General features: G+C 72.3%; 50 protein-coding genes and 1 rRNA gene (1 of these 51 running past the window's edge). 12 read left to right on the top strand and 39 right to left on the bottom strand.

Annotation, left to right across the window (positions count from 1 at the left end; genetic code table 11):
- Both ACIF9R_RS00255 and ACIF9R_RS00250 read right to left on the bottom strand, forming a co-directional pair.
- Positions 1-775 carry the 5' portion of an esterase/lipase family protein gene (locus tag ACIF9R_RS00255; RefSeq protein ID WP_399972120.1) on the bottom strand. It extends 89 nt beyond the left edge of the window, so 775 of the gene's 864 nt are visible here — the first part of the coding sequence; it begins with the start codon at positions 773-775; its stop codon lies off the left edge, out of view.
- Positions 776-950: 175 nt separating this feature from the next.
- Positions 951-1,397, bottom strand: coding sequence for a MarR family winged helix-turn-helix transcriptional regulator (locus ACIF9R_RS00250; RefSeq protein WP_399972117.1), 447 nt, complete (start codon positions 1,395-1,397; stop codon positions 951-953).
- A gap of 83 nt (positions 1,398-1,480) precedes the next feature.
- On the opposite strand from ACIF9R_RS00250, the gene ACIF9R_RS00245 reads away from it, so the two are divergent.
- Entirely contained in the window at positions 1,481-1,855 is a 375-nt protein-coding gene (locus ACIF9R_RS00245; protein ID WP_399973000.1) for a cupin domain-containing protein, read from the top strand.
- A gap of 11 nt (positions 1,856-1,866) precedes the next feature.
- Here ACIF9R_RS00245 and ACIF9R_RS00240 read toward each other — a convergent pair whose 3' ends face one another.
- The 5 genes from ACIF9R_RS00240 to ACIF9R_RS00220 form a co-directional block, all read right to left on the bottom strand.
- Positions 1,867-2,886, bottom strand: a complete 1,020-nt coding sequence (locus tag ACIF9R_RS00240) for a DNA polymerase thumb domain-containing protein (protein ID WP_399972114.1) — start codon at positions 2,884-2,886, stop codon at positions 1,867-1,869.
- Positions 2,883-6,437, bottom strand: a complete 3,555-nt coding sequence (locus tag ACIF9R_RS00235; protein ID WP_399972111.1) for a DNA polymerase III subunit alpha — start codon at positions 6,435-6,437, stop codon at positions 2,883-2,885. The genes ACIF9R_RS00240 and ACIF9R_RS00235 overlap by 4 nt, the downstream gene beginning before the upstream one ends.
- Positions 6,438-6,632: 195 nt before the next feature.
- Positions 6,633-7,679 (bottom strand): S1 family peptidase, encoded by a 1,047-nt coding sequence (locus ACIF9R_RS00230; RefSeq protein ID WP_399972997.1) that lies wholly within the window; start codon positions 7,677-7,679, stop codon positions 6,633-6,635.
- A gap of 463 nt (positions 7,680-8,142) precedes the next feature.
- Positions 8,143-9,048 carry a S1 family peptidase gene (locus tag ACIF9R_RS00225; protein ID WP_399972109.1) on the bottom strand — a complete coding sequence of 302 codons (906 nt, stop codon included), beginning with the start codon at positions 9,046-9,048 and terminating at the stop codon, positions 8,143-8,145.
- Positions 9,049-9,344: 296 nt separating this feature from the next.
- Entirely contained in the window at positions 9,345-10,556 is a 1,212-nt protein-coding gene (locus tag ACIF9R_RS00220; RefSeq protein WP_399972106.1) for a DUF5685 family protein, read from the bottom strand.
- Positions 10,557-10,845: 289 nt separating this feature from the next.
- Here ACIF9R_RS00220 and ACIF9R_RS00215 point away from each other — a divergent pair, with 289 nt between their 5' ends.
- A complete protein-coding gene (locus ACIF9R_RS00215; protein WP_149550732.1) occupies positions 10,846-11,283 on the top strand; it encodes a cell division protein SepF in 438 nt (145 codons plus the stop codon).
- A gap of 36 nt (positions 11,284-11,319) precedes the next feature.
- On the opposite strand, the gene ACIF9R_RS00210 is transcribed toward ACIF9R_RS00215, so the two are convergent.
- Both ACIF9R_RS00210 and ACIF9R_RS00205 read right to left on the bottom strand, forming a co-directional pair.
- Positions 11,320-12,510 (bottom strand): acyl-CoA dehydrogenase family protein, encoded by a 1,191-nt coding sequence (locus tag ACIF9R_RS00210; RefSeq protein WP_399972103.1) that lies wholly within the window; start codon positions 12,508-12,510, stop codon positions 11,320-11,322.
- A gap of 71 nt (positions 12,511-12,581) precedes the next feature.
- Positions 12,582-14,252: an MFS transporter gene (locus ACIF9R_RS00205; RefSeq protein ID WP_399972100.1), complete on the bottom strand. Its 1,671-nt coding sequence runs from the start codon at positions 14,250-14,252 to the stop codon at positions 12,582-12,584.
- A gap of 267 nt (positions 14,253-14,519) precedes the next feature.
- On the opposite strand from ACIF9R_RS00205, the gene ACIF9R_RS00200 reads away from it, so the two are divergent.
- Both ACIF9R_RS00200 and ACIF9R_RS00195 read left to right on the top strand, forming a co-directional pair.
- A complete protein-coding gene (locus ACIF9R_RS00200; RefSeq protein ID WP_399972098.1) occupies positions 14,520-15,854 on the top strand; it encodes a glycosyltransferase family 39 protein in 1,335 nt (444 codons plus the stop codon).
- Positions 15,855-16,081: 227 nt separating this feature from the next.
- Complete coding sequence (locus tag ACIF9R_RS00195; RefSeq protein ID WP_399972096.1) at positions 16,082-17,083, top strand: phosphatase PAP2 family protein; 1,002 nt, start codon at positions 16,082-16,084, stop codon at positions 17,081-17,083.
- Between the two features lie 74 nt (positions 17,084-17,157).
- Here the strand turns inward: ACIF9R_RS00195 and ACIF9R_RS00190 are convergent, their stop codons facing one another.
- Complete coding sequence (locus ACIF9R_RS00190) at positions 17,158-17,373, bottom strand: I78 family peptidase inhibitor (RefSeq protein WP_399972093.1); 216 nt, start codon at positions 17,371-17,373, stop codon at positions 17,158-17,160.
- Positions 17,374-18,089: 716 nt separating this feature from the next.
- On the opposite strand from ACIF9R_RS00190, the gene ACIF9R_RS00185 reads away from it, so the two are divergent.
- Positions 18,090-18,872 (top strand): hypothetical protein, encoded by a 783-nt coding sequence (locus ACIF9R_RS00185; RefSeq protein ID WP_399972091.1) that lies wholly within the window; start codon positions 18,090-18,092, stop codon positions 18,870-18,872.
- 108 nt (positions 18,873-18,980) lie between these two features.
- Complete coding sequence (locus ACIF9R_RS00180) at positions 18,981-19,394, top strand: hypothetical protein (RefSeq protein WP_399972088.1); 414 nt, start codon at positions 18,981-18,983, stop codon at positions 19,392-19,394.
- 62 nt (positions 19,395-19,456) lie between these two features.
- On the opposite strand, the gene der is transcribed toward ACIF9R_RS00180, so the two are convergent.
- From der to aroH, 5 genes are all read right to left on the bottom strand, one after another.
- A complete protein-coding gene (gene der, locus ACIF9R_RS00175; RefSeq protein ID WP_399972085.1) occupies positions 19,457-20,947 on the bottom strand; it encodes a ribosome biogenesis GTPase Der in 1,491 nt (496 codons plus the stop codon).
- A 64-nt stretch (positions 20,948-21,011) separates the two neighbouring features.
- Complete coding sequence (locus ACIF9R_RS00170) at positions 21,012-21,704, bottom strand: lysophospholipid acyltransferase family protein (protein ID WP_399972082.1); 693 nt, start codon at positions 21,702-21,704, stop codon at positions 21,012-21,014.
- Complete coding sequence (gene cmk, locus ACIF9R_RS00165; protein ID WP_399972079.1) at positions 21,701-22,387, bottom strand: (d)CMP kinase; 687 nt, start codon at positions 22,385-22,387, stop codon at positions 21,701-21,703. Before cmk ends, ACIF9R_RS00170 begins: the two co-directional genes overlap by 4 nt.
- 724 nt (positions 22,388-23,111) lie before the next feature.
- Entirely contained in the window at positions 23,112-24,200 is a 1,089-nt protein-coding gene (locus tag ACIF9R_RS00160) for a prephenate dehydrogenase (RefSeq protein ID WP_399972077.1), read from the bottom strand.
- Positions 24,197-24,559 carry a chorismate mutase gene (aroH, locus tag ACIF9R_RS00155; RefSeq protein WP_399972074.1) on the bottom strand — a complete coding sequence of 121 codons (363 nt, stop codon included), beginning with the start codon at positions 24,557-24,559 and terminating at the stop codon, positions 24,197-24,199. The genes ACIF9R_RS00160 and aroH overlap by 4 nt, the downstream gene beginning before the upstream one ends.
- A 211-nt stretch (positions 24,560-24,770) precedes the next feature.
- Here aroH and ACIF9R_RS00150 point away from each other — a divergent pair, with 211 nt between their 5' ends.
- Both ACIF9R_RS00150 and ACIF9R_RS00145 read left to right on the top strand, forming a co-directional pair.
- A complete protein-coding gene (locus ACIF9R_RS00150) occupies positions 24,771-25,184 on the top strand; it encodes a Rieske (2Fe-2S) protein (protein WP_399972071.1) in 414 nt (137 codons plus the stop codon).
- Positions 25,185-25,207: 23 nt separating this feature from the next.
- The gene (locus tag ACIF9R_RS00145) at positions 25,208-25,951 is read left to right on the top strand and encodes a DNA polymerase beta superfamily protein (RefSeq protein WP_399972069.1); all 744 of its coding nucleotides are present in this window, start codon (positions 25,208-25,210) and stop codon (positions 25,949-25,951) included.
- Here ACIF9R_RS00145 and ACIF9R_RS00140 read toward each other — a convergent pair.
- The 12 genes from ACIF9R_RS00140 to ACIF9R_RS00085 form a co-directional block, all read right to left on the bottom strand.
- Positions 25,877-26,629, bottom strand: a complete 753-nt coding sequence (locus ACIF9R_RS00140) for a DNA polymerase beta superfamily protein (RefSeq protein WP_399972066.1) — start codon at positions 26,627-26,629, stop codon at positions 25,877-25,879. The genes ACIF9R_RS00145 and ACIF9R_RS00140 overlap by 75 nt on opposite strands.
- Positions 26,630-26,632: 3 nt before the next feature.
- Entirely contained in the window at positions 26,633-27,655 is a 1,023-nt protein-coding gene (locus ACIF9R_RS00135) for an ADP-ribosylglycohydrolase family protein (RefSeq protein ID WP_399972063.1), read from the bottom strand.
- Entirely contained in the window at positions 27,652-28,371 is a 720-nt protein-coding gene (locus ACIF9R_RS00130) for an NUDIX hydrolase (RefSeq protein ID WP_399972060.1), read from the bottom strand. Before ACIF9R_RS00130 ends, ACIF9R_RS00135 begins: the two co-directional genes overlap by 4 nt.
- A gap of 74 nt (positions 28,372-28,445) precedes the next feature.
- Positions 28,446-29,561, bottom strand: coding sequence for a pseudouridine synthase (locus ACIF9R_RS00125; RefSeq protein ID WP_399972057.1), 1,116 nt, complete (start codon positions 29,559-29,561; stop codon positions 28,446-28,448).
- A complete protein-coding gene (gene scpB, locus ACIF9R_RS00120) occupies positions 29,561-30,130 on the bottom strand; it encodes an SMC-Scp complex subunit ScpB (protein WP_399972994.1) in 570 nt (189 codons plus the stop codon). The genes ACIF9R_RS00125 and scpB overlap by 1 nt, the downstream gene beginning before the upstream one ends.
- An 80-nt stretch (positions 30,131-30,210) precedes the next feature.
- Positions 30,211-31,260, bottom strand: coding sequence for a segregation and condensation protein A (locus ACIF9R_RS00115; protein WP_399972054.1), 1,050 nt, complete (start codon positions 31,258-31,260; stop codon positions 30,211-30,213).
- A 429-nt stretch (positions 31,261-31,689) separates the two neighbouring features.
- Positions 31,690-32,241, bottom strand: a complete 552-nt coding sequence (locus tag ACIF9R_RS00110) for a hypothetical protein (RefSeq protein WP_399972052.1) — start codon at positions 32,239-32,241, stop codon at positions 31,690-31,692.
- On the bottom strand, positions 32,226-33,227 hold the full coding sequence (locus tag ACIF9R_RS00105) for a ParA family protein (protein ID WP_399972049.1): 1,002 nt from the start codon (positions 33,225-33,227) through the stop codon (positions 32,226-32,228). The genes ACIF9R_RS00110 and ACIF9R_RS00105 overlap by 16 nt, the downstream gene beginning before the upstream one ends.
- 548 nt (positions 33,228-33,775) lie before the next feature.
- Positions 33,776-34,900, bottom strand: coding sequence for an alanine dehydrogenase (gene ald, locus ACIF9R_RS00100; RefSeq protein WP_399972046.1), 1,125 nt, complete (start codon positions 34,898-34,900; stop codon positions 33,776-33,778).
- A 136-nt stretch (positions 34,901-35,036) separates the two neighbouring features.
- Positions 35,037-37,094 (bottom strand): tetratricopeptide repeat protein, encoded by a 2,058-nt coding sequence (locus tag ACIF9R_RS00095; RefSeq protein WP_399972043.1) that lies wholly within the window; start codon positions 37,092-37,094, stop codon positions 35,037-35,039.
- Positions 37,095-37,370: 276 nt separating this feature from the next.
- Positions 37,371-37,997 carry an NUDIX domain-containing protein gene (locus tag ACIF9R_RS00090; protein WP_399972040.1) on the bottom strand — a complete coding sequence of 209 codons (627 nt, stop codon included), beginning with the start codon at positions 37,995-37,997 and terminating at the stop codon, positions 37,371-37,373.
- A 111-nt stretch (positions 37,998-38,108) separates the two neighbouring features.
- Positions 38,109-39,776 (bottom strand): CTP synthase, encoded by a 1,668-nt coding sequence (locus ACIF9R_RS00085; RefSeq protein ID WP_399972992.1) that lies wholly within the window; start codon positions 39,774-39,776, stop codon positions 38,109-38,111.
- 462 nt (positions 39,777-40,238) lie between these two features.
- On the opposite strand from ACIF9R_RS00085, the gene ACIF9R_RS00080 reads away from it, so the two are divergent.
- Positions 40,239-42,041 (top strand): glycoside hydrolase family 15 protein, encoded by a 1,803-nt coding sequence (locus tag ACIF9R_RS00080; protein WP_399972990.1) that lies wholly within the window; start codon positions 40,239-40,241, stop codon positions 42,039-42,041.
- A 242-nt stretch (positions 42,042-42,283) separates the two neighbouring features.
- Positions 42,284-43,912, top strand: a complete 1,629-nt coding sequence (locus tag ACIF9R_RS00075) for a PucR family transcriptional regulator (RefSeq protein WP_399972038.1) — start codon at positions 42,284-42,286, stop codon at positions 43,910-43,912.
- Positions 43,913-43,914: 2 nt separating this feature from the next.
- Here ACIF9R_RS00075 and ACIF9R_RS00070 read toward each other — a convergent pair whose 3' ends face one another.
- The 5 genes from ACIF9R_RS00070 to ACIF9R_RS00050 all read right to left on the bottom strand — a co-directional run bounded on the left by ACIF9R_RS00070 (position 43,915) and on the right by ACIF9R_RS00050 (position 49,448).
- Positions 43,915-45,036 carry a glycosyltransferase family 4 protein gene (locus ACIF9R_RS00070; protein ID WP_399972036.1) on the bottom strand — a complete coding sequence of 374 codons (1,122 nt, stop codon included), beginning with the start codon at positions 45,034-45,036 and terminating at the stop codon, positions 43,915-43,917.
- Positions 45,037-45,454: 418 nt separating this feature from the next.
- Positions 45,455-47,173 carry a DNA repair protein RecN gene (recN, locus tag ACIF9R_RS00065; protein ID WP_399972988.1) on the bottom strand — a complete coding sequence of 573 codons (1,719 nt, stop codon included), beginning with the start codon at positions 47,171-47,173 and terminating at the stop codon, positions 45,455-45,457.
- 188 nt (positions 47,174-47,361) lie between these two features.
- Complete coding sequence (locus tag ACIF9R_RS00060; protein WP_399972034.1) at positions 47,362-48,267, bottom strand: NAD kinase; 906 nt, start codon at positions 48,265-48,267, stop codon at positions 47,362-47,364.
- Entirely contained in the window at positions 48,264-49,079 is an 816-nt protein-coding gene (locus tag ACIF9R_RS00055) for a TlyA family RNA methyltransferase (RefSeq protein ID WP_399972031.1), read from the bottom strand. Before ACIF9R_RS00055 ends, ACIF9R_RS00060 begins: the two co-directional genes overlap by 4 nt.
- A gap of 54 nt (positions 49,080-49,133) precedes the next feature.
- Positions 49,134-49,448 (bottom strand): hypothetical protein, encoded by a 315-nt coding sequence (locus ACIF9R_RS00050; RefSeq protein ID WP_399972028.1) that lies wholly within the window; start codon positions 49,446-49,448, stop codon positions 49,134-49,136.
- Positions 49,449-49,490: 42 nt separating this feature from the next.
- Between ACIF9R_RS00050 and ACIF9R_RS00045 the strand changes: the two genes are divergently transcribed.
- A complete protein-coding gene (locus ACIF9R_RS00045) occupies positions 49,491-49,838 on the top strand; it encodes a sterol-binding protein (protein ID WP_399972025.1) in 348 nt (115 codons plus the stop codon).
- 56 nt (positions 49,839-49,894) lie between these two features.
- On the opposite strand, the gene ACIF9R_RS00040 is transcribed toward ACIF9R_RS00045, so the two are convergent.
- The 4 genes from ACIF9R_RS00040 to ACIF9R_RS00025 all read right to left on the bottom strand — a co-directional run bounded on the left by ACIF9R_RS00040 (position 49,895) and on the right by ACIF9R_RS00025 (position 53,949).
- A complete protein-coding gene (locus ACIF9R_RS00040; RefSeq protein ID WP_399972023.1) occupies positions 49,895-50,776 on the bottom strand; it encodes an ABC transporter ATP-binding protein in 882 nt (293 codons plus the stop codon).
- On the bottom strand, positions 50,773-51,810 hold the full coding sequence (locus tag ACIF9R_RS00035) for a FecCD family ABC transporter permease (RefSeq protein ID WP_399972020.1): 1,038 nt from the start codon (positions 51,808-51,810) through the stop codon (positions 50,773-50,775). Before ACIF9R_RS00035 ends, ACIF9R_RS00040 begins: the two co-directional genes overlap by 4 nt.
- Positions 51,807-52,850, bottom strand: a complete 1,044-nt coding sequence (locus ACIF9R_RS00030; protein WP_399972017.1) for a FecCD family ABC transporter permease — start codon at positions 52,848-52,850, stop codon at positions 51,807-51,809. The genes ACIF9R_RS00035 and ACIF9R_RS00030 overlap by 4 nt, the downstream gene beginning before the upstream one ends.
- A gap of 70 nt (positions 52,851-52,920) precedes the next feature.
- Positions 52,921-53,949, bottom strand: coding sequence for an HAD-IIA family hydrolase (locus ACIF9R_RS00025; protein WP_399972014.1), 1,029 nt, complete (start codon positions 53,947-53,949; stop codon positions 52,921-52,923).
- A 73-nt stretch (positions 53,950-54,022) separates the two neighbouring features.
- On the opposite strand from ACIF9R_RS00025, the gene ACIF9R_RS00020 reads away from it, so the two are divergent.
- Entirely contained in the window at positions 54,023-55,321 is a 1,299-nt protein-coding gene (locus tag ACIF9R_RS00020) for a DUF1015 domain-containing protein (RefSeq protein WP_399972011.1), read from the top strand.
- 81 nt (positions 55,322-55,402) lie between these two features.
- Here ACIF9R_RS00020 and ACIF9R_RS00015 read toward each other — a convergent pair whose 3' ends face one another.
- The 3 genes from ACIF9R_RS00015 to rrf all read right to left on the bottom strand — a co-directional run bounded on the left by ACIF9R_RS00015 (position 55,403) and on the right by rrf (position 57,638).
- On the bottom strand, positions 55,403-56,182 hold the full coding sequence (locus ACIF9R_RS00015; protein ID WP_399972986.1) for a tetratricopeptide repeat protein: 780 nt from the start codon (positions 56,180-56,182) through the stop codon (positions 55,403-55,405).
- Entirely contained in the window at positions 56,074-57,261 is a 1,188-nt protein-coding gene (locus tag ACIF9R_RS00010) for a hypothetical protein (RefSeq protein ID WP_399972983.1), read from the bottom strand. The genes ACIF9R_RS00015 and ACIF9R_RS00010 overlap by 109 nt, the downstream gene beginning before the upstream one ends.
- Before the next feature lie 260 nt (positions 57,262-57,521).
- Positions 57,522-57,638, bottom strand: a 5S ribosomal RNA gene (rrf, locus tag ACIF9R_RS00005).
- Between the last annotated feature and the right edge of the window lie 33 nt (positions 57,639-57,671).

Below are 57,671 nucleotides of genomic sequence, written 5' to 3'. Positions count from 1 at the left end.
GTCCGATCGCCAGATGCTCGGACAGGTCGACCGGGCAGAGGTCCTGGAGCAGCACGTTGCGCACGTTCGGTCCGGTCAGATAGGCGCTGCGGTACGGGGTGACGACCTGGTCGTACCGGGTGGCGAGGACGGTGTAGCGGACGCCGGGCACGGTGTCGCCGCCCGCGTTGAGCCTGGTCAGGAAGTCGGATCCGGCGACCTGGTCGGCGAGGGCGGGGGTGGCCTCGCTCAGCAGGTCCTCGGCGCCCGGGAAGTAGGGCAGCAGCTCGGTGAGGCCGCTCAGCGTGGTGCCGTGGTTGCTGGGCGCGATGCCGACGAGGGCGTTCACCTCGTCCGCTCCGCCGAGGAACTTGAGGTAGTGGCGCGGCATCATGCCGCCCTGGGAGTGGCCGACGATGTCGGCCTCGTCGGCGCGGGTCGCGGCGAGCACGTTGTCGACGAAGGCGTCGAGCTGTTCGGCGGACTTCTCGACGGGCCCGAGGCCGTGGAAGAAGGGGACGCCGGGGAGCTGCCCGTAGTCGAGGGAGAAGACGCAGTAGCCGCGGTGCTTCAGATAGGGCGCGAGGCCCAGCCAGTTGTCGACGGAGTTGCCGAAGGTGCCGTGGACCAGGACGACCGGGCGGGGATGTGCGGCGGAAGGCTTGCACGTGTAGTCGTTCCAGCCCGAGCTGGGCGCGGCGGCGGCCTGAGCGCTCGTGGCGGAGGGGACGGTGACGGCCGCGGCGGCCAGGAGGAGCGCGGCCAGCGGTCTGATCACCCGCTTCCAGGGCAGCATCGTGTGATCTCCTTGCGGTTCAAGGGGGAAGGGTGGGGTCCTACGCCCTGTGATCCGGATCACGAGGATGCTGTTCACTCGTCAAGTTACGGGCGAGTAGTAAAAGGGGGAAGTTACGGGTCGGTAAAAACTGCCCGCATCGACCGGCGGTCGTCCACCGGATCCTGATAGTGCGTCACCAAGCGGGACGAATCGGCCCGTCGGGCGCGATGCGCAGCAACGCCTCCCGCAGGGCCCGCACATCCGCCTCCCCCAGCGCCCCGCTCCAGGCCCGCACGACCTCGGCCGCCGCCTCCTCGGCCGCCCGGGTGCAGGCCCACCCCGACTCGGTCAGGACGACCAGCCGGGCGCGCGCGTCCCCGGGATGCGGGCGCCGCTCGGCGTACCCCTTGCGCACCAGCTCGTCGACGAGCTGACTCGCGGCCTGTTTGGTCACGCCGAGATGGGCCGCGAGGTCGGTGACCGTCGCGCCGTCCGGGGCGAGGCGGGTGAAGGCGAAGCCGTGCGCGGGCCGCACCCCTTCGAACCCGCGCGCGACCACACCGTCATGGACGCGCCGGGTGAGGTCCCCGGCGACGGCGAGCAGGGCGGCGGACAGGGCCATGGCCTCGGAGTTCTGCACGGGGGCATTGAAGCACCTTGACGAAATGGTCAAGCTGCTTGAGCATATAGTCAAGCTACTTGACCACACCTCGGAGGCTCACCATGCCCGTCGTCCGCCCGTCCGAAGCCGTCGTCCACGAGATGCACGGCGCCCGCTTCGTCTCGTACGCCACCCCGTCCACCGGCAGCGAGGAGCTGTGCGCCTGGCGGGGCGAGATCCCCGCGGGCACCCGGGCGCCCGCCCACACCGTCAGCCGGGAGGAGATCTTCCATCTGCTCGACGGCGAACTGCTGATCACCCTCGACGGCAGCCGCCACCGCGTCACCGCCGGCGATACGGTGATCGTCAACCCCGGCGCGTCGCTCACCGTCGAGAATCCGACCACCGAGGTCGCCGTCTCCTGGGTCACCACGTCCCGCGGCCTGGAGGCGACCCTGGCCGACGGCACGCGTGTCGTGCCGCCTTGGGCCAACTGAGCCGGCGTCCCTCAGGCGGCCAGCGTGCCCGGCATCACCGCGCGGGGGCCGAACTTCGCCCGCGCCCGGTCGGCGACCTCCTCGATCCTGCGCGCCTTTTCGTCCACCGGATCGAAGGTGAGCTGGTGGGACGCCTTCTCGGCGGGGTCGAGCCCCTCCGCGCGCAGCGCGATCGCACGCACCCGGGCGCGCTGCAGACCGAGCGCCTCGTACAGGCCGTACGCCGCCCTGGTGAGCTCGGCCGAGTGGGCGGTCGGCTCCGGGAGGGTACGGGTGCGGGTGGTGACGGGGGTCCCCCCGCTCATGGGGGTCCCCCCGCTCGAGCGGAGTCGGGAGTGGGGGAGGTCGGCGTAGCGCACGGTGAGGGTGAGGCCGCGGCAGACCTGGTCGAGGGCGCGCAGCCGGGCGCCCAGTTCCTCGGTGGCCGAGAGCAGGGCGCGGCGGTGCCGATCGGGGTCCAGCTCGTCGCGGGTGAAGGGGCGTTCGGTGGCCAGCGACCGGGAGACGGCGTTGGGTACGACCCGGCCGCGGTCGATGCCGTTCGCCTTCTCGTGCAGCTCGCGTCCGGCCCTGGCGCCCACCAGCCGCTGGAGCGTGGACAGCGGGGCGGCGGCGACCCGGCCGAGGGTGTCGAGACCGTACTCGCACAGCGTGCGGGCGCTCCTGGTGCCGACGCCGGGCAGCGCGATGACGGGCCGGCCGGCGAGGAACTCCCGCACCCCGTCCCCGGGCACCGCGCGGGTCAGCCCCGGCCGGGCGTCCCGCAGGGCCATGCGGGCCACCATCGGGCCCGGCCCGGCACCGATCACACAGTCGACGCCGTGCAGGGCGAGGGCGCGCACCCGGATCACCGAGGCCAGTTCGAGGGCGGTGCGCCCGAAGTACCGTTCGGCGCCGCGCAGATCGGCCAGCGCCCCGTCCGGTGGCAGGGCCTGCACGACAGGGGTGAACTCCTCCAGCAGGCCGAGCAGCCCCGGTAGGGCGGCCTCGTGCGCCGGAGGCAGCCGGAAACGTACACAGAGGACAGTCATCCCGCACTCCCCGGGCTCCGGTGCCACAACTTCCTTCCCACCGCGGGCCCTTCGCCCGCGGGGCGCAGATCGGCCCAGGGGTGCATCTCGTACCCCGTGGGCATACGGATGGTCCGGTCCTCCATCGGGTCCCGGGCCGCGGAACCGGCCGGCGCGGGCCGCCCGTCCGAACCGGCGAGCCGTCCGCGGGCCGGGCCGCCGCCGCCGTCACCGGCGGACTCCGCGCCGGTGACGGCCGGCTCGGCGAGCCGCGCGGCGACTCCCTCCAGCCCTTCCTCCCGGCGGATCTCCAGCAGGTCGGCGAGGTTCCAGGCGGCGGAGCCGACCACGCTGAAGCTGCGCGGGCCGCGGCGCTGCACCACCCCGCGCACCAGCAGCAGCCAGGAGTGGAAGACGGTGTGGGCGCAGGTGTCGTGGGAGTCGTCGAAGAAGGCGAGGTCGACCAGGCCGGTGCCGTCGTCCAGGGTGGAGAAGATGACCCGCTTGCCGGAGCGGATGGGCGGGGTCTGGGTGGCCGCCTTGGCACCCGCGACCAGCACGGTGTCCCCGTGCCGGGCCTCGCGCAGCCGCCGCGCGGAGACCACGCCCAGTTCCTCGAGGAAGGTGCCGTGGTCGTCCATCAGATGGCGTGAGGCGTCCATCGAGAGCACGCCCAGCTCGGCGCTGAGCCTCTCCGGCTCGGTGAGGTCGGGCAGCCCGGCCGGGGCGGTCCCGCGGCCGCCGGACAGGGGGAGCTGGTCGCCGCGTCCGCCACGGGCGCCCCGGTGCAGTTCGGTCAGATGCAGTTGCAGATCACGGCGGTTGGCGCCGAACGCGTCCAGCGCGCCGACCTGGGCGAGGCGTCCGGCGAGCGGACGGCTGGGCCGGGCCCGCTCCCAGAAGTCGAGCAGTGAGGCGTACGGCTGCCCCTCGGCGATCCGGGCGGCCTCGGCCTCGCTGATGCCGTGCACGTCGGAGAGTGCCAGCCGCAGTCCCCACACTCCCTTCGCCCCCTTCACTCCCTTCCCTTCCCCAGATTCAGACACCAGTTCGATCCTGTGGGCGACCCCCGACCTGTTCACATCCAGCGGCAGCACCGGGACCCCGCGCCGCCGGGCGTCCGCCAGCAGCAGCCGCTTCGGGTACATGCCGGGGTCGTGGGTGAGCAGCCCCGCGTAGAAGGCGGCCGGATGGTGCGCCTTCAGCCACGCCGACTGGTACGTCGGTACGGCGAAGGCGACCGCGTGCGCCTTGCAGAAGCCGTAGGACCCGAAGGCCTCGACGATCTCCCAGGTGCGCTGAATCGTTTCCGCGTCATAGCCCCGAGCTGCCGCGTGCTGGGCGAACCAGACCTTGATCCGCCCCTGCGACTCCGGGTCGGACAGCCCGCGCCGCACCCGGTCCGCCTCACCGCGCCCGCAGCCGGTCAGGGTGGCCACGAGGTCGATGACCTGCTCGTGGAAGACGACCACCCCGTACGTCCCCTTCAGGGGTTCCTCCAGGTCCGGGTGCGGATAGCGCACCGGCGCCCGCCCGTGGCGCGCCTCGATGAACGGGCGCACCATGTCGGCGGCGACCGGGCCGGGCCGGAACAGGGAGATGTCCACCACCAGGTCGTGGAAGGTCGACGGCTGGAGCCGCCCGACCAGGTCCCGCTGGCCCGGGGACTCGATCTGGAAGCAGCCGAGCGTCTCGGTGGACCGGATGAGCCCGTACGTCGCCGGGTCGCCCTCCGGCACCGCGTCCAGGTCGATCCGCTCCCCCGTCGCCCGCTCCACCTCGGTGACCGCGTGCGCCATCGCCGACTGCATCCGTACGCCCAGCACGTCGAGCTTGAGCAGGCCGAGGTCCTCCACGTCGTCCTTGTCGAACTGTGCCATGGGGAAGCCCTCGCCGCTGGTCGGCATGACCGGCGTACGGGTCAGCAGGGAGGCGTCGGACAGCAGGACGCCGCAGGGATGCATGGCGACACCGCGCGGGAGCGCGTCGAGGGCCTCGACCAGCTCCCACAGCCTGCCGTACTTCTCCTTCTCCCCCGCCAGTTGCCGCAGTTCGGGCAGCTCGTCGAGCGCCGCGCGGGCGTCGCGGGCGCGGATGTGCGGAAAGGACTTGGCGATCCGGTCGATCTCGGCCGGGTCCATGGACAGCGCCGCGCCGACGTCCCGGACGGCGTGGCGCACCCGGTAGGTCTCCGGCATGGCGACCGTGGCGACCCGTTCGGTACCGAACCGGCCGATGATCGCGCGGTAGACCTCGAGACGCCGTGCGGATTCCACGTCGATGTCGATGTCGGGCAGCACGACCCGCTCCTTGGACAGGAAGCGTTCCATCAGCAACCCGTGCTCGACCGGGTCGGCGTGCGCGATACCGAGCAGGTGGTTGACCAGGGAGCCGGCGCCGGAGCCGCGCGCGGCGACCCGGATGCCCATGTCCCGGACGTCGTCGACGACCTGGGCGACGGTGAGGAAGTAGGAGGCGAAGCCGTGGTGGGCGATGATGTCCAGCTCGTGGTGCATCCGCTCCCAGTACTCCCGGCGGCCGGCGTATCCGCGCAGCACCATGCCCGCCGCCGCCCGGGAGGCCAGCGTCCGCTGGGCGGTACGGCGGCCGGCGCCGACGAGGTGCGGTTCGGGGAAGTGGACGCTGCCCATGCCGAGGTCGTCCTCGGGGTCGACCAGGCACTCGGCGGCCACGGACTGCGTCCGGTCCAGCAGCCTGAGGGCGGCCTCGCGCCGGAAGCCCGCGGCCTCCACCATCCGCTCGGCCGCTTTCAGCATGGCGCCCTGGTCCTTGAGCCAGGCCTCGCCGGAGTCCAGCCCTTTGGCCGGGTCGACGGGGACCAGCCGGCGGGCGGCGTCCAGCACGTCGGCGACCGGGCCGAGGCCCGGGTCGGCGTAGCGGACGGCGTTGCTGAGCACGGGCCGGACGCCCTGTTCGGCGGCGAAGCCCAGGGTGCGGGCGGCCAGCCGCAGAGAGCCGGGTCCCGTGCCCTCGCGGCCGTGCCAGACGGCTTCCAGGCGCAGGGCGTCGCCGTAGACCTCCCGCCAGGGGGCGAGCAGCCGGGCGGCACGGTCGGGGCGGCCCGCGGCGAGGGCACGGCCGACGTCGGAGCCGGGGCCGAGCAGGACGGTCAGACCGTCGGCGTGGTTGTCCTCCCAGGACAGCAGCGGAAGTCCCTCGTGGGTGTGGGCGGCGGAGACCAGGCGGCACAGGTCGGCCCAGCCGCGGGCGCCGTCCCGGGCGAGGAAGGTGACACGAGGTGCCGATTCGTCGATGAAGGCACCGCCGCGGACCGGGGTGCGGCGCCTCTCCCGCCGTACGGACCCGTCCCCGCGCGCGTCCGGGGAGGCCGCGGGGGCCGCCACCGCCAGCTCCGCCCCGAACAGCGGGCGGACGCCGGCCTTCGCGCAGGCCTTGGCGAAGCGGACGGAGCCGGCCAGTGTGTCGCGGTCGGTGAGGGCGAGGGCGTCCATGCCCCGCTCCGAGGCGCGCTCGGCCAGCCGCTCCGGGTGGGAGGCGCCGTAACGCAGGGAGAACCCGGAGGCGGTGTGCAGATGCGTGAAACCGGGCACACGCACCTCCCGCACTCATGAGCCCTGATCGACTCTCGAACATTTGTTCCCAGCTACCTCACCCCCACCATAGACCAATTCTCGAATGTGTGTACGACATCCAGGCGACCCCTTCCCACCTGCGTAAATACCCCGGAACACCCGAAAGCCCCACCCCTCCGTGACGGAGGGGCGGGGCGTCGTGACGAGGCGTGCTCAGCCGATCTGGGTACCGGTGGCCGACAGGGCCTCCGTCACCGGCTGGAAGAAGGTCGTGCCGCCCGAGGTGCAGTCGCCGCTGCCGCCGGAGGTGAGGCCGACCGCGCTGCCGCCCGAGAAGAGCGAGCCGCCGCTGTCGCCGGGCTCGGCGCACACATCGGTCTGGATCAGACCGTTGACGATGTCACCGTTGCCGTAGTTCACGGTGGCGTCCAGACCGGTGACCGTGCCGGAGTGCACCTGGGTGGTGGAGCCGCTGCGGGTGACCTGCATGCCGACGGTGGCCTCGGCGGCGCCGGAGATCGCCTGCGTGGACCCGTCGTAGAGGTTGACCTCGCTCGGGTGGTCCACGTCGGCGGTGTACTTGACCAGACCGTAGTCGTCGCCCGGGAAGCTGGACGCCGCGTTCTCGCCGATCACGTTGCCCGAGGAGTCCGACCAGGTGGAGATGCCCTCGGTGCAGTGCCCGGCGGTGAGGAAGTGCGGCTCGCCGCCCTTGGTCACGTTGAAGCCGAGTGAGCAGCGCCCGCCGTCCCCGGTGATGGCGTCGCCGCCCGCGACGAAGGGCTTGTACTCCCCCTCGGTGCGCTGGAGTTCGGCCGTGGCTCCCAGCGAGTCGACGACCTTCGTCAGCTCGGCCCACTCGGCCTCGGAGACGGTGCGGTCCGCGGTGACGACGACCTTGTTGGTGGTCGGGTCGGTCACCCAGGCGGTGCCCGGGATGGTGGCGTCCCGCCGGAGGGTGGTGTGCGCGCTCTTCAGCTCGGCGAGGGAGTTCGTCACGACTCTCGCCTCGGCGCCGGCCGATTCGACGGTCGCGGCCGCGGCCTCGTCGAGCACGTTCACCACGAGGCTCTTGCTCTTCGCGTCGTAGTACGTTCCCGCCGCGTCGGCGCCCAGGTCCTGGGCGAGCGTCGATGCGAGCTTTCCGGCCGCCTGGACCGAGAGCGTGCGAGGCTCGGCGTCCGCCGGGACCTCGCTGGCGTTCGCAGTCTGGAAGGTGACCGCGCCCGCGGCCAGTGCGGCGATACCCGCACCCGCCATGGCCACACGTCGCCTGGGTATGCGTCGGTGCTTCAACTCACGTCCTCCTGTGGGGGGACGGCCCGGGAGGTTGTGGGGACCTCACCGGACCGGAAGGCGTACGGCCACGGGGGTGGAAGACGAAAGAAGCCACGCCCGTGCCGGTCGAACGGCGCCCACTCTTCCGAATCCTCCAGGGAGCACACAAGGTCGACTTCAGGACGCGCGTACGACAACGGCCGTGCGCCCTCTATGTCCTGACTGGTCATGGACACGCAGGGTCGTTCGCAGTGCAAACGCTGCGAAGGAGTAACCGGCGGTATGGTCCACGAGGTTCGAGGGTGGCTCGAAATCGACCCCTGGCGCCGGGAGCACACAAGCCGGGAGCACACAAGGGCGAGCCCCCGCACGCGGATCGCGTGCGGGGGCTCGCCGTGCTGCCGGCCGCGGACGGAGCCGGGGGACCGGTGGTACGGAACCGGTCCTAGTAGACGCTGACCCCGTAGGCGCTCAGCGCCTCAGTCACCGGCTGGAAGAAGGTCGTGCCGCCGGAGGAGCAGTTGCCGCTGCCGCCGGAGGTCAGACCGTACGCGGTGCCGTTGCTGCCGTAGAGCGCACCGCCGGAGTCGCCGGGCTCGGCGCAGACCGTGGTCTGGATGAGGCCGCCGACGATGTCGCCGCCGCCGTAGTTCACGGTGGCGTTGAGCGCGGTCACCCGGCCGCTGTGCGTGCCCGTGGTGGAGCCGTCACGGATGACCGTGGTGCCCACGCTCGGGGTGGCCGCGCGGGTGATGTCCACGCCGTTCGCGGTGCCGGGCCGGCTGACGGACCCGGTGTACCGGACGATGCCGTAGTCGTTGCCCGGGAAACTGGAGCCGGCCGTCGTGCCGATGGCCGTGGTGCGCGCGGAGTTGGAATACCAGGTGCCCGCGCCGTCGGTGCAGTGACCGGCGGTCAGGAAGTACTCGGTACCGCTGCTGCTGCGGACGTTGAAGCCGAGGGAGCAGCGCCAGCTGCTCGCATAGATGGCGTCACCGCCCTGGATGAGCTTGCTGAACGTGCCCGGGGTGCGCTTGACGGTGATCGCCTCGGCGTCGTCCCCGGCCTGCCGCTTGATCTTGTTGATCTCGGCCTGGGAGACCGTGCTGTCGACGGTGACGACGACCCGGTTGGTCTTGCTGTCGACAGCCCAGGCGGTGCCCGGGATGTCGGCCTTCAGCACCGAGCCGCTGACGCTCTTGAGCTCGGCGGAACTGAAGGTGGTGGGGGTGTCTGCCGCGTTCGCGCTGGGGATCGCGATCGCGGCGGCGGCCACGAGGCCGGTGGATACGGCGATCAGCCGGGTCCGTCTCGAGATGCCGCTGCGGGGGGTGGTGCGCTTGATCCTCACTTCTCGTTCCTCCACAAAGGAAGTAGGGGGCCCTCGTGGGGTTGTGGGCCCGTGAGGCGCAGTCAGCCGGCCACGCGTCCGGATCCCGAACACGTCGTGCCCCTGACAAGCGCTGGAGGCGAGTATTCGGCCGACCGACCGTTCGGCGCAAGAGTGCCTTTCGGCCGTCAACCTTTGAACCATGTAGGGGTTTTGAGTCGCGAGCCGATCGCATTACCAGCGGTCACACCGGCCTGACGGCCGACCGAACAGACAGAGGGTGGCCGGAAGTTGTCCCTCCGGTTCCCCGCCGCCCACTACGAACAGTCGCAGCAGCAGTCGCACCCGTCACAGTCGCACTTGTGGCAGCAGCCCTCACGCTTCTTACGGGACCATGGCCCCTCGTACTCCTCGGCGCAGCACATCTTGCAGGTGCAGCACAACAGCCAGAACATCCCGCAACCGGCCCAGAACCCGCGCCGTCCACGCGGCGGCTGGGCGGCCGGCCCGGAACCCGGCCCTCCGAAACCGCCACCACCCCCGCCGGGCGCTCCCCCGTCGCCGGCGTGCGGATTCCCGCTGCCGTACGGACCGCCCGCATACGGATTTCCGCCACCGTACGGATTCTGCGGCGGCCGGTCATGGGGCCCGGACCGTTGGGACGCGCAGGCGGGCACGGTGCCGAACGCCCGGTCCACCGAGCGCCGCACCTCGTGCACGAGCAGCAGATGCGCGAGCCCGGCGTCCTGGAACTCCACCTCCCCGAGGGCAAGCCGGATGCCGTGCACCGCGTCGTCGGCGAGCCGACGGGCCTCCTCCAGCGGGGTGCCGGTGGCGGCGAGCGGGTTCCAGGCGCCCGCGGCGGCGTCGGCCTCCCGGTCCTCCACGGCGTCCAGCAGATGCGCGAGGCGCCCGAAGAGGCGCCCGGCCTCCGCGAGCGGCCCGGCGTTGTGCGGCCGGCCGGCGAGCACCGCGGTGTGCGCGAAGGCGGCCGCGGTCGCGGTCTCGGTCGGCTCGGTGACGGTGAGGATCGCAGTGCCGGGCCCGGCGAGGGTCTCGATGCCGCTCTGCCGGTCCACGGCGTCGAGCAGGACGGCCGTGTCGAAGCCGACGTCGGAACCGGTCCGCGCTCCGGCCCGGTCCCAGCCCGCGGCGACCCGGCGCGCGGCGAGCGCCACCGGCCTGCGCGCCAGCAGCCCGTCGCCGTCGGCGACATGGTCACGCATCTTGGCGGAGGCGAGGACGAGGGAGACGGCCGCCGCGAGCCGCGCGCCCTCACCGTGCGCGACGGAGGCGGTACGCATACCGCGCAGCGGACAGGGCCCCGCGGTGCGCCGTCCCGCTGCCGCGGAGCCGGACTGAGCTTCCGTCAGAACGGAGACGAGCAGCCCGTCGTAGTTGGTGACGATACGCGCGAGCTGCCCGTGATCCCCGCGCAACGCGAGGCACAACCCGCACAAATGGGCCATCCACTGGGCGGTGAGCTTCTCCCCCAGCCGGTGCCGACACGGCCTGACCATTCCGAACACGACGTTCCCCCGCGCAGTTGTACGACGTTGAGCGGCCGCATCGTAGCGGTCGGAACGTTCACTCGTATGTACCCCTCGTCACCCGGACGCCGGGAAAATCATATTTCACTCCCCGTCAGTAACTGTTTACACCAAGACCCTTGGGAAACACGGGCTCTCGACGGATCCGCTGTGCACCAGTACCGTCACAAACCCCCCGCGCGGCGTCTATCCACTTGGCGCGCCATCCGCATCATGGACGACCATAGGGATGCGGAAAGCAGAAGGACCGCTGTGAGAGGAGGCGTCCATGGGATCGGTACGCAAGGCGAGTGCCTGGCTTGGCCTCGTCGACGACAACGAAGACGAGCGTTACTACGACGACGACTACTCCGACGGGCCCGAGACCGGGGAGGCCTGGGTCACCGATCCGCGGGTCAAGGTGGCCGCGGACGTCGCCGAGGAGAAGGGGCGCCGCATCGGCACGGTCACCCCGGACAGCTTCCGGGACGCCCGTGCCATCGGCGAGCTGTTCCGCGAGGGCGTTCCCGTCATCATGAACCTCACGGCCATGGACGCCGGTGACGCCAAGCGCGTCGTCGACTTCGCCGCGGGCCTGATCTTCGGCCTGCGCGGTTCCATCGAGCGGGTGTCCAACCGGGTGTTCCTGCTCAGCCCGGCCGACACCGAGGTGGTCAGCGGTGAGCCGGCCGCGCACCGTTCGGACGGTTTCTTCAACCAGAGCTGAGGCAGGGCCGCTCGCCGGCCCTGCCCCTTCGGACGCTCACCGGAAGGCGTCGAGCCCGGTGAGCGCCTTGCCCAGCACGAGCTGGTGCATCTCGACGGTGCCCTCGTAGGTGAGCACCGATTCCAGGTTCGTCGCGTGCCGCATCACCGGGTACTCGAGCGAGATCCCGTTGGCCCCGAGGATCGTACGGGCCGTGCGGCAGATGTCGATGGCCTCGCGGACGTTGTTGAGCTTGCCGAAGCTGACCTGCTCGGGACGCAGGCGGCCGGCGTCCATGCGCCGCCCCAGATGATGGGCGAGCAGAATCCCCTTGTGCAGTTCGACCGCCATGTCGGCGAGCTTGGCCTGGGTCAGCTGGAACCCGCCGATGGGCCGCCCGAACTGCTCCCGCGTTCTCGCGTAGTCGACCGCCGCCTCGAAAGAACTCCGCGCGGCGCCCATCGCGCCCCAGACGATGCCGTACCGGGCGTGCGAGAGACAGCTGAGCGGACCCTTGAGCCCGGTCGCCCCCGGCAGCACGGCGTCGGCGGGCAGCCGTACGTCGTCCATGACCAGCTCGCTGGTGACGGAGGCGCGCAGGGACCATTTGTGCTTGATCTCCGGCGCCGAGAACCCGGGGCTGTCGGTGGGCACGGCGAAACCGCGGATCCCCTCGTCGGTCCCCGCCCACACCACGGCGACACCGGCCACCGACCCGTTGGTGATCCACATCTTGCGCCCGTTCAGCACCCAGTCGGTGCCGTCCTTCTTGGCGTATGTGCGCATCGAGCCGGGGTCGGAGCCGGCATCGGGTTCGGTGAGCCCGAAGCAGCCGATGACCTCGCCCGAGGCCATCCGGGGCAGCCACCGCCGCTTCTGCTCCTCGCTCCCGAAGCGGTGGATGGCGTACATGGCGAGCGAGCCCTGCACGGAGACCAGGGACCGGATCCCGGAGTCGGCCGCCTCCAGCTCCAGGCAGGCGAGTCCGTACTGCACGGCGCTCGCGCCCGCGCAGCCGTAGCCGTCGAGGGACATCCCGAGCGCGCCGATCCCGCCGAGCTCCCGGGCCAGCTCCCGGATGCCGGGCAGCTCACCCCTCTCGTACCAGTCGGCGACGTGGGGCAGCACGCGGTCGGCCGCCCAGCCGCGCACCGTGTCCCGGATCGCCAGGTCCTCCGGATCCAGCAGATCGTCGAGGCCGAGGGGGTCGGCGGGGTCGAAGGGGGGCAACTTCGCGGACGCGGACATGGGACACCCTCCGGGGGTTGATCCGGGACGACTCCGGGACATCAACTAGCGCCGCTAGTCACGGGGCGACGTTACGACGCGGTCTCCCGCACGTCCACCCCGGCCGGACGGGCGCGGGCGGAGGCGTGGCTCACACCTTCACCTCGAAGGACGCGGGGCTCCACGGCCTCCCGCGGCGCGGGCAGCTCCACCGGCGCGGCCTCGCACTGCATCGCCTTCGGCAGCCGGAGCGCCATCGCCGCTCCGAGCAGCAGCAGACCCGCGCTCACCAGCAGGGTCACATGCAGCCCGTTCACGAAGGAGTGGCGCGCCGCGTGCCGCAGGGCCTCCCCGGCGGGCCCGCCGAGCTGCGCGGCCACCTCGTGCGCCTCGCCCAGGGAGTGTCCCGCGGCGGCGGACGCCGTGGTCGGTACCCCGGGGACACCGGCGACGCCGGGCGCGTAGGCCGCGTTCATCACGCTGCCGAGAAGAGCGATCCCTATCCCCGCACCCAGCTGGTAGGAGGTCTCACCGATCGCCGCCGCCCCGCCGGCCTGGTCCGGCGGCGCCTCGCTGAGCATCGACTCGTACGCGCCGAACAGCGTGGTCTCCAGGCCGAAGCCGAGCAGGACGAAACCGGTGAGCAGCAGCGGGGCGTTGTCCTGCCCGCCCATCGCGGTCAGCAGCACCACCGCGCCCGCCGTCAGACAGAAACCGGCGCAGACCATGCGGCGCGGGCCGAACCCGCGCAGCATCCGCGCGCCCGCCAGTCCCGCCGCCATCGCCGCGACGGTCAGCGGCACCAGGCGCAGCCCGGTCTCCAGCGGGGAGAGCCCCAGCACCAGCTGGAGGTACTGGGCGGCGATCAGTTCCAGGCCCACCAGCGCGAGCATCGCCAGCACGATGCAGCCCACCGATGTGCTGAAGGCCGGCCGGGCGAACAACCGCAGGTCGACCAGCGGATGGGCGCGGCGCCGCTGCCGGCGGACGAAGAGGGTCAGCAGTCCGGCGCCCAGGAGCAGCGGCAGCACGGTCCGCACACCGGTGACGGATTCCCCGCCACCGAGCCCTTTCACGCCGAGGACCAGGGAGAAGAGCGCGGCGGCGGCCATCAGCGCGCCGACCACGTCCCAGGGGCCGTCGCCCGCGCCCTTGGACTCCGGCAGCAGGAGCCGGCCCACCGGGAGGCTGACCAGCATCAGCGGGATATTGACCAGGAAGACCGAGCCCCACCAGAAGTGCTCCAGCAGGAAGCCGCCGATCAGCGGCCCGACCGCCGCGCCCACGGCGGCGACCGCACTCCAGATGCCGATGGCGAGGGCACGCTCGCGCCGCTCCGGGAAGACCTGGCGCAGGATCGACAGGGTCGCCGGCATGATCATCGCGCCGCCGACGCCGAGCAGCGCCCGTGCCAGGATCAGCACCGGAGCGCTGTCCGCGAGGGCCGCCAGGCCGGAGGCGACACCGAACAGGGCGTAGCCGAGCAGGAGGACGCGTCTGCGGCCGACCCGGTCGCCCAGGGTGCCGAAGAGGATCAGCAGCGAGGCGCAGACCAACGGGTAGGCGTCGACGATCCAGAGCAGTTCCACCGCGCCGGGCCTGAGGTCCTCGGTGACGGCGGGGACCGCCACGTGCAGCACGGTGGCGTCGACGGCGACCAGCAGCAGGCTGACGCAGAGGACGACGAGCACCACCCAGCGGTTGGCACCGGCCCCGGCCGCCCGACGGCGCAGCGCGGTGGCGGCCGTGGTCGTCCCGGACATGTACACGTACCTCCCAGATGTTCCCTCGCGATCGGCGGGTTCACGGGGTGGGGGACTCCCCCGTGACTCGGCCGGAGAGGAAGCGGTGGTCTCCGGCCCGCGCAGCGAACGGCGAGTGACACGTCAGAGTACGCGAGTGGGAGCGGAGATCGAGTGGCGGGCCTCTCACAGTTCCGGCCGATCGGTGTGGCGTACCCCACTTCCCGTCCCCGGTGCACACGCCGCTGCCGGGCGGTCCGGTTCCGCACCGGGTCGATAATCGGGCCCGTGAACGATCTCGCGACGCGCACCGCCCCGGCCCGCCCCGGAGCACTGCGCCGGGCCGCACCGGCCCTCCTCGGGTACGCCGCCGTGCGTGCTCTGGGCCTGCTCGTGCTGGTCCTGTGGAGCGAGGCGCGCGGCACGAACGCGTACACCTTGCTGACCGCCCGCTGGGACGCGCTCTGGTACACCCGCGTCGCCGGGCTGGGATACGGCTACGAGGTGCGGCTGCCGAACGGGGACGTGCACTCCAACCTCGCCTTCTTCCCGCTGTTCCCGTGGCTGGAGCGGCTGGTGGCGGCGGTCTCGCCGCTGTCGTACGCCGACGGGGGGTTCCTCGTCAGCGTGCTCGCCTCGCTCTGCGCGGCCTGGGGAATCTTCGCCGTGGCCGACCATCTGTACGGCCGCCGGGCGGGGGTGTACACGGTGCTGCTGTGGGCGGCGCTGCCGGTCGGGATCGTGCAGTCGATGGCGTACAGCGAATCCCTGTTCACCGCGCTCGCCGCGTGGTCGCTGTACGCCGTGCTGACCGGCCGCTGGGTGACGGCGGGCGTCCTGGCGGGTCTGGCGGGGCTGACCCGGCCGGTGGGGCTGGCGGTGGTCGCGGCGGTGTGGGCGGCGGGTCTCGCCTCCTGCCTGCGGGAACGCGCCGGCTCCGCGCGCGGGGCCCCCTCGGTCCTGGAACGTGCCGGCCTCCCGCACGAGGGCACCCCCTTCGGGCGGGATCGCAGCACGGTGCCGGGGGACGGCGCGCGCTCCGGGCAGCGCGCCGGTACGTCCACCACCGCCCCGCGCGCGCCCGCGCCGGACGGCGCCCCGCGGGCCCCGGGCGCCCCCGGTGTCCGCCTGCGCCGGGCCCTCGGCATGCTGCTCGCGCCCCTCGGGGCCGCCGGCTACGTGCTGTGGGTGGGGCACCGGACCGGGGACGGACCGCTGGGATACCTGGACGTACAGGCCGGCTGGCGGAACGGGTTCGACGGTGGATACGCCTTCGCCCGCTTCGTCGCCGGGAGGTTCACGTCGTTCCCGTCCGCCCTGGCCGGGGTCGGACTCCTGCTGGGCGTGGGCCTCGTGGTGTGGCTGTACGTGGTCTGCGTACGACAGCGACAGCCGCTGCCCCTGCTGGTGTACGCGGGGGTCGTCACCGCGCTCGCCCTGTGCGCGTCGAGCTACTTCGGCTCCAAGCCCCGGCTGCTGCTGCCCGCCTTCCCCCTGCTGCTGCCCCTCGCGCGCGCCCTGGCCGGGCCGCGCGCGCCCCGGCCGGCACTGGTCGTGGGGGCGGTCGCGGCGGCCTCCGCGGTGTACGGGGCCTTCTGGCTGAACGGCTCCGGACCGCCCTGACCCGGTCCGGACCGCCGATGAGCACCGGGGAAATTCCGCACCAGGCTCCGGTGAACGAATATAAAAGCGCGATAAAACCGCACCCCCGAATGGTCGAATGAATTCAGGACCACCGTGCGGATTCACGGGAAATAAAGGCCCTCCTGAGAGGAATGCCACATCACATCGTCATCACAAAGACGCTGATTCGTCGGGGTTCACCGCTCACTCGCTGTAACGTCGATTGGGTGCGTACCGAACGGAAACACACCCGTCTGGACCGCGTGTTCGCGAGGCTGGACCGTGAGCCGGAACGACCGGCTCTCATCGGCATGCCGCGAATGAGCCGGCACCGGATGGTGCTCTTCGGCGCCACCCTGGCCTTCTACGTGGCGATCGTGTGGGCCGTGCTCATCACCTCCTGGCTGGTCCGGCTGGACTGGCAGGTGATGTTCTTCCGCCCCTACCAGCAGTGGCCGGAGCTCCACGCCTTCGTGGACTACTACGTGGTGCTGGGCCAGCGCGGCCCGACCGCCGTGATGGTCGCGGCCTGGCTGGGCTGGCGCTCATGGCGGCAGCACACGCTGCGCCCGCTGCTCGCCCTCGGCGTCTCGCTGCTGCTGCTCAACGTCACCGTGGGTGCCGCCAAGTACGGCATGGGGCGCCTCGGACCCCACTACGCGACCGAGATCGGCTCGAGCGAGATGTGGCTCGGCGGCGATATATTTCCCAGCGGCCACACCGCCAACGCCGTGGTGACCTGGGGAATCCTGGCCTATCTGGCCTCCACTCCGAGGGCGCGCCGCTGGCTGTCCGCCGTGTCCGCGGTGACCTCGCTCGGCGTCGGTCTGTCCACCGTCTACATCGGGACGCACTGGCTGAGCGATGTGATCCTCGGCTGGGCCGCGGGCCTGCTGATCCTGCTCGCGCTGCCCTGGTTCGAGCCGCTGATCGCGCGCACCGAGACCCGCGTCCTGGACCTGCGCGACCGCTGGCGGGCACGCCAGGGCCGGACCGCGGCGGCTACGGGTCCGGTCGGGCAGCCCGTCATGTTCACACCGCTCACCGGCCGCGCGGACCCCGTTGCCGAGCCTGTTCCCACGGGCCGCTCGGCCCGGCCGCCGGCCCATCTGGCGCCCGGCCCGCACACCACCCGCGCGGAGCGCTCCCCGGTCTCCCCTGCGGGCAGCCGCCGTCCGCCGCACCCGGAGCGTCATCCGCGCGGCGCGACGCCGGCGTCCCGTCCCTGACCGGTCCGGCGGACGCGTCCGGTACACACGGTGACGGCCCCGGTTCCTCGCGGAACCGGGGCCGTCACCGTTTCTCAGCCCTTCCAGGCGCGCGCCACCCGGCCGTCCCGCACCTCGAAGTTCAGCCGGCCCACGCGGTACTCCATGGTGATGATCGTCCCCGGAGCCAGCGCCCGCACCGTCGACCAGCCGCGTTCGCGCGCGAGGTGCTCGGCCCGGTCGGCGGGAAGGCCGACATAGGCGTCCGGGCTGTCGTGGGGTTCCGCGGGGGGTGTCGGAATGGGTGCCATACGGCCACGCTATGCCCTGGTTCGCGAGCGGGGAAGCCCGCACCGGGAACGGTGGCAACGGTCCCCCGCGGTCACACTTATGTCACAGGATCACGACAGAGGTTCATGACGGCGCCCTTCACCCGGATGGGCGTTTCCGTCCCCCTTCCGCAGGTATTCGAACGTAATTGCCGGATGTCACACCACCGGCGTGATAAACCTCGGCGGAAAGTGCCGGTGGCCGTACTCCCGGGAAGCCCATTTCCTTTTCACCGACCGCACCGGGCCCACGGAAGCCACGCTCACGGCATGCCCTCATTTCCGTCACACGATCCGCCATGCCGTCCCGGAACCGCCGCCCAGCAGTGCCACCCGCACCACCCTGACGTCCGGGCTCGCGGCCCCGGTACGCAGCGGGCGGCTGCCGGGCGACGGTTGTCGTTGGTTTTCGGCCACCCACTTCATTCCCCGATTTCCGGATTTGTCGGCCAGGGCGCCGAGTACCCCATGGGGCACCTCACACCCTCAACAGTCGTGCCAACAAGGTGAGTTGACGATGAGTGCCGGGTCGCGCGCCTGACGTGAGCGGGCGCGCCGGATGGTTCGAATCCGTTCGCCCTGGAGCGTGACTCCCGCCACAGATCGCCCGTTGTCTTCTTCATGAGCCGGGGAGCCACCCGGACCACGGGCCGGGAGCCACCCGGCCTCGCCACGCACCCATCCCGAGGGAGCCACCCGTGCCGCGCATGCTCGACGTCAGCGACGAGGTACGCGCCGAGATCGGCGACGAAGAAGCAGCCCGCCTGCTCGCCGGAGAGTCCGCCCCGGGCAGTTACGACTGCACCTCCTGTCGCACCCAGGGCCATCCCGAGCAGGAGCGCACCAGCACCGTCCTGTTCGTCGGCGACGAGACAGCCGTGCTCGCCTTCGCCCACGCCACCTGCCTGCCGTCGCAGGTCGTCCAGGTCACCGAGGAGCAGCTCCAGGGCGCCGTTCGGGCCATCGGCGACCACGCCCCGGAGCCGGAGGCCGCGAACACCGCCCCCGAACAGGCCGTACTGGGGGTGACCAGCGGACTGGCCCTGATCGCCGGGGAACTGCACCCGGCCCTGGTCGTCGAGCCGACCGCCCCGGTCTCCCGGCCGGGTTCGCCGGGAGTCGGCGACGACTTCCTGCCGCTCCTCATCGAGCAGGGCTTCATGCCACTGACCGAACTGTCGGCCGTACCGCCGGTACTGCACGGCTGGTCGGTACTGCTCGCCGCGGGCCAGTTGCACGCCGTGCTCCAGCCGAACCCGAACGGCGGCCGCCCGGTGGCCTGGTGGCAGGCCCACCAGCCGCTCCAGGTCACCGACGGCTGGCGGGCGGCCGCCAACAAGCACCAGCAGGTGCTGCTGTTCGCGGCCCCGGTCGGCTCGATCGGCCGTCAGCCGCGCGAGGACCTGCTGCGTGACGCGCTGGACAAGGCGGCGGCGAACGGCAAGCTCGTCGCCGCCGCGCTGCCGCTCGCGGGCATCTGACCGTCCCACCGGAGCACTGCCGGGCGCCGCCGGAACACCCCCGCGGCGCAACCGGCGAAAGCACCGAAAGGCCCGCATCCCTTGTGGAGCGGGTTCGTTTGGACATACGTGCACGCATATGACGTTCCCCGCCGCCAGTCCCTCGCCTCGGTCCCCGCCCCCGTGCGCCCGGCGCAGGACTCCCGGAGCGGCCACTCGGCCACGCCGATCTACGACGCCCTCTACACCGAGTACGTCAAGTCCTTCCGTTCGCTGCCGGGCGACCGCAGCGGTGAGGAGGACATGGGCTTCACCGCCTTCGGGAACATCCCGCACAGTAGTACGGGCTCGTACGACGGCCACAGCCCCGGCTCGTTCGGTGCCTCCCTGGTGCGCGGTGCGTACGACGCGGAAACCGGCGGCGCCGGTCAGGACGACGGTGAGCAGCCGCAGTGGCAGCGGGTCGGCACGGTCGGCCGGAACGCCTCCGAGATGCATCACGTGCCGGCCGGGCTGCCACCGGCCCCGCGCAGAGGCGTCTGAACGGAACACGGCGAAGGGGCGGTCCCGGTCGGGACCGCCCCTTCGCCGTGCCACTCCGTCCGCTACTTCTTCCTGCCGCGCTTCTCACGCACCCGCACGGAGATGTGGATCGGCGTCCCCTCGAAGCCGAACTCCTCACGCAGCCGGCGTTCGATGAAGCGCCGGTATCCGGCCTCGATGAAGCCGGAGGCGAACAGCACGAATCGCGGGGGCTTGGTGCCCGCCTGGGTGCCGAACAGGATCCGCGGCTGCTTGCCGCCCCGCACCGGGTGCGGGTGGGCGGCGACCAGTTCCCCCAGGAAGGCGTTCAGCCTGCCCGTCGGAACCCGGGTCTCCCAGCCCTCCAGGGCCGCCTCGATCGCCGGGACCAGCTTCTCCATGTGCCGTCCGGTGCGCGCCGAGACGTTCACCCGCGGCGCCCACGCGACCTGGCCGAGTTCGGTCTCGATCTCCCGCTCCAGGTAGTAGCGGCGTTCCTCGTCGAGGGTGTCCCACTTGTTGTACGCGAGGACGAGCGCGCGGCCCGCCTCCACGGCCATGGTGACGATGCGCTGGTCCTGGACCGAGATGGACTCGGAACCGTCGATCAGGACCACGGCCACCTCCGCCTTCTCGACGGCTGCCGCGGTGCGGAGCGAGGCGTAGTAGTCGGCGCCCTGCTGGAGGTGGACGCGCTTGCGGATACCCGCGGTGTCGACGAACTTCCAGGTCTTGCCGCCCAGTTCGATCAGCTCGTCGACCGGGTCACGGGTGGTGCCGGCGATCTCGTTGACGACGACCCGCTCCTCGCCCGCGACCTTGTTCAGCAGCGAGGACTTGCCGACGTTCGGCCGGCCGATCAGGGCGACCCGGCGGGGGCCGCCGACCGCGGTACCAAAGGTCTGCGCCGGCGCCTCCGGCAGGGCCTGAAGGACCTGGTCCAGCATGTCGCCGGTGCCGCGGCCGTGCAGGGCGGAGACCGGGTGCGGCTCGCCGAGGCCCAGGGACCACAGGGAGGCCGCGTCGGCCTCGCCGCTCGGGCCGTCCACCTTGTTGGCGCAGAGCACGACCGGCTTGCCGGCCTTGCGCAGCAGCCGGACGACGGCCTCGTCGGTGTCGGTGGCGCCGACCTTGGCGTCCACCACGAAGACGACCGCGTCGGCGGCCTCGATCGCGTACTCGGCCTGGGCGGCCACGGAGGCGTCGATACCGAGGACGTCCTGTTCCCAGCCGCCGGTGTCGACGACCTTGAAGCGGCGGCCGGCCCACTCGGCCTCGTAGGTGACACGGTCGCGGGTGACGCCCGGCTTGTCCTCGACGACCGCCTCACGGCGGCCGATGATGCGGTTCACCAGGGTCGACTTGCCGACATTGGGCCGGCCGACGACGGCGAGCACGGGCAGCGGGCCGTGGCCCGCCTCCTCGATCGCGCCCTCGACGTCCTCGAGGTCGAAGCCCTCCTCCGCGGCGAGCTCCATGAACTCCGCGAACTCGGCATCGCCCAGCGACCCGTGATCGTGCTCGTGCGCATCCTCGTACGCCTCCGAGCCGTCGGGCTGGATGTGGTCGTTCATTGAAGTCCGTACCTCGTCGTTCATCGTGGTGATCGGTGGAACCCCGGACAGAACCCGTGATCCACTACTCGAGTGTCGCAGCGTCCGCCACGGAAAATCCTGGCGGACTTCCACGCCCGGTGAGACGCCTGGCCTCTTCCAGGTGGGCGGTGAGCTGCTTCTGGATGCGCTCGGTCGCCTCGTCCAGCGCCTTGCGCGTACGTCTGCCGCTGCCGTCTCCCGCCTCGAAGGGGTCGCCGAAGACGACGTCGACCCGGGAACGCAGCGGGGGCAGCGCCTTTATCAACCGTCCGGGGCGGTCGGAACTTCCCAGGACGGCGACGGGCACGATCGGCGCGCCGCCGCGTACGGCGAAGTACGCGAGACCCGCGCGGATCGCGGCGAAGTCGCCCTCGCCGCGTGTGCCCTCGGGGAAGATACCGAGGACGCCCCCCTGCTCCAGCACGCCGAGCGCCCGGGAGATCGCCGTGCGGTCGGTGCTGTGCCGGTCGACCTTCAGCTGCCCGATGCCGGTCAGGAAGGGATCGAGCGGCCCGACGAACGCCTCCTTCTTGATCAGGAAGTGCGTCGGCCGGGGCGCCACGCCCATGACCATGGGGCCGTCGACGTTGTGCGAGTGGTTCACGGCGAAGATCAGCGGACCGGTCGCGGGCACCCGCCAGGCACCCAGCACACGGGGCTTGAACAGCCCGTACATCAGGCCGACGCCGATGCGCCGCCCGACCTCGGCGCTCCGCACCGATGGAACGTCGGTCACTTCCTCGCCCGCTTCTCCTCGACGAGGGTGACGACACACTCGATGACCTGCTGAAGGGTCAGCTCGGTGGTGTCCACCTCGACCGCGTCCCCGGCCTTGGCCAGCGGGGAGGTCTTGCGGCCGGCGTCCGCCGCGTCCCGCTTGATCAGGGCCTCGCGGGTGGTGTGCAGATCGGCGCCCTTGAGTTCGCCGCTGCGGCGGGCGGCCCGCGCCTCCGCGGCGGCGGTGAGGAAGATCTTCAGGTCGGCGTCCGGCAGTACGGTGGTGCCGATGTCCCGGCCCTCGACGACGATGCCGGTGACGGCCGCGGAGGCGATGGTGCGCTGCAGCTCGGTGATCCGGGCGCGCACCTCGGGGACCGCGCTGACCGCGCTGACCTTCGAGGTGACGTCCTGCTCCCGGATGGGACCGGCCACGTCGACGCCGTCGACGGTGATGGTGGGACTCTTGGGGTCGGTGCCCGAGACGATCTCCGGCTTGCCCGCGACGGCGGCGATCGCGGACGGGTCCTCTATGTCGATGCCGTTGTTCACCATCCACCAGGTGATCGCCCGGTACTGGGCGCCGGTGTCCAGGTAGTTCAGGCCGAGCTGCGCCGCCACGGCCTTCGACGTGCTCGACTTGCCCGTGCCGGAGGGACCGTCGATGGCGACAATCACGGGCTTGGCGGCGCCGTTATCCACGGAGGAACACCTTCCTGGTGCGGTGGAGTGGGGTGTGCGGGGCGCGCACACGCCCCGCACCAGATTACCGGCCCCCCGGAACCCTTCCGACAAGCGGACGATCCGGTCCTTCGGGGGAAGCGAGCCGGATCGTCGCGGCAAGGCCGCGGCCCGCCCCGCAGGCCCCCGGACACCCACGGCGGCCCGCCCCCTCCACCACCGGGCCCCAGGCACCCACCCGTGGTGAGGGCCTGAAGGGGACGCCGACTCCTCGGTGGGAAGCCCGCGGGTCGTCACCGCAAGGCCGCGGCCCGCCCCACAGGCCCCCGGACACCCACCGCGGCCCGCCCCCTCCACCACCGGGCCCCAGGCACCCACCCGTGGTGAGGGCGGCCTGCGGGGGGAGCCGTCCCTTCGAGGGGAGAAGCGCAGGGTCATCACCGCGGGACCTCGGCCCGCCTCCGCGACTCCTGTACGCCCACCGCGGGGGCCCCGGCTCTCACCACCGGACCCCATGCCCGAGAGCTCTGCGCGGGCGGCGTGGGGCCCACCCGCGCTCGCTCATCACGGGCCCCGAGGACGTCCGCGCGGGCCCCGGACGGTCATGGCGGCGCCGGTGCCACCGTGGGCAGAGCCCGCCGCCGGAACCCCCGCCGGAACCCCCGCCGGAACCCCCGGCGGAACCCCCGGCGGGGTCCGCGCCGTCGCCACGGAGCCCCAGACCCTCAATACGGGCCCGGGACGGTCACTGCCGGATCGACCAGCCCCGTTCGCGCAGCCCCGCGGTGAGGACCGGGACCGCCCTGGGCTCCACCATGAGCTGCACCAGACCTGCCTGCTGCCCGGTCGCGTGCTCGATACGGACGTCCTCGATGTTGACCCCCGCGCGGTCGGCGTCGGCGAAGATGCGGGCCAGCTGGCCCGGCTGGTCGTCGATGAGGACCGCCACGGTCTCGTAGACGCGCGGCGCGGAACCGTGCTTGCCGGGGACCCGGACCTGCCCGGCGTTGCCACGGCGCAGCACGTCTTCGATACCGGTTCCGCCCTCGCGGCGCTTGTCCTCGTCGGAGGACTGCAGCGCGCGCAGGGCGCGTACGGTCTCCTCCAGGTCCCCGGCGACATCCGTGAGCAGGTCGGCGACCGGTCCGGGGTTGGCCGACAGGATGTCGATCCACATCCGGGGGTCGGAGGCGGCGATCCGCGTCACGTCGCGGATTCCCTGCCCGCACAGCCGTACGGCGGCCTCCTCGGCGTGCTCCAGGCGTGCGGCGACCATGCTGGAGACCAGGTGCGGCATGTGGGAGACGAGGGCCACGGCACGGTCGTGGGCGTCGGCGTCCATGACGACGGGCACGGCCCTGCAGTGCGAGACCAGCTCCAGAGCGAGGTTCAGCACCTCGGTGTCGGTGTCCCTGGCGGGGGTGAGCACCCAGGGGCGGCCCTCGAAGAGGTCACCGGTGGCGGCCAGCGGGCCGGACTTCTCCCGGCCGGACATCGGATGGGTGCCGAGGTAGGACGACAGGTCCAGCCCGCGCCCCTCCAGCTCGCGGCGCGGTCCGCCCTTGACGCTGGCCACGTCGATGTATCCACGGGCCGCGCCGCGGCACATGGCGTCGGCGAGCACGTCCGCCACATGGGCGGGCGGGGCGGCGACGATCGCCAGGTCCACCCGCCCGCCGGGCGCCTCGTCCGCCGTGCCGGCGCCGAGCGCGGCGGCCGTACGGGCCTGCTCCGGGTCGTGGTCGACGAGGTGGACGACGACGCCCCGCTGGGACAGGGCGAGCGCCGCGGAGGTGCCGATGAGACCGGTGCCGATGACGAGTGCGGTTCTCACTGGGCGATGTCCTTGCGCAGGGCGGCCGCGGCACCGAGGTACACATGGGCGATGTCGGCGCGGGGGCGGTCGGACTCGATGTGTGCGAGGACCCGGACCACGCGGGGCATGGCGCCCTCGATGTCGAGTTCCTGCGCGCAGATCAGGGGGACGTCGACGATGCCGAGCTTGCGGGCGGCGGCGGCCGGGAAGTCGCAGCGCAGATCGGGCGTGGCCGTGAACCAGATGCTGATCAGGTCGTCGGGGTGCAGGCCGTTGCGCTCCAGCACGGTGGTGAGCAGCTCGCCGACCCGCTCCTCCATGTGACCGGACTCGTCCCGCTCCAACTGGACGGCCCCCCGGACCGCGCGTACCGCCACGACGATGCTCCTTGCTGACGTGCGTGTCTGCTGTTCGGTCATCCAGCGTAGTCAGGCCCGGCCGGGGGCGGCGCCGGGCGCTCGCCCGCTGAGACGGGGCGACACGCACGATTGAGGGCACTTGTCCGCGATGTGCCGCATCTGCGGTGCTTTCGGTGTCAAGATGCCCGCACTGTGTCACCGCCCGCTTCCCCTCCCCCGGAGTGACGACATGCCCGCTCGCACCACACGCCGCACGGTCCTGCTGACGGCGGGCGCGGCGGCCCTGACCCCGGGCTGCGGCTCGGACGGCGGTGACGGCGACGAGGGCGGCTCGTCCCCCGGCGCGGGTACCGCGGGGCAGGAGCTGATCGCCTCCTCCGACGTGCCGGTGGGCGGCGGGACGGTCCTCAAGGACGAGAGGGTCGTGGTGACCCAGCCGCTGGAGGGCGTCTTCAAGGCCTTCTCGGCGATCTGCACCCACCAGAACTGCCTCGTGGCCGAGGTCGCGGACCGCACCATCAACTGTCCCTGTCACGGCAGCCGGTTCGGGATCAGCGACGGCGCGGTGGAGCAGGGCCCGGCGACCAGGCCACTGCCGGGGAAACGGATCACGGTGGAGGGAAATTCGATCCGTCTGGCGTGAACCGCCGCGTACGCTCCCCTGCCATGCGCCCCGAGAGCCTGGTCGGCGACCACACGATCTACGCCTGTGTCATGGGCTCCCGTGCCTTCGGTCTGGCCACGGAGGGCAGCGACACCGACCTCCGTGGCGTCTTCCTCGCGCCCACTCCCCTGTTCTGGCGCTTCGAGAAGCCGCCGACGCATGTCGAGGGGCCTGCCGAGGAGCAGTTCAGCTGGGAGCTGGAACGCTTCTGCCAGCTGGCGCTGCGTGCCAACCCCAACATCCTGGAGTGCCTGCACTCCCCGCTGGTGGAGTATGCCGACGACACCGGCCGCGAGCTGCTGTCCCTGCGCGGGGCGTTCCTCTCCCGCAGGGTCCACGAGACGTTCACGCGGTACGCCCACGGCCAGCGCCGCAAACTGGACGCCGACGTCCGCACCCACGGCGCCCCGCGCTGGAAGCACGCCATGCACCTGCTCCGCCTCCTGACCAGCGCCCGCGACCTGCTGCGCACGGGCTCGCTCACGATCGACGTCGGCGAGGGACGCGAGGCGCTGCTCGCGGTGAAGCGCGGCGAGGTGCCGTGGCCGGAGGTGGAGTCCTGGATGGCCCGGCTGTCGGAGGAGGGCGACCGGGCCGCCCGGCGCAGCCCGCTGCCCGAGGAGCCGGACCGGCGCCGGGTCGAGGACTTCCTCTTCCGCGCCCGTCGCGCCTCAGCCCTCCAGGCGGGTCCGTACGACGAGGTCGTGCAGGGCGTCGTGGGCCGTGGCGGCCTCGGGCAGGGCTGACACCGCCTGTGCCTCGTCCAGGACACCGTGCAGCCGCTCCACGTCGGCCCGTACACGTACGTGGTCGACGGGGGCGTCCCCGTGCTCGCGCTCGGCCTTGGCGGCGATCAGCTCCGGCAGATACTCCGGGGCCTCGCGGACCTCCCCGGTGAGCGTGGGCAGATGGGGCTGGATCTCACCGGAGCGCATCAGGTGGATCCCGGTGAGCAGCACCCGGAAGGTGTAGAGCAGCGGCTTCAGCTCGCCGGTCTTCTCGAACAGGCGCCACTGGGTCCGTGCGAAGCCCCGGTAGTGGTGGGCGTGGTGGCCGGTGAGGACGCCGGGGGCGAGCGCGGCCAGTTCCCGGTGGGTGGCGGTGGTGTGCACGACCAGCGGGGACAGCAACTGCTCCAGCACGTAGCCGTTGCGCCGCAGCATCAGACGGACGAACTTGCGCAGGTCGTGTGTGACGAGGTCCATCTCGACGCCGTCCCGGACCCACATCCGGGACCGCGTCTCGTCCGGCTCGCGCAGCCCGACGAGATCGGCGGCCGGCAGCAGGTGCGCGCCCCGCAGGTCCACGTCGGAGTCGCGGGACGGGAAGCCGTACAGATGCGCGCCGGAGACGGTGGCGAACAGCACCGGGTCGGGCTGTTCGGCGATCACCGGGCGCAGGTCGAGGTCCAGGACGTCGGTCATCGGTCAAGCGTCCCAGAGCGTTCCCAGTGCCATCAGCTCGTCCCGGTACTCGATGCGGTCCGCCCACTCGGCCGGCCAGGCGTCCGCGCCCAGGTACGCGCCCGCGAAGGCGCCCGTGAGGCAGGCGATGGAGTCGGAGTCCCCGGAGGTGCAGGCGGCACGGCGCAGGGCGGTGAGGGGTTCGTCGACGAAGAGGAGGAAGCAGAGCAGGCCGGTCGCCAGGGCCTCCTCGGCGATCCAGCCCTCGCCCGTGGCCAGGCACGGGTCGGTTTCCGGGGAGACGGTGCGTACGGCGTCCTGGAGGCGCCGGAGGATCTCCAGGCACTCGTCCCAGCCGCGGGCGATGAAATGCTCGGGGGTGGGGTCCTGGGCGCGGGTCCACAGGTCGCCGAGCCAGAACTCGTGGTACCGGGTGCGGTTCTCGTAGGCGTAGGAGCGCAGCAGTCCGACCAGGCCGGTGGGCTCGGCCCCCTGGGCGAGCAGCCGTACGGCGTGCGCGGTGAGGTCGGAGGCGGCCAGCGCGGTGGGGTGCCCGTGGGTGAGGGCCGACTGCAACTGGGCGGCGCCCGCGCGCTGTTCGTCGGTCAGGCCGGGGACCAGACCGATGGGCGCGACGCGCATGTTGGCGCCGCAGCCCTTGGAGCCGGTCTGGCTGGCGTCCTGCCAGCGCCGGTCCTCGCGGGACAGCAGATGGCAGGCCTTGAGGCAGGTGTTGCCGGGGGCGCGGTTGTTCTCCGGCGACCGCCACCACTCCACGAACTCCTCGCGCACCGGCCGCTCCAGCCGCTTCGGGGTGAGCGGTCCGCGGTCCAGCGCCGTGCGCAGCCCGTTCCCGAGAGCGAGTGTCATCTGGGTGTCGTCGGTGACGATCGCCGGCCTGGGCAGGTTCATCCCCCGCCAGGGGCCGAACTTGGCGAGAATCGACGGGACGTCGTTGAACTCGGTCGGGAAGCCCAGCGCGTCCCCGAGGGCGAGTCCGGTGAGCGCGCCTGTCGCGGCGCGCTTGGTGACGGTGGTCGTGGTCATGCGGGTCGTCCTTCCGGGGTCGGCCGGAGCAGCGGCGGGTGAAGGGTGGCGGCGGTGCCCGCGCGGTACAGCGCGGCGGGTTTGCCCCGGCCGCCGGTCAGACGCGCGGCGCCCGGGACGGCTTCGACGAATCCCGGGGTGGCGAGCACCTTGCGCCGGAAGTTGGGCCGGTCGAGGGCGGTGCCCCACACGGTCTCGTAGACCTGTCGCAGCTCCCCGAGGGTGAACTCGGGCGGGCAGAAGGCGGTGGCGAGGCAGGTGTACTCGAGCTTGGCGCCGACGCGGTCCCGCGCGTCCGCCAGGATCCGGTCGTGGTCGAAGGCGAGCTCCCGCGCGGAGTCGTACGGCGTCCAGCGGGCCTGGGCGGCGTCGCTGCCGCCGTGCGCCTCGGGCGCGTCCGGCAGCAGCGCGGCGAAGGCCACGGAGACGACCCGCATCCGGGGGTCGCGACCGGGTTCGCTGTAGGTCCGCAGCTGCTCCAGATGCAGCCCGGAGACGTCCGTCAGGCCCGTCTCCTCGCCCAGTTCGCGCCGCGCGGCTGCCTCCGCGGACTCGTCCGGCCGGACGAAGCCTCCCGGGAGCGCCCACCGGCCGGCGTACGGCTCCTCGCCACGCTCGACGAGCAGGACGTGCAGCGCGCCCGCGCGGAGGGTGAACACGGCGAGGTCGGCGGTGACGGCGAAGGGCTCGAAGGCGTACTTGTCGTAGCCGTCCATGACCCGCACCCCCTTTAATAGTCACCACGACTATAAAAGGGGGTGCGGTGAACTGACAAGGTCCGGCGGAGCTTCTAGAGCTCGACCTCCTGCATCAGCATCCCGACCTCGGTGTTCGACAGCCGTCGCAGCCAGCCCGACTTCTGGTCGCCCAGGGTGATCGGGCCGAATCCGGTGCGCACCAGCTTGTCCACCGGGAAACCGGCCTCCGCGAGCATGCGCCGCACGATGTGCTTGCGGCCCTCGTGGAGCGTCACCTCGACGAGGTAGTTCTTGCCGGTCTGCTCCACGACGCGGAAGTGGTCCGCGCGCGCGTAGCCGTCCTCGAGCTGGATCCCGTCCTTCAGACGCTTGCCCAGGTCGCGCGGGATCGGGCCGATGATGTGCGCGAGGTAGGTCTTCTTCACGCCGTACCGGGGATGGGTCAGCCGGTGCGCCAGCTCGCCGTGGTTGGTGAGCAGGATGACGCCCTCGGTCTCCGTGTCCAGCCGGCCGACGTGGAAGAGCCGGGTCTCACGGTTGGTGACGTAGTCACCGAGGCACTGCCGTCCCTCCGGGTCCTCCATGGTGGACACGACGCCGGCGGGCTTGTTCAGCGAGAAGAACTGGTAGGACTGCGTGGCGACCGTCAGGCCGTCGACCTTGACCTCGTCCTTCTCCGGGTCGACCCGGCGGCCCTGCTCCAGCACGATCTCGCCGTTGATCTCGACCCGCGCCTGCTCGATCAGTTCCTCGCAGGCGCGCCGGGAGCCGTAGCCGGCGCGCGCGAGCACCTTCTGCAGCCGCTCGCCCTCCTGCTCGGCGCCGGGGAAGGTCTTCGGCAGCTTCACGTCCTTCTTGCCCGCGTACCGGTCGCGGTTGCGCTCCTCGGCCCGGGTCTCGTACTCACGGGACGTGGCCGGGACCGAGCGCCCCCGCTGCAGGGGCTTCTTCGGCCCGCCCTTGGCGCCCCCGCGGGCCGCGGGTCCACGGCCCGACTTGGGACCGTCCTGGGTGGCGCCGGGGCCCACGTCGTAGCGCCGCTCCTCCGGGCGCGGCTTCTTCGGCCGGCCGCCCTGCCGGTCGTCGCGGTTGGTGCCGGCACCGCGCTGACCACCGCGGCCACCGCCGCTCCCGCCGCGGCCGCCGCTGTTGCCACCACGGCTCCCGCCGTTGTTTCCGCTGCTGTTCCTGCCGCTGCTGCTTCGCATCAAAGTTCCGTCTTGTCGTCTGCGTCCTCGGAATCCGGGGCGTCCGGATCGAACGACGGGACCCCTTCCTGCGTCTCGGCCTCGATCGCCTCCGCCTCCGGGAGGAAGGGCGCGAGCTCCGGGAGCTCGTCCAGACCGCGCAGGCCCATCCGCTCCAGGAAGTAGTTCGTCGTCGTGTACAGGATCGCACCTGTTTCGGGTTCCGTGCCCGCCTCCTCGATCAGACCGCGCTGGAGGAGGGTGCGCATCACGCCGTCGCAGTTGACTCCGCGCACGGCGGAGACGCGGCTGCGACTGACCGGCTGCCGGTAGGCGACGACCGCGAGGGTCTCCAGGGCGGCCTGGGTGAGCCGGGCCTGCTGGCCGTCCAGGACGAAGCGTTCGACCGCGGCGGCGTACTCGGGGCGGGTGTAGAAGCGCCAGCCGCCCGCGACGAGCCGCAGCTCGAAGCCGCGGCCCTGGACGGTGTACTCGTCCGCCAGCCGGCGCAGCGCGTCCGCGACCTGGCGCTCGGGCCGCTGAAGGATCCTCGCCAGGTGCTCCTCGGTCGCGGGCTCGTCCACGACCATGAGGACCGCCTCCAGGGCCGGCCCGAGGTCGAGGTCCGCGACGGTACGCGGCCCGTCGGGGGCCTGTGCTCTCTCCTCGCTCACGGCGTCCTCTCCTCCTGGTCCCGGGGCTGCTCGGGGGGCCGGTCGAACTCATCGGTGACCGTCGGCCCGGCGTCCCCGTCCCCGCCGGTCCAGCGCACGGTCAGTTCACCGAGCGCGGTCTCCTGGTCGAGGGCCACGGCCTTCTCGCGGTACAGCTCCAGCAGGGCGAGAAACCGGGCCACGACCGTGAGGGTGTCGTCCGTGTCCTCGACGAGGGTCCGGAAGCTCGCCTCGCCGAGTTCCCTCAGCCGCGCGACGACGATCCCGGCCTGTTCCTGGACGCTCACCAGGGGGGCGTGGATGTGGTCGACGTACACCTGCGGCTTGGGCCGGGGCTGCATCGCCTTGACGGCCAGCGCGGCGAAACCCTCGGGGCCGATGCTGATGACGACCTCGGGGAGCAGCTCCGCGTGGTGCGGTTCGAGTCCTACGGTACGGGGGTGGCGCCGGGCCTCCGCGTCGAGCCGCCGGTCGAAGATGTCGGCGATCCGCTTGTACGCGCGGTACTGGAGCAGCCGCGCGAACAGCAGGTCACGGGCTTCCAGCAGGGCGAGGTCGGCCTCGTCCTCCACCTCGGCGGCGGGCAGCAGGCGGGCCGCCTTGAGGTCGAGCAGGGTGGCGGCGACGACCAGGAACTCGGTCGTCTCGTCCAGGTCCCAGTCGGGCCCCAGGGCCCGGATGTACGCCATGAACTCGTCGGTCACCTTGGACAGGGCGACCTCGGTGACGTCCAGCTTGTGCTTCGCGATCAGCTGGAGCAGCAGATCGAACGGACCTTCGAAGTTCGCCAGCCGGACCTTGAACCGCCCGTCGCCCTCGGGGGCGTCCGGGGCCTCCGCGGACTGCGACTCTCCCGGCGCGCCCGCCGTCCCACCACCGCCCGGCGACGGCACCCCCGGCGCATCGCGATGCGCGGGCTTCTTCGGCGGACGTGCCGACGTTGCTGCCGGTGGAGGAGTCCGGTCCACACCGGCCGAACTCGAATTCCCCGACCCGGCGGAGCCCTCCGGCGACGTCACCGACGAGACGGACCCGGCACCGGCCATCCCGACCGGCCCCGGATCCCCCGGCCCGGCGTCGTCCGGTGACCGCGCCCCCGGCGTATCGGCACCAGACTCCCCCACCGGCGGCGACATCGGCACGCCCACCGAAGAAACCCCGGCACCGGCCATCCCGACCGGCCCCGGATCCCCCGGCCCGGCGTCGTCCGACGACGGCACCACCGGCGCATCGGCACCGGACTCCCCCACCGGTGGCGACATCGGCACGCCCACCGAAGAAGCCCCGGCATCGACCACACCGGCCTGGCCCGGATCCTCCGGCCCGGCGGCCCTCTCCGGCGACGGCGGCGCCGGAGGGGCCGCGGCCGGCGGGGGCGGGGCCGTCTCCGGGCCCCGGCCCAGGGTGCGGCGGCGGGGCGGCCGGTCGCCGGAGGCGGGTGCGTCGTTCGAGGTCATGGCCTCCGCAGGCTACCGCTACCGCCCGCGGAGACGTCGTACGAGGATGCTGGCGTCCCCGCGGCTCTCCAGGTCGGCGAGGACCACGGCGACCGCCTCACGGACGATGCGGCCGCGGTCGACGGCGAGGCCGTGCTCACCGCGCAGGACGAGACGCGCGTGCTCGAGGTCCATCAGCTCCTCGGCGGACACATACACGGTGATCTTCTCGTCGTGCCGCTCCCGGCCGCTGGGCCGCCGGGCCGCGGCTCTTCCCCGTTTACGCGGGGCCGCTCCCTCCTGCGCCTGTTGACGCCGCCCGGAGGAACCCGTCGCGCCGCGGCTGCGGGACTCACCGGCCTCGGCCGGGTCCGCGTCCGCCGCGACATGCTCCGCGCCCTCACCGTCGCCGCCCCGTACGGGCACGGACTGCGGCGCGTCCTCCTGCGCGGCCGCCGTGTCGCCCTCCCCCGCGGGAGCGGGAACACGGGCCTCGCCGTTGGCGCGCCGAGGTGAGGACGCCTGGAGCGCCATCCCCCCTGTGGTACGGAAGAGTTCGTCGGCCCCCGGCAGACTCACTCGGCGTGACACCGGGCGAGCACCTCCCTGGCGAGCTGGCGGTAGGCGGCGGCACCGACGGAGTTGGACGCGTACGTGGTGATCGGCTCACCGGCGACCGTGGTCTCCGGGAAGCGGACCGTACGCCCGATGACCGTGTGGTAGACGTGGTCGTCGAACGCCTCGACCACCCGCGCGAGCACCTCACGGCTGTGCACCGTGCGCGAGTCGTACATGGTGGCGAGGATCCCGTCGAGCTCCAGGTCGGGGTTGAGCCGCTCCTGGACCTTCTCGATGGTCTCGGTCAGCAGCGCCACACCCCGCAGCGCGAAGAACTCGCACTCCAGCGGCACGATCACCTTGTGCGCCGCGGTCAGCGCGTTGACCGTCAGCAGGCCGAGCGAGGGCTGGCAGTCGATCACGATGAAGTCGTAGTCGTCCATCAGCGGCTTCAGCGCCCGCTGCAGCGTGGACTCGCGCGCGACCTCGCTCACCAGCTGCACCTCGGCCGCCGACAGGTCGATGTTGCTGGGCAGCAGGTCCATGTTCGGGACCGCGGTCTTCAGCAGCACCTCGTCGGCCGCCATGCCCCGCTCCATGAGCAGGTTGTAGACGGTGAGGTCGAGTTCCATCGGGTTGACACCGAGTCCGACCGACAGCGCGCCCTGTGGGTCGAAGTCGACGAGCAGCACCCGGCGTCCGTACTCCGCGAGCGCGGCACCCAGGTTGATGGTCGACGTGGTCTTGCCCACGCCGCCCTTCTGGTTGCACATCGCGATGATCTTCGCGGGGCCGTGATCGGTCAGCGGACCCGGGATCGGGAAGTAGGGCAGCGGGCGCCCGGTCGGACCGACGCGCTCACGCCGCTGGCGCGCCGCGTCGGGCGCGAGCGTGGCCGCGTACTCGGGATCGGGCTCGTACTCGGCGTCGGGGTCGTAGAAGTGCCCCTCGGGCAGTTCGTCGTAGTCGGCGAGATGGTTGTGGGGCGCGCCACTTCCGTCGCCGGCCATGGCGTTCACGTGATGGCCATCCATGCTCTGGTGTGCTGGGTGAGTCGCCCCTGGAGCCCGGTGACTCCGGTGGGCTGCGAAGGTGCGCACAGCTACGGAGCCGACAGCAGCGAATCCCGCGGGCTCCTGGTCCGGCGCAGGCATTCCTGGTTGACCACCCCCGGGAGTAAATGTCGACTCATTCACAAGTCGTCTTACCTCCTTGGTGACCAGGAAACTTCTAGACAGGTCAGCGTGGCACCATGCCGACGATTGGCGACTCTATGGCGTGTCGGCCGTCCGCAGCAACACAATCCGCCGGACCCGACCCGACGAGTCGGCGATGAAACATCCCTCTGTCAAGGGCGTACGGCCGTCGCACGGCAGGATTCACGGGTGCGCGAATCGGTAGAAGGGTTACGTTCGAGGCGAGTTGTACAGGAATCAGGAAGTGACCATACACACATCCGGCCGGACCTCGTACGGCAAGGTCCGGCCGGGCGTGTGGCGTTGACGACCCAAGTTGACGTGTCGCCTTTACCGGGTGGTGACTTGGTCGACTTACCGTCCCTGGCGGCTCAGCCCAGCAGTTCGGCGAGTTCGACGTGCGCGAGGCCGTGGGCCTGGGCGACCCCCTGGTAAACGACCTTGCCGTCATGCGTGTTGAGGCCCTTGGCGAGTGCGGGGTCGCGCCGCAGCGCCTCCACCCAGCCCCGGTCGGCGAGTTCGACGATGTACGGCAGCGTGGCGTTGGTCAGCGCGTAGGTGGAGGTGTTGGGCACCGCGCCGGGCATGTTGGCGACGCAGTAGAACACCGACTCGTGGACCTTGAAGGTCGGCTCGGCGTGCGTGGTCGGGTGGGAGTCCTCGAAGCAGCCGCCCTGGTCGATCGCGATGTCGACAAGAACACTTCCAGCCTTCATCCGCGACACCAGCTCGTTGGTGACCAGCTTCGGCGCCTTGGCGCCCGGGACCAGCACCGCGCCGATCACCAGGTCGGCCTCCAGGCATGCCTTCTCCAGCTCGAAGGCGTTGGAGACGACGGTCTGGATCTTCGTGCCGAAGACCTTGTCGGCCTCCTTCAGCTTGTTGATGTCCTTGTCGAGCAGGGTCACGTGGAAGCCCATGCCGATGGCGATCTGCGCGGCGTTCCAGCCGGAGACGCCGGCCCCGATGACGACGGCCCGGCCGGCCAGCACGCCGGGGACACCGCCGGGAAGGACCCCGCGGCCCCCGTGGGCGCGCATCAGGTGGTAGGCGCCGACCTGGGTGGAGAGCCGGCCCGCGACCTCGGACATCGGCGCGAGCAGCGGCAGCCCGCGGCTGGGCAGCTCGACGGTCTCGTAGGCGATCGCGGTGGTACCGGACTCCAGCAGGGCGTCCGTGCACTCCTTGGACGCGGCCAGGTGCAGGTAGGTGAAGAGGGTCTGGTCCTTGCGCAGGCGGTGGTACTCCTCCGCGACCGGTTCCTTGACCTTCAGCAGCAGGTCGGCGGCGGCCCAGACCTCGTCGGCGGTGTCCAGGATCTGCCCGCCGGCGGCGATGTACTCGCCGTCCGGGACCGAGGAGCCGACGCCGGCGCCGCGCTCGATGACGACCTGGTGACCATGGCGCACGAGCTCGTGCACGCCGGCGGGGGTGATGGCCACCCGGAACTCGTTGTTCTTGACCTCGCGGGGGATGCCGACCTTCACGTGGATCACGGTCCTTGGCTCAGAGGATACGGGGGTATCACTACACATACCCGGGCACACACGGGCACACCGGGAGAGACCGCAGAGGATGGCGCGGCAAAGCCAGTTTAATGAAGGTGTTCCCGCTGTCCAGCCTTCCTTTGCATCAATCTTCAGCGGATGCGCTGCGGATTTCGTAGGCGTTAGCTCCGTGTTCCGCCTCGGAGTCGTCCTCCGGGGCGTCCTCGGCCAGCATCCGCTCGGCCGTGCCCCGGTGCAGCGCGGCGGCCGCGGGGTCGCCGAGGTGCTCGAAGGAGTCGGCGAGCCGCAGGTGCAGCGCGGCCTGCAGACGGGTGTCCTCGGCCCGGCGCGCCCACTCCACGGCCTCCTGGCAGGTGCGCAGCGATGCGTCGAGCCGGCCCGCGTACTCCTGCACCCGGGCCAGTTCGCTCAGGGCCCGCGCCTGGGCGGCCACGTCGCCGCACTTCCGGTGCCCCGCGACGGCCGCGCGCCAGTTGCGCAGTGCCTCGCCGTAGCGTCCGGCGTAGGTGTGGGCGGCGCCGATCCGGCCGTAGAGCCGGGCGGCCTCCGCGCGCTCGCCCCGGGCGAGCCGTTCGGTCAGGGCCCGGCCGAACCAGTCGGCGGCCCGGTCGAAGTCGCCGAGCTCCAGGTGCGCGCCGCCTACGGATTCCATCGCGCGGCCGGTCGCGTACGGGTCGTTCGCCTCGCGTCCGGCGTCGAGCGCGGCCCGGTAGCGCGTCAGGGCGTCCGCGGTCCGGCCGGTGTGGGCGTCGAGGTCGCCGAGGTTCAGCAGGGCCGCCGCCCGCTCCCGGGGCAGCGTGCGGCGCTCGGCGACGTCCAGGACGAGGCCGTGGATGTCGTACAGGTCGCTCGCGGCGGCCTGGGTGCCGAAGTGGGCGGCCATGGCGCGGACCAGCTGGGACATCAGCCGTCTGGCGAGGGTGTCCAGCTCTCCGTCGGCGACCGCCAGCCGGGCGGCGGCCAACAGCATGGGCCGGCGCAGCCGCAGCCACTCGGCGGCGGCCCGGGGGCTGGGGAACCGCAGGGCCTGCGGCATGCCGAGGAGCTTCTCGCGCGCCCGGGCGCTGTCGGTCTCGGTGATCACCCTGCACGACTGGAGCAGCCGTACGGTCCGCTCCAGCATGCGGGCGCGGGCCAGCTGGAGCTCACCGGGCTTCTCGTGCCGCGCCGCGAGATCGTGCAGGACGGGGTGCAGACAGCAGGGCACCCGGTACTGCGGCTGGGCGGCGCCCACGGAGTGCAGCAGGCCGTGGGCGGCGAAGTCGTCCAGAGTGGCGCGTACGGCCTCCACGGAGCAGCCGGCGAGCGCCGCGGCGGTGTGCGGGTCGACCAGGCCGCCCGGGGCGAGGCTGAGCAGCCGCAGGGTCCGGGCCGTGGTCGGGGGCAGCGAGTCGTGCACCAACCGGACCACGCGGCCGACGACGGTTCCCTGGCCGGTGTCCGTGTGCAGTTGTCTGGCGAGATCGGCGACGGCGGTCTTGGGCCGGGCGGCGAGCCAGCCGCCGGCCAGCACCAGGGCGGCCGGCTGCCCCTGGCACTGCTCGGCGAGCCGCTCGGCGGCCCGGGGGTCGACGGTGATGCGGACGGATCCGGTCAGCCGGGACAGCAGTTCCACCGAGGACTTGGTGTCGAGGCCCCCGAGGGTGCAGGGCCGGACGTCGGCGATGCCGGTCAGCGGACCCGAGGAGACGGTGACGGCCAGGCACTCCGGGTTGTCCGGGAGCAGTGCGTCGACCTGCTCGGCGTCGGCCGCGTCGTCCAGCAGGAGCAGCACCCGGCGGCCGGCCAGGGTGGTGCGCAGCGTTTCGGTGAGCTCGTCCTCGGGGGCTCCGGCCGGGGCGGGCGCCTCCAGTGCGTCGAGCAGCTCGCGCGCGGTCCGTCCGACCGGCACGCGCGTGCCGTCGGGTTCGCTCAGCCGGGCGCGCAGGCACCCGCCGGGGTAACCGCCGGCGACCTGGCGCACCAGTTCCTCGGCGAGGGCCGTCCGGCCGGAGCCGGGCCGGCCCGCGATGAGCAGCACCCGCGCGCGGGGTGCCTTGCGGCCGGAGAGCGTGTCCAGTCCCGCGCGCTCGATGTCGGCGCGCAGCTCCTTCAACTCCCTCGTGCGGCCCAGGAATCGACCTTCCGGGGCAGCGTCCCGGGGAAGCCGCACACCGTCCGGGTCCACCGCCTGATCCGTCACGGGCCACACTCCCGTCCCACCGCACGCGCAAGCCCGCCGGGTCTTCCGGATCGGGCGTTTTTCAGAGCCTAGTTCACGCTCTGCGACGTTCCGTGAGGAGCGCGGTACGGGGGCAGGACTCCCCCCGATCGGATCAACAGATCGTAGGACCGATGGCTCGGCAGCACCGGTGAAAGGGGCACGGAGCCGTGCCGAAGAGCGGCTCCGCCGCGTGGGCGCGACCGGCTACGGCGGGGCCGCCGGAGCCGGGCCGCACACCATGGATCCCCGCCCGCGTCAGACCTCGAACGGCCGGGCCGGCCACGGCGCCTGCGCCGGGCGCAGCGCGTCCAGTCCGTCACCGGTCCGCGCGGCGACGAGCGAGAGAACGCCCACCACCAGGCAGTTGTTGTGCAGCTCACCGGCCAGCACCCCGCGCACCAGCTCGTCGAGGGGAACCCGGGCGAGCTCCATGTCGGCCTCCTCGTCCTCGACCTCGAAACGGTCGCCCACGGCCGCGGACAGCCCGCGCGCCAGGAAGATCCGTACCGCCTCGTCGCAGCCGCCGGGCGTGGTGTAGACGTCGGTCAGCACCCGCCAGTCCTCCGCCTTGACGTGCGCCTCCTCGTACAGCTCGCGCTGGGCGGCGTGCAGCGGATTCTCGCCGACGACGTCGAGCAGACCGGCCGGGATCTCCCACAGCTTCTGGCGCACCGGGTGCCGGTACTGGCGCAGCACCAGGACCCGGTCGGCGTCGTCGAGGGCGAGGACGGCCACGGACCCGGGGTGGACCTGGTAGTCGCGGCGGACCACGGTGCCCCCGGGCATGACCACGTCGTCCGTGCGGACCGCGGTCTTCTTGCCCGTGAACGGGGTCCCGGTCCCGCGGATCTCCCACTCTTCCGGGGTGTCCTTGATCGTCATGCCTGTCCTTCCCGGTGTACAGCTCTCGTGCGCGTGCCCCGCGTGAAAAAAAGCGGCCGGGGTGCGCACCTTTTGAAGGTTCGCACCCCGGCAACCGTACAACCGGGTGTGTTACTTCGAGATCTTCCGCTCGACCGAGGCCTTCACCAGGCCCGCGAAGAGCGGGTGCGGACGCGTCGGACGCGAGCGCAGCTCCGGGTGCGCCTGGGTGGCGACCAGATACGGGTGGACCTCGCGCGGGTACTCCAGGTACTCGACGAGCTTGCCGTCCGGGGAGGTGCCGGAGAAGACGATGCCCGCCTTCTTCTCCAGCTCCGCGCGGTAGGCGTTGTTCACCTCGTAGCGGTGCCGGTGGCGCTCCTCGACGTACTCCTTGCCGTCGTACACCTCGCGCACGATCGAGCCCTCGGCCAGCTTGGCCGGGTACATGCCGAGCCGCATGGTGCCGCCCATGTCGCCCTCACCGGCGACGATGTCCAGCTGCTCGGCCATGGTGGAGATGACCGGGTGGGACGTGGCCGGGTCGAACTCGGTGGAGTTGGCGTCGGAGATGTCCGCGAGATGCCGCGCGGCCTCGATCACCACGCACTGCAGACCGAGGCAGAGGCCCAGCAGCGGGATCCGGTTCTCGCGGGCGTACTTGATCGCGCCGACCTTGCCGAGCACACCGCGGTCGCCGAAGCCGCCCGGGATGCAGATGCCGTCGACGTCACCGAGCTGTGCCTGGGCGTCGGCCGGGGTCTTGCAGTCGTCCGAGGTGACCCACTTGATCTTCACCCGGGCCTTGTTGGCGAAGCCGCCCGCGCGCAGCGCCTCGGTGACCGAGAGATAGGCGTCGGGCAGGTCGATGTACTTGCCGACCAGGGCGAGGGTGATCTCGTGGTCGGGGTTGTGGACCCGGTCGAGCAGGTCGTCCCAGGTCGTCCAGTCCACGTCCCGGAAGGGCAGGTCCAGCTTGCGCACCACGTAGGCGTCCAGGCCCTCGCCGTGCACGGTCTTCGGGATGTCGTAGATGGAGCGGGCGTCGGGGCAGGCGACCACGGCCGCCTCGTCGACGTCGCACATCAGCGAGATCTTGCGCTTGATCGCGGTCGGCACCTCGCGGTCGCAGCGCAGCACGATCGCGTCCGGCTGGATACCGATGTTGCGCAGTGCCGCGACCGAGTGCTGGGTGGGCTTCGTCTTGAGCTCACCCGAGGGGCCGATGTAGGGCAGGAGAGAGATATGGACCACGAACACGTTGTCGCGGCCGACCTCGTGCCGCACCTGGCGGACGGTCTCCAGGAACGGCAGCGACTCGATGTCGCCGACCGTGCCGCCGACCTCCGTGATCACCACGTCGACCTCGTCGGTCGCCATCCGGCGGATCCGGTGCTTGATCTCGTTGGTGATGTGGGGGATGACCTGCACGGTGTCGCCCAGGTACTCCCCGCGCCGCTCCTTGGCGATCACCGTGGAGTAGACCTGGCCCGTGGTGACATTGGCGGAGCCGTCCAGGTCACGGTCGAGGAAGCGCTCGTAGTGCCCGATGTCCAGATCGGTTTCGGCGCCGTCGTTGGTGACGAACACCTCACCGTGCTGGAAGGGGTTCATCGTGCCCGGGTCGACGTTGAGGTACGGGTCCAGCTTCTGCATCACCACGCGCAGACCACGGGCCTTGAGCAGCATGCCGAGGCTGGAGGCGGTCAGCCCCTTGCCGAGGGAGGAGGCGACACCCCCGGTGACGAAGATGTGCTTGGTCGTCGAAGCGGTGCTGTTTCGAAAAGCAGCGGGCGGCATGGCCAAGACGGGGCTCCCGTGGTCGCGGTCTGTGGGGTGCGGTTCCGGGGTTTCTCGCCCACCGGTCCACGGGCTACCAGCGTATCAGCGCCGCGCGGCGATGGCTCACGGCCACGCTCCGCGCACGCACGGGCACAGGGTACGCACCGCCCACCGGACCCTCACCCGTTGGTCACTCGTTCGGAGCAGTCGCGTTGTCCCGAGCGGCACACAGATCATCTACGTGCGTCGTATCCTGCTCGGACACTCGCTGCCGAGCCAGGCCGGCCGAACGGCACCACCCCCGCCCGTCAGTTCCGGAACAACGTGAGCTCGTCAGTTCGTTGAGCAACAGTTGCCGCTTTGCCCAGCGGCCGAGCGACTGCTGTGCTGCACAGCTCGACGACGTATGACAACAAACCCCTGACCGCACTAGCGACAGCCCCCTTGTGGGGTGACGTGGCCGTTCGACTGGAGATGCACGTGGCCGGGCGCATCGAGGACTACGCACTCATCGGAGACATGCAGACAGCGGCGCTGGTCTGCCGGGACGGCACAGTCGACTGGCTGTGCCTGCCCCGCTTCGACTCGCACGCCATCTTCGCCGGCCTGCTGGGCACCGAGGATCACGGCTTCTGGCGGCTGGGCCCCGCGCACGCCGACGACGCCGAACCGCCGAGCGCGACCCGGCGCGGCTACCGCGGCGATTCGCTGATCCTGGAATCGGAGTGGGAGACGCGGCGCGGCACGGTCCGGGTGACGGACTTCATGCCCCCGCGCGACGGCGCCCCGCAGCTGATCCGGATCGTGGAGGGCGTCTCCGGCCGGGTGACCATGCGCTCGGCGCTCCGGATGCGTTTCTCGTACGGCAGGATCGTCCCGTGGGTGCACCGGCACGAGGGGCGCACGGTCGCCGTCGCGGGCCCGGACTCTGTGTGGTTCGACACCTCCGCCGAGACCTACGGCGAGGCGCTGACGACCTACTCCGACTTCACCGTGAAGCCGGGCGAGCGGATCGCCTTCACCATCTCGTGGGAGCCGTCGCACAAGCAGCCGCCGCCCCTTCCGGAGCCGGAGCAGTCACTGGAGGCGACGGAGGACTTCTGGCGCGAGTGGGTCGAGCACTGTACGTACCACGGCCCCTACCGCGAGGCCGTGATCCGTTCCCTGATCACGCTGAAGGCGCTGACGTACGCTCCGACCGGCGGCATCGTCGCCGCCCCCACCACCTCCCTGCCGGAGGACATCGGGGGCGTCCGCAACTGGGACTACCGCTACACCTGGCTGCGGGACGCGGCGATCACCCTGTCCTCGCTGCTGCGCACCGGCTACCGCGAGGAGGCCCGTGCCTGGCGCGAGTGGCTGCTGCGCGCGGTGGCGGGCGACCCGGAGAACCTGCAGATCATGTACGGCATCGCCGGTGAGCGTGAGCTCGGCGAGGCGGAGCTGGACTGGCTACCCGGCTACGAGGGCTCCGCTCCGGTCCGGGTGGGCAACGGCGCGGCGCACCAGCTCCAGCTGGATGTGTACGGCGAGGTCACCGAGGCCCTGCATCTGGCGCACATGACAGGGCTGGCCCGCAACGACTACGCCTCGCTGCTCCAGCTGAAACTGATCAAGTACCTGGAGAAGCACTGGACGGAGCCGGACGAGGGCATCTGGGAGGTGCGCGGCCCACGCCGCCACTTCGTGCACTCCAAGGTGATGGCCTGGGTCGCCGTCGACCGCACCATCAAGCTCATCGAGTCCGGCGACGCCGAGGGCCCGCTGGAGCGGTGGAAGCAACTGCGGGACGACATCCACCGGGACGTGTGCGAGAAGGGCTACGACAAGGAACGAAACACCTTCACCCAGTCCTACGGCTCCAAGGAACTGGACGCCTCGCTGCTGCTGATCCCGCAGATGGGCTTCCTGCCACCGGACGACAAGCGGGTGATCGGCACCATCGAGGCGATCCAGCGCGAGCTGTCCACCTCCGACGGCTTCATCCTGCGCTACCCGACGGAAGGACAGGACGAGGGCGTCGACGGCCTGCCGGGCGACGAGGGCGCGTTCCTCGCCTGCTCGTTCTGGATGGCCGACGACCTGGCGATGATCGGCCGGGTGGACGAGGCGAGGAGGCTGTTCGAGAGGCTGCTCGCCCTGCGCAACGACCTCGGCCTGCTGGCGGAGGAGTGGGATCCGCGCCTCCAGCGCCAGGTCGGCAACTTCCCCCAGGCCTTCAGCCACGTCCCCCTCATCGACACGGCACTACGGCTGACGGCGAGCGGAGCGTACGGGGGCTGAGCGGACCTGCCTGCCCGCAGTGACACAGCCGGGGGCAGGCGTGCCGCGGGCGGCGCGGATGGACGCGGGCCGGCACGGACGGGCGCGGGCCGGCACGGACGGGCGCGGGCCGGCACGGACGGGCGCGGGCCGGCGCCGCCGCGCCCGGCCGGTGCCTGCCCGCGCCCTCCGCCCTCGTCGGGCGCCCTCGAAAGCACCAGCGCGGTGACGCCCCGCCCCCACCCCCGGGTACCGTCCGCTGCATGAACACCAGCGGACCCCTACCCACGGGCATCACCGTGCAGCGCGCCCTGGACCTCCCGGGTCTGCGCAGCGGCCTCCCGGAGGTTCTCGCCGGCGCCGACCGGCTGCAGCGCACGGTGCGCTGGGTGCACGCGGGCGAGGTGCCCCACATCGCCTCGCTCCTCAAGGGCGGCGAACTCCTGCTGACCACCGGGTACGGCCTCGGCACCCGCCCGGCCGACCAGCGGGCCTTCGTGCGCACCCTCGCCGAGCGGGACATCGCGGCGCTCGTGGTGGAGCTCGGCCCGCGCTTCACCCGGCTCCCCGCCGCCTTCGTCGACGCGGCCCGGGCCGCCGGGCTCCCCCTGGTCCAGCTGCACCGCGAGGTGCCGTTCGTGACGGTCACCGAGGAGATCCACACCGAGATCGTCAACGGGCACTACGCGCTGCTGCAGCGCGCCGAGGAGGTGCACCGCCGCTGCACCGAGGCGTTGCTCGGCGGCGGCGGGGTCCCCCAGGTCCTGGAGATCCTCGCGGGGTTCACCGGCAATCCGGTGTTCCTGGAGACGACCGACGGACAGCTGCTGTACGCGGCCGGTGAGGGCCCCGAGGGCGCGGACCCGCTCCAGGTCTGGGAAGGGCTGCGTGACCGGCACCGGGACGACCCGCCGGCCGGTTCGGTGCTCGTGGACGTGCCCGGCGGCGGCCCGGGCAGCGGCGGCGTACGGGCGCGGCTGGTGCTGCTGCCGGTGCGCAGCACGCCGGAACCGGTGCACCGGATGGCGGCCGAGCGGGCGGCGGGCATCCTCGCCGTGGTGCTGATGCAGGCCCGTCAGGAGGAGGAACTGGCGGCGCGTGGCCGCGGGGACTTCCTCGGCGACCTCGCCGAGGGACGGATCACCGCTCAGGACGCGCCCGCGCAGGCGCGCGTGCTGGGCTTCAAGCCGGGTGCGGGACCGCTGCTGCCGGTGGTGATGCGGCTCGGCGACGCCCTGTCCCCGCAGGGGGGCGGCTGGGCGGTGCTGGCCCGCGCGGTGGGCGAGGAACTGGCGGCGCTGGGGGTGCCGGTCCTGCTCGGTGTGCGGCCGGTGGAGGGCCGGGTGCCGCTGCTGCTCGGGCTGCGGGCGGAGGCGGACCGGCCCGCGGTCGCCGACCGGGTGGCGGCCGCGCTGCGGGCCGGGGTGGAGCGCGCGGGGATGCTGCGGCCCGGGAGCGGGCCGCCTGTCGTGGTGGTCGGTCCGGCCGGCGGCTGGGCGGCGGCCGCGACGGGGCTGCGGCACGCGGCGGAGACGGCGACCGCGGCGCAGGGACTGCCCGGCCGCCTCTGGTACGACGCCCGGCGGCTGGACATCGACCTGCTGCTGTGGCGGCTGCGGGACCACCCGGACCTGGCGGCCTTCGTGGACCGCGCGATCGGCCCGGTACTGGACCACGACGGGCGCTCAAGACCGCCGCTGCTGCCCACCCTGGAGACCTACCTGGCCCATGCCGGGCGCAAGGCGGAGACGGCCCGTGAACTCCATCTGAACCGGCAGACGCTCTACAACAGGCTCGCCCGCATCGGGGAGTTGCTGGGTGCCGACCTCGACGACCCGCAGACGGTGCTGGCGTTGAGCCTCGCCCTGCGGGCCCGGCGGCACGTGCCCTGAGGTCAGATCAGCGGCCGGGGCTGCGTCAACTCGTCGTACACGCTGAGCACCTGGGCGACCGTCTCGTCCTCGGTCGGCCAGGTGGCCGCCTGCCGCACGCCACGCTCCCTGAGCACGTCCTGGCGCTCGGGATCACCGAGCAGCCGTACGACGGCGTCGGCGAGCGCCCGCGCGTTCCCGTACGGGACGAGTTCGGCGGCGTCGCCGACGAGTTCGGGGATGCCGCCCACGCGGGTCGCGACCAGCGGCACGCGCGCGTGGAGGGCCTCCTGGGCGAGCGGGGAGCGCGCCTCCCACCGGCTCGGCAGCAGCGCGATGTCGGCGGCGGCGAGCAGATCGGCGATGTCCTCGCGCCGTCCGACGAGCCGGACCGGCAGCTCCTCGTCCTCGATCCTGCGCTGAAGCTCCCCGCGCAGCGGCCCCTCCCCCACGAGCACCACCAGCGGCACGGGGTCGAGCCGCCGCCACGCGTGGGTGGCGTCCAGCAGGATGTCGTGGCCCCGGCGCCGCTCCAGTGGGCCGACGGCGATGAGCAAGGGGCGTCCGATGGCGCCGAGTTCGGCCCGGACCTTGGGCCGCAGGCCATCGGGGTCGTCCGGCGGGGTGGACGTGCGGGGACCCGGGAGGGAGACGGCGGCCAGCCGCGCGTCCCTGGCTCCCGTGCGGCGCGCCCGGTCGACGAGCACGGAGGTCGTGCCGAGCACCACGGTGGCCGCCTTGGCGACCCGCCGCTCCAGCAGGCGCAGGAAGTGGGCGCGCGGACCGTCGGCGTGCGCCCGGTCGTGCCAGGTGACGACCAGCGGCGTGGGCCGTCCGCCGAGCGCGAGCGCCGTACGGAACGAGGCGTGCAGCCCGTGCGCGTGCACCAGGTCGGCACCCGTGCAGGCGGCTCGCAGCGCGGCCACCGATCCCGGGTCGCTGCTGCGCGGCACGTGCACATGCTCGGCGCCCACGCCGGTGAAGTCGTAGGTGTGATTCGCCTCGACGGGGGCGCACACCGTGACCCGCACGCCCCTGGCAACGAGCCCCGCGGCCAGCGAGCGCACATGGGCGCCGCTGGCGGCGTTGCCACCGCCCAGCACCTGCACGGTGCGCATCGACGACGGGCTGCTCACGGGGGTCACGTGGCCGGGCTCCTGGTTCGGGTCGGGCGGTCACGACGAACGTACAGAAGGATCGCGCGGAGGGGGTGTACCGCGCGGTTTCCTACGCGTACTCGGTCAAGCATGCCAGGGCGCACACCGGTCCCGGGAACCACCGAGGCAGGGACCCGAAACCCTCCATGCCACTGGATCACCCGTACGAGTGATGGACGCGCTGTCGGTTCCCGGGCCGTGAGCGGACCGCCCCCCTTGCACCGTCCTCACACACCGTCACCGGGCCGCCGGGGCCCGGACCGCGGACGCCACGCGCCGGCCGGCAACCGTCGCACCGGCCGGTCCCGCCGGCCGTCCGAGGACGCCCACCCGGAAAGGGGGGCGGGCGTCGCCGCGTCGTCCGGGCGTGCCTTCCCGGGCCGCGGCTCGCGGCCCGGGCCGGCGGCTACCCGTCCGCCCGTGCGGTGGCCAGCAGTTCCTCCGCGTGCGCGCGGGCCGTTTCGGAATCCTCCTGACCGGCCAGCATGCGGGACAGCTCCCGGATGCGGTCCTCGCCTTCGAGCACCTTCACCCCGGAGCGGGTGACCGACCCGTCGTGGGTCTTCTCCACCAGCAGCTGCCGGTCGGCGAACGCGGCCACCTGCGGCAGGTGCGTGACGACCACCACCTGCGCCGTCCTGGCCAGCCGGGCGAGCCGCCGCCCGATCTCCACCGCCGCCTTGCCACCCACACCGGCGTCGACCTCGTCGAAGAGATACGTGGGCACCGGGTCCGTCCCCGCGAACACCACCTCGACGGCCAGCATCACGCGCGACAGTTCACCGCCGGACGCCCCCTTCGCGACGGGCCGGGGCGGCGCCCCCGGGTGGGGGGCCAGCAGCAGCTCGACCTCGTCCGCACCCGATGGCCCGTAGGCGACCGTGCGTCCGCCGACCTCGACACCTTCCGGGTCCTCGGTCTGCCGGATGTCGAACGACACACGCGCGTGCGGCATCGCGAGCGAGGCCAGTTCCGCGGTCACGGCCGCCGCGAACCGCTCCGCCGCCTCCGTTCGCGCGTCCGTCAGCTCCTGCGCCAGCACGCCCAGTTCACCGCGCAGCGCGTCACGCTCGGCGGTGAGCTCCGCGATCCGCTCGTCGTCGCCGTCCAGTTCGGTCAGCCGCGCGGCGCTCTGCTCGGCCCACGCCAGCACGGCGGAGACGTCCTCCCCGTACTTCCGGATCAGCCCGGTGAGCGCGGCCCTTCGCTCCTCGACCGCCGCCAGCCGCAACGGATCGGCGTCCAGGTCGTCGGCGTACCCGGCGAGCTCCCCGGCGACGTCGCGCAGCAGGATGCCGATCTCGCCGATGCGGTCGGTCAGCGCGGCCAGCGCCGGATCGTGCGCCCGCACCGCCTCCAGGGCGCGCTGGGCACCCGCGACCAGCGTCCCGGCGTCCACGCTCTCGGGATCCTCCGGATCGCCCGCCAGCGCGGAGTGCGCGGCCGCCGCGGCGGACGCCAGCGCCTCGGCGTGCCCGAGCCGCCCGGCCTCCTCCGCCAGCTCCACGTCCTCACCGGCCCGCGGCTCCACGGCGGCGATCTCATCGAGCCCGAAGCGCAGCAGGTCCGCCTCCTGGGCCCGCTCACGCGCGCGCGTGGTGATCCGCTCCAGTTCCGTGACGACCGCCCGCAGGCGCTTGTACGCCTCGCCGTACTTGCCGAGCGGCACGGCGACCGCGGACCCGGCGTACCGGTCGAGCGCCTGCCGCTGCCGGGACAGTTTCAGCAGCCCTTGCTGGTCGGTCTGCCCGTGCACGGCCACGAGGTCGTCCGCGAGCTCCGCGAGCAGTCCCACGGGGACGCTCCGCCCGCCCAGGTGCGCACGTGAGCGCCCCTCGGCGGACACCGTACGGCTGACCAGCAGGGTCCCGTCGTCCAGCTCGGCCCCGGCCTCCTCGGCCCGTGCGACGGCCGCGGCGCCCTCGGGCACGGCGATCCGTCCCTCGACGACCGCGCTGCGCGCGCCGATCCGCACCAGGGCCGCATCCGCGCGTCCGCCCAGCAGCAGGCCCAGGCTGGTGACCACCATGGTCTTGCCCGCACCCGTCTCACCGGTGACGGCGGTGAAGCCGGGCGACAGCTCGACCACAGCGTCGTCGATGACACCGAGCGACCGTATCCGCATCTCCTCCAACACGAACTAGACCTTACGAGGTCCGAGCCGAAGAGTGCGACCGCCCCACCTGTGTCACCGAGGGGAGTGGAGCCGGCCGGGGGCGCGGGCCGGGTCGATACGCCGCTCCGCCGCGTGGGCGCGAACAGCCACGAACGGCCGGCGGCCGCCGATGCACCGGAACCACTCCGCCGAGTCCGCTAATGCGGCGCACCCCGCCACCCGGACACGGGCAGCGCGAACTTCGCGACCAAGCGGTCGGTGAACGAGGCGTGGTGCAGCCGGGCCAACCGCACCGGCACGGCCCCCCTGCGCACCTCCACCCGCGCGCCGACCGGCAGCTCGACCGTCCGCCGCCCGTCGCACCACAGCACGCCCGGAGGGACATGCGGCAGCATCTCCACCGCCAGCACCGAGTCCGGCGAGGTCACCAGCGGCTTGGCGAACAGCGCGTGCGCGCTGATCGGCACCATCAGCAGCGCCTCGACCTCCGGCCACACCACGGGCCCGCCCGCGGAGAACGCGTACGCGGTGGACCCCGTCGGGGTCGCGCAGACGATCCCGTCACACCCGAACCCGGTGACCGGCCGCCCGTCGATCTCCAGGACGACCTCCAGCATCCGCTCGGCGGAGACCTTCTGCACGGCCGCCTCGTTCAGCGCCCAGTCGGTGTGGACGATGTCGCCGTTGCGGTGCACCACGACGTCGACGGTCATCCGTTCCTCGACCTCGTACGCCCGGTTCACCACCCGGTCGACAACCTTGTCGAGGTCGTCCCGCTCGGCCTCGGCGAGGAACCCGACCCGCCCCAGGTTGACGCCCAGCATGGGCACCCCCGAAGCCCGGGCGAACTCGGCGCCGCGCAGCAGGGTGCCGTCGCCGCCCAGCACGATCAGCAGCTCGCAGTCGTCCAGGCACTGCGGGGTGGCCTCCTTGACGGTCTCCACGTCGTCCGGCAGTGGCAGGTCGCGGGCCTCGTCCTCCAGGACCCGCACCCCCAGACCGGAGCGCAGCAGGCCCCTGACCACGAGCTCGGCGCTGCGGATGGCCGCGGTCCGCCCGGTGTGGGCCAGCAGGAAAACAGTACGAGCTCGGTTCGGTGTCAACGCGGCCCCTCCGCCACAGCACGGTCCACATCGGCCGGGTCCAGTTCCGGAGCCCCGGCCCTCAGCCACAGAAAGTATTCGACATTCCCGGAGGGTCCGGGCAGCGGACTCGCCGTCACGCCCTTCACCCCCAGTCCCAGCTCCCGGGCGCGGCCGGCCACCCCCCGCACGGCCTCGGCACGCAGCTGCGGGCTGCGGACGACGCCGCCGCTGCCCAGCCGCTCCTTGCCCACCTCGAACTGCGGTTTCACCATCATCACCAGGTCGGCGTCCGGCTTCACGCACCGCTTCAGGGCGGGCAGCACCAGTCCGAGCGGAATGAAGGACAGATCCCCCACGACAAGATCCACAGGCTCCCCATCGATGACCTCGAGCGTCAACTCCCGCACGTTCGTACGGTCCTTGACGGTGACGCGTTCATCGTTGCGCAGAGACCAGGCAAGTTGTCCGTATCCGACGTCCACGGCGACCACGTGTGCGGCCCCCGCGCGCAGCAGTACGTCGGTGAAACCTCCGGTGGAGGCGCCGGCGTCGAGGGCGCGCCGCCCCTCGACGACCAGCCCGCGCGGCACGAAGGCCTCGAAGGCACCGGCCAGCTTGTGACCGCCGCGCGAGACGTAGTCGGGGTCACCGGTGTCCTCGGCGACGACGATCGCGGCGGCGGTCTCCACCTGCGTGGCGGGCTTGGTCGCGACCGTCCTGCCGACGCTGACCCGCCCGGCGGCGATCAGCTGGCTGGCGTGCTCGCGCGAGCGCGCCAGCTTACGGCGGACCAGCTCCGCGTCGAGACGGCGGCGTACGACTCCTGCCACGTTCGGTTCAGCTCCTGTGTGCGTGTGCCGTATGAATCGGTGGCCCGAAGGGCCTCAATGAGGGGTGGTGGCCGGGTGCCGGGCGGGACCCGGAGGTCCCGGGCGGGCGTCGAGCGCGGTGAGCGCGTCGCGCAGCCCTCGGTGCACATCCTCGTACACCTCGACATGGCCGTCGGTGGTGAGGTGGTCGGCATCGGCCAGCCGCTCCACGTGGGCATCCACCTCGGGGTGTCCGGTGGGGGTGCGCGGCACGTCCAGGGGCGCGGGGCCGGCGGGGCCGTCGTCGGGCGGCTGCGGCGGCAACCCGGCCTGCTCCGGCTCCACGGCGCCCGGCTCCGCGTCCACCACCTCGGGTACTGCGTCGTTCATGCCCCGACGCTATCGCGAACGGCTGGGGTACCGTCGTCCGAGATGGCCACGATCGAGGAGTGCCGTGCCGCACTCGACAAGCTTTCGGACAGCATGCGGGGCGCCGAGGGGAACGTCCGCGCGGCCGCGGCGAGGGACCGCGCGGTCAGCTGCCACATCACCGACCTGGACGTGACCTTCGCCGGCCGGCTCGACGGCGGCCGGATCGAGGTGCACGACACGTTTCCCGGCCCGCCGCGTGAGAGGGCGCAGATCCGGCTCGCGATGACGGGCGACGATCTGGTGGCCCTGGTCGACGGTGAAATGCACTTCGCCAAGGCCTGGGGGTCGGGCCGGGTACGACTGGAGGCGGGGCTGCGCGACCTGTTCCACCTCCGGAAACTTCTGTGACACAGCGGGTTCGGGAAGCCTCCGCGACACAGCGGTTCGGGAAGCCTCCGCACCGCTCAGGAAGCCTTCGCGGCGCCCACCTTGCCCGCCGTGTCCTTCGTCCGTGCCGTGCGGGCCGCCGGCACCACCAGCGGGGTGCCCGTCTCGGGGTCGTCGATGACCTGACAGCGCAGGCCGAAGACCTCCTCCACCAGTCCGGCGGTGACGACGTCCCCCGGCGCCCCCTGGGCGATGACCTTCCCCTCGCGCAGGGCGATGAGATGGGTGGCGTACCGCGCGGCGTGGTTGAGGTCGTGCAGCACGGCGACGAGGGTGCGCCCGTGTTCCTCGTGCAGGTCCGCGCAGAGGTCGAGTACGTCGATCTGGTGCTGGATGTCCAGGTAGGTGGTCGGCTCGTCCAGCAGCAGCAGCGGTGTCTGCTGGGCGAGCGCCATGGCGATCCACACGCGCTGGCGCTGACCGCCGGAGAGCTCGTCGACGTAGCGCTCGGCCAGCTCGGCGATGCCGGTGCGGGCCATGGACTCCTGGACGACGCGCTCGTCCTCGGCGGACCACTGGCGCAGCAGGCCCTGGTGCGGGTAGCGGCCGCGGCCCACCAGGTCGCCGACCGTGATGCCGTCGGGGGCGATCGACGACTGGGGCAGCAGGCCGAGGGTCCGGGCGACCTTCTTGGCGGGCATCGACTGGATGACCTGCCCGTCGAGCAGGACCCGGCCCTCGCTGGGCCTGAGCATCCGGGACAGGGCCCGCAGCAGGGTCGACTTGCCGCAGGCGTTGGGACCGACGATCACGGTGAAGGAGTTGTCCGGTATCTCCACCGACAGCTGCTCGGCGATGACCCGCTGGTCGTAGGCCAGGGTGACGTTCTCGGCGGACAGTCGGTTCACGGTGCTCCTTCGGTGGTTCGGCCCGCTGCGGTGGGTGCCGTCGCTGCTCATATCCGTCCCGCCCTGCGCTCGGTGACCAGCAGCCACAGCAGATAGACACCGCCGAGCACGCCGGTGACCACGCCCACGGGCAACTGATCGGTGCCGAACGCCCGCTGCGAGATCCAGTCGGCGCCGACCAGGAGGGCGGCCCCCATGCACAGCGACGCCACCAGGTTCGGGCCGGGCGAGCGGGTCAGCCGCCGGGCGAGCTGCGGCGCGGTGAGCGCGACGAAGGCGACCGGTCCGGCGGCGGCGGTGGCGGAGGCGGTGAGGAGCACGGCCGACAGCATCAGCAGCAGCCGTACGCGCTCCACGCGCACACCGAGGGCGTACGCGACGTCGTCGCCCATCTCCATCATCCGGAGCCCGCGGGAGTTGACGAGAACCAGCGGTACGAGGACGGCGCACAGGGCGAGCAGCGGCCGGACCTGGTCCCAGTCGCGGCCGTCGAGGGATCCGGTCATCCAGACGACCGCGCGGGCCGCGTCGACGATGTCGGACTTGGTCAGCAGGTAGCCGTTGACCGCCGTGACGATCGCGGAGACGCCGATACCGACCAGGACCAGCCGGTAGCCGTGCACGCCCCGCTTCCACGCGAGGACGTAGATGGCGAACCCGGTGGCCAGTCCGCCGGCGAGCGCGCCGAGGGCGACCTCGTTGGCACTGCCGGAGAACAGCACGATCACGGTGAGGGCACCGGCCGTCGCCCCCTGTCCGAGTCCGAGGATGTCGGGGCTGCCCAGCGGGTTGCGGGAAACGGCCTGGAAGACGGCACCGCCGAGCCCGAGCGAGGCACCGACCAGCAGTCCGACCAGGACCCGGGGCAGCCGCAGTTCGTTGACGATGAACTCCTGGCCGGCGTCGCCCTCGCCTACGAGGGTCCTGATCACATCGGCGGCGGGGATCGGGAAGTCGCCGGTGCCGATCAGGACGACGCTCGCGGTGAGCGCCACGGCCAGCAGCAGGACGGTGACGGTGGCGGCCCGCACGTCCAGCCGGACCGAGAGGCCGCCGGGGGTCCGCACCGCGCGGTTGGTCTTCACAGCTGGGCCGTCCTCCGCCGTCGTACGAGAAAGATGAAGACCGGGCCGCCGAGGATCGCGGTGACGATGCCGACCTGGAGTTCGGCGGGACGGGCCACGATCCGGCCGAGGACGTCGGCGCCGAGCAGCAGCACGGGTGACAGGATCGCCGCGTACGGCAGGATCCAGCGCAGGTCCGGCCCGGTGAAGGAACGCACGACGTGCGGCACCATCAGGCCGACGAACATGATCGGCCCACAGGCCGCGGTCGCGGCCCCGCACAGCACGGTCGCGGCCAGCATCGACAGGGCGCGGGTGCGGTTGAGGTCGGCGCCGAGTGCCTTGGCGGTGTCGTCGCCCATGGCCATGGCGTTCAGCGGCCGGGCGAGCGTCAGGGTGAACAGCGAGCCGATCACCAGGAACGGCGCCACCTGGGCGATGGCCTCGTCGCTCCCGGAGGCCAGCGAGCCCACGGTCCAGAACCGCATCCGGCCCAGCGCCGCCTCGTCCAGGATCATGATGGCCTGGAGATAGCCGTACAGGGCCGCGCTGATGGCCGTACCGGCGAGCACGAGCCGCACCGGGGTGGCGCCCCGGCTGCCGCCGAGGAACCACACGAGCGCGCCCACGGATGCCGCACCGAAGAACGCGAACCACACATATCCGGACAAGGAGGTGACGCCGAAGAAGGTGATGGCGGTGACCACGGCCGCGGACGCGCCCGCGTTGATGCCGAGCAGTCCGGGGTCGGCCAGCGGGTTGCGGGTCAGCGCCTGGAGGACCGCCCCGGCCAGACCGAGCGCGGCACCGGCGAGCAGGCCCAGGACGGTTCTTGACAACCTGTCCGCCACGACGACGTCGCCGTAGGTACCGGACTCCTGGAACAGGCCGTGCCACACCTGCTCCAGGGACAGCTCCTTCGCCCCGACCGCGATGCTCGCCAGGACGACGAGCGCCAGGATCACGACGGACACGAGCAGCCCGAGGAGGCGTACCGCCCGGCGGTTCGGGGGCACGGGGGCGGTCTCCGCGCGCTCTTCGGGGGGACTCTCAACCAACACGCAGTTAGGTTAGCCTACCCTGCCATGGGATCATGATCCGTCGCCCCGACTCCCGGGCGACGCACGGGTCTCACCATCCCAGCCGGGCCAGCGCCTTCCCACCGTCCAGCTCGCACACACCACCGCCGGCGGCCGTCCACGCCGCCGCGCACAGCGCCCGCAGTCCGTCCAACGCGCCACCGTCCCCGTCCAGCTCCAGCTCCGCGGTCCCGGCCGTCGCCGTCCAGCCACCGCACCGGAACCCGTCACCCGCCCCGACGACCTCCGGCTGCCCGGTGAGCATCCCGCGCAGGTCGGCGTCGACATACGTCGGCCGGTGCTGCGGGGGCGCGGCGAGCAGCAGGGCGCCGTCCGTCACTCCGGTCAGCACCAGCAGCGAGTCCACCCCGCCGTTGAACGCCCCCTCGATGTCCGTGTCCAGCCGGTCCCCCACCACCAGCGGCCGCTCGGCACCCGTCCGCAGGATCGTCTCCCGGTGCATCGGCGGCAGCGGCTTGCCCGCCACCTGCGGCTCGGCGCCGGTCGCGATCCGTACGACCTCCACCGCCGCGCCGTTGCCCGGGGCAAGGCCCCGTCCGCTGGGAATCGTCAGGTCGGTGTTGGACGCGAACCAGGGCAGCCCACGCGCGACGGCGTACGACGCCTCCGCGAACCGCCCCCATGACAGTTCGGGCCCTCCGTACCCCTGCACGACCGCCACCGGGTCGTCGTCCGCCGACTCCACCGGCTCCAGCCCGCGTTCACGCAGCGCCACCCGCAGCCCCTCGCCGCCGACCACCAGCACCCGGGACCCCCGCGGCACCTGCTCGCTGATCAGCCGCGCCACCGCCTGCGCGGAAGTGATGACGTCACCGGCCTCCGCCGGTATCCCCAACTCGGTCAGATGCGCCGCCACGGTGTCCGGGGTACGCAAAGCGTTGTTGGTCACATAGGCGAGGTGCATGCCGCCGGCCCGGGCCGTGGCGAGCGACGCGACCGCGTGGTCGATCGCGTTCCCGCCCGCGTACACCACACCGTCGAGGTCGAGCAGCGCCGTGTCGTACGCCTCGTGCAGGGCCTGCCCACTGCCCTGGGGCCTCGTCCTGACGCTCCGGCTCATTCCGCATCGCTCCTCGTTCGACGGCTTTCCCCCCGATCATCCCCCATGCCACCGACACCCGTACGATGCCGGGATGAACACCGCAGGCCACTCGAAGGCAACGGCGCCCCGGGGCCTGGAACTCACCCCGTTCCGAGGCCTCCGCTACGACCCCGACCGGGTCGGCAGCCTGGCCGCCGTGACATCCCCGCCGTACGACGTCGTCGTCCGCCCCGACGGCCTGCACCATCTCCAGTCCGCCGACCCCCACAACATCGTCCGGCTGATCCTGCCCGAAGCCGCCACACCCGGGACCCGCAACGCCCAGGCCGCCGAGACGCTCCGCCGCTGGCGTTCCGAGGGCGTCCTGACCGCCGACCCCGAACCCGGCCTGTACGTCTACGAACAGCGCGACGGTGACGGCCTGGTGCAGCGCGGCATCATCGGTGCCCTCCGAGTGTCCGACCCCGACGAGCAGCTGGTCCTGCCGCACGAGGATGTCATGGCGCACATCGTCGCCGACCGCGCGGACCTCATGCGGGCCACGTCCGCGAACCTCGAACCGCTGCTGCTCACCTACCGCGGCGACGACGGCGACGGCTCGGCGACCGTCACGTCCGGTCTGATCGAACGGACCGCGGAACAGCCGCCCCTACTGGCGACCACCACGGAGGACGGGGTCCACCACCGCCTGTGGTCGGTCACCGACCCCGCCGACCTGACCGCGGTCCGGGAGGAGATCGCCGGTCGCCAGACCCTCATCGCCGACGGCCACCACCGCTGGGCGACCTACCGCCGCCTCCGCGCGGAGCACGCCTCCCCCAGCCCCTGGGACCACGGTCTGGTGCTCCTCGTCGACACGGCCCGCTATCCCCTCCGCGTCCGCGCCATCCACCGCCTGCTGCACCATCTCCCCGTCGCGGACGCCGTGGCCGCGCTCGACGGCCACTTCCGCGTCCGCCGCCTCGACGTACCCACCGCCGACGCGATGGACGCCCTGGCCGACGCCGCTTCGGCAGGCAACGCCTTCCTCCTCGCCGGGGACGGCGCCTTCCATCTCGTCGACCGGCCGGATCCCGAGCTGACGGCCCGTACGATCCCGGCCGACCGTCCGGTGGCCTGGCGCACCCTGGACGCGACGGTCCTGCACGCCACGCTGCTCGACCATGTCTGGCGCATCCCCGACTCGCCCGCCCACATCGCGTACATCCACGACACGGCGGCCACGGTCGAGAAGGCGGAACGCGACGGCGGAACGGCCGTGCTGATGCACCCGGTGCACGAGGACATCGTCCGCGACCTCGCCCGTCAGGGCGTCATGATGCCGCGCAAGTCGACGTCGTTCGGCCCGAAGCCGGCTTCGGGACTGGTGCTGCGGGCCCTCGATCTCTGACCGACCGCCGACGACGGCGAAGGGGCGGGCCTCTCAGCGAGGCCCGCCCCTTTCGCGTGTGTGTTCACGGTGCCGCGGACGTCAGTCCTCGTCGTCGTCCCGTGCGTCCTGCTCCACGGGGGCGGCCGGGGCGTCGGGGGTCTCGGCCTTGTCCTCAGCCACGTCCTCGGCCTCGTCGTCCTCGCCGAGGGCGTCCACGAACTCCACGCCGTCCAGCTCGGCCAGCCGGTCGGAGGCGTCGGTGCTGCCGTCCCGGTCGGCCTCCAGGGCCTTGGCGAACCACTCCCGTGCCTCACCGCTCCGGCCGGCCGCGAGCAGCGCGTCCGCGTAGGCGTACCGCAGTCGCGCCGTCCACGGCTGGACGGAGTGGGACGCCAGCTCGGAGCTCTGCAGCGTCACGATCGCCGCGTCCAGCTGACCCATGTCCCGCCGGGCACCGGCCGCGACGAGCCGCATCTCGACCTGGCCGGCCCTGTCCAGCTTCTGCACCTCGGGGGCCCCGGCCATGTCCAGCGCCTTCTCCGGCCGTCCGAGCCCACGCTCGCAGTCGGCCATGAGGGGCCACAGCTCCACGGTCCCGGTCATCCGCCGCGCGGCCCGGAACTCGGCGAGCGCCTCGGAGTACTTCTGGTTGGCGTACGCGGCGAACCCGGCGGCCTCCCGTACGGCGGCGACGCGCGAGGCCAGCCGCAGGGCCACCCTGGAGTAGCCGTACGCCCCCTCGGGGTCCTCGTCGATCAGCCGGGCGACCATCACGAGGTTCTTGGCGACATCCTCAGCGAGGGTCTTGGGCAGGCTCTGCAGCTCCTGCCGTACGTCCTTGTCGATCTCCTCGCCCGTGACATCCTCGGGGATCGGCAGCCGCTTGATCGGCTCCCGGTCCCGGTCCCGGTCCCGGTCGTCACGGAAGCGTCCGCCACCCTGCCGGTCGTCCCGCCCACGGTAGCCGCCCGGCCGCGCGCCCCGGTCGCCCCGGTCGTCCCGGCGGGGACCGCGGCTCCGGTCGTCGCGGCCGCGGAATCCACCACGCTCACCGCCACGGCTGTCCTCGCGGCGGAACCCGCCCCGCTGATCCCGGTCGTCACGCCGGAAGCCGCCACGCTCGCCACGGCTGTCGGTGCGGTCGGCAGTACGGCTGTCCTCGCGACGGTAGCCGCCACGGTCCCGCTCACCGCCACGGCTGTCGTCACGGCCACGGAATCCACCGCGCTCGCCACCACGACTGTCGTCACGACGGAATCCACCACGGTCCCGGTCACCACCGCGGTTGTCATCCCGACGGAAGCCCCCGCGCTCCCGGTCACCACCGCGGTTGTCGTCCCGACGGAATCCACCACGGTCCCGGTCACCACCACGACTGTCATCCCGACGAAAACCGCTACGCTCACGATCGCCCTCGCGACGGTCGTCCCGGCGGTCGTCGCGACGTCCGTAACCCCGGTCGTCCTCACGGCGGCCATGGCCCCGGTCGTCGTCCCGGCGGAAGCCACCCCGGTCACCCCGGTCGCCCCGGTCGTCGCGGGCCCGGAAGCCACCCCGGTCACCGCGGTTGTCGTCCCGGCGGTAGCCGCCGCGGTCCCGGTCACCGCCACGGCTGTCGTCACGGCCACGGAATCCACCGCGCTCGCCACCACGACTGTCGTCACGACGGAATCCACCACGGTCCCGGTCACCACCACGGCTGTCATCCCGACGGAAGCCCTCACGCTCCCGGTCACCACCACGACTCTCGTCACGACGGAACCCGCCACGCTCACGATCGCCCTCGCGACGGTCGTCCCGGCGGTCGTCACGGCCGCGATAACCGCCACGCTCGCCACCGCGATTGTCGTCGCGGCCACGGAAGCCACCGCGCTCCGGCCGGCCACCGTCGCGGTCGTCACGGCGGAACCCACGATCCCGGTCGCCGCCGCGTTCCCCACCCCGGTCACGGTCGTCACGGTTGTAGGGGGGAGGACGGTCGCCGTCCCTCCGGAAGCCGCGGTCACGATCATTGCCTCGGCGCGGGCCGCCGCGCTGGCCGCCCCGGTCAGCGCGGTCGGAGCGGTCACCACTCTCCCGTCGCCGCTGGTCGCGCTCCGGTCGGTCGTCGGGAGAGTTGGTGGACATCGGTGACTCCTGTCTTCGGCATTACAAGCATAAATAAAAAAGGACCCTTGGCCCCAGCTGAACGCTGGGACCAAGGGTCCTTCCAAAGATTGTTCGGCGGCGTCCTACTCTCCCACAGGGTCCCCCCTGCAGTACCATCGGCGCTGTAGGGCTTAGCTTCCGGGTTCGGAATGTAACCGGGCGTTTCCCCTACGCTATGACCACCGAAACACTATGAAACTGACAACCGCACCATGTGTGG

This window comes from Streptomyces sp. NPDC086080 (assembly GCF_044540255.1).
GTDB lineage: Bacteria > Actinomycetota > Actinomycetes > Streptomycetales > Streptomycetaceae > Streptomyces.
The sequence above is the reverse complement of the archived record's forward strand: the minus strand, read 5'-3'. Positions and strand labels throughout refer to the sequence as shown.

Bases quoted from the DNA above. Each gene is read 5' to 3' on its own strand.
- ACIF9R_RS00245 (WP_399973000.1), top strand. From the start codon at position 1,481: ATGCCCGTCGTCCGCCCGTCCGAAGCCGTCGTCCACGAGATGCACGGC.
- ACIF9R_RS00240 (WP_399972114.1), bottom strand. From the start codon at position 2,886: ATGACTGTCCTCTGTGTACGTTTCCGGCTGCCTCCGGCGCACGAGGCC.
- ACIF9R_RS00230 (WP_399972997.1), bottom strand. From the start codon at position 7,679: ATGGCGGGTGCGGGTATCGCCGCACTGGCCGCGGGCGCGGTCACCTTC.
- ACIF9R_RS00215 (WP_149550732.1), top strand. From the start codon at position 10,846: ATGGGATCGGTACGCAAGGCGAGTGCCTGGCTTGGCCTCGTCGACGAC.
- ACIF9R_RS00210 (WP_399972103.1), bottom strand. From the start codon at position 12,510: ATGTCCGCGTCCGCGAAGTTGCCCCCCTTCGACCCCGCCGACCCCCTC.
- ACIF9R_RS00205 (WP_399972100.1), bottom strand. From the start codon at position 14,252: ATGTCCGGGACGACCACGGCCGCCACCGCGCTGCGCCGTCGGGCGGCC.
- ACIF9R_RS00190 (WP_399972093.1), bottom strand. From the start codon at position 17,373: ATGGCACCCATTCCGACACCCCCCGCGGAACCCCACGACAGCCCGGAC.
- der (WP_399972085.1), bottom strand. From the start codon at position 20,947: ATGAACGACCACATCCAGCCCGACGGCTCGGAGGCGTACGAGGATGCG.
- ACIF9R_RS00150 (WP_399972071.1), top strand. From the start codon at position 24,771: ATGCCCGCTCGCACCACACGCCGCACGGTCCTGCTGACGGCGGGCGCG.
- ACIF9R_RS00145 (WP_399972069.1), top strand. From the start codon at position 25,208: ATGCGCCCCGAGAGCCTGGTCGGCGACCACACGATCTACGCCTGTGTC.
- ACIF9R_RS00140 (WP_399972066.1), bottom strand. From the start codon at position 26,629: ATGACCGACGTCCTGGACCTCGACCTGCGCCCGGTGATCGCCGAACAG.
- ACIF9R_RS00135 (WP_399972063.1), bottom strand. From the start codon at position 27,655: ATGACCACGACCACCGTCACCAAGCGCGCCGCGACAGGCGCGCTCACC.
- ACIF9R_RS00130 (WP_399972060.1), bottom strand. From the start codon at position 28,371: ATGGACGGCTACGACAAGTACGCCTTCGAGCCCTTCGCCGTCACCGCC.
- ACIF9R_RS00125 (WP_399972057.1), bottom strand. From the start codon at position 29,561: ATGCGAAGCAGCAGCGGCAGGAACAGCAGCGGAAACAACGGCGGGAGC.
- scpB (WP_399972994.1), bottom strand. From the start codon at position 30,130: ATGGTCGTGGACGAGCCCGCGACCGAGGAGCACCTGGCGAGGATCCTT.
- ACIF9R_RS00115 (WP_399972054.1), bottom strand. From the start codon at position 31,260: ATGGCCGGTGCCGGGTCCGTCTCGTCGGTGACGTCGCCGGAGGGCTCC.
- ACIF9R_RS00090 (WP_399972040.1), bottom strand. From the start codon at position 37,997: ATGACGATCAAGGACACCCCGGAAGAGTGGGAGATCCGCGGGACCGGG.
- ACIF9R_RS00085 (WP_399972992.1), bottom strand. From the start codon at position 39,776: ATGCCGCCCGCTGCTTTTCGAAACAGCACCGCTTCGACGACCAAGCAC.
- ACIF9R_RS00075 (WP_399972038.1), top strand. From the start codon at position 42,284: ATGAACACCAGCGGACCCCTACCCACGGGCATCACCGTGCAGCGCGCC.
- recN (WP_399972988.1), bottom strand. From the start codon at position 47,173: ATGCGGATACGGTCGCTCGGTGTCATCGACGACGCTGTGGTCGAGCTG.
- ACIF9R_RS00050 (WP_399972028.1), bottom strand. From the start codon at position 49,448: ATGAACGACGCAGTACCCGAGGTGGTGGACGCGGAGCCGGGCGCCGTG.
- ACIF9R_RS00045 (WP_399972025.1), top strand. From the start codon at position 49,491: ATGGCCACGATCGAGGAGTGCCGTGCCGCACTCGACAAGCTTTCGGAC.
- ACIF9R_RS00040 (WP_399972023.1), bottom strand. From the start codon at position 50,776: ATGAGCAGCGACGGCACCCACCGCAGCGGGCCGAACCACCGAAGGAGC.
- ACIF9R_RS00025 (WP_399972014.1), bottom strand. From the start codon at position 53,949: ATGAGCCGGAGCGTCAGGACGAGGCCCCAGGGCAGTGGGCAGGCCCTG.
- ACIF9R_RS00020 (WP_399972011.1), top strand. From the start codon at position 54,023: ATGAACACCGCAGGCCACTCGAAGGCAACGGCGCCCCGGGGCCTGGAA.